Below are 48,653 nucleotides of genomic sequence, written 5' to 3'. Positions count from 1 at the left end.
CGACATCTCGAAGCGTGGAGAACGGCCGCCTCCGCTGTCTCGGGAAGAACCGCAGATCAGCAGGTCGGGTGACCTGCGAGGTTAAACGTCAAGCTCAGAACTGTGACGGTGCTTTGTGCCGCAATGCCCCTATCGGGACACGTCCACCGGCCGATTCCGGTACGCGCGCCGCAAAGGGCCAGGAGCCGACAGTTCTACACCAAGGCAACGGGGCCAGTTGTCACACGGGTCAGACTCCCAGCCCTCCGCGGCACCCCATGATCCTCACAGTTGTCACACACCAGATGCACGTCGAGTTCGCGGGGCAGACAGCTTGAAGCCGTCCTGCAGGTGGGGCTTGAGGTCGAACTTCTTCCAGATCCGCCCGATGGTCGACTTCGACAGTCCGGTGCGCTTCGCCATCGAGGCCCGCGACCAGTGGGTGTCGCTGCCCGGTGTGGACTCCAGGGTTGCGACGATGACGTCTTCGACCTGGTCGAGCAGGATCGACGGCGGCCGGCCGGGCCGCGGCTCGTCCTGCAACCCGTCGAGGCGCTTGGCGATGAAGCGGGCCCGCCAGCGTTCCACGGTCGACTCGTCGACGCCCAGGTCCATCGCGGCCCGCTTGTTGGTCCCGCCCTCCGCGCACCGCAGCACGATCCTGGCCCGCAGGGCGAGGTACCGCGCGGTCTTCGCCCGCCTCGCCCAGCGCACCAACTGGTCCCGTTCGGTGTCGCTCAGGACCAGATCGGCCTTGGGTCGGCCGATGCGGCCCGCATCCTGCAGGCCGGCCAGCCCCTCGGCCGCGAACTTACGGCGCCACTTGCCCACCGTCTTGGCCTGAACGTCAACATGCCTTGCAGCACTGGCATTCGACATGCCGTCAGCGCAGGCCAGGATGATCCTGGCCCGCTCGGCAGCTCTCCGATCCCACGATGCCGCCCGACGCACCAACTCGGCACGCTCGTCCTCGGACAGCGTGATCACCACAGCAGAAGGCCCAGGATGCGACACCAGAAAATGGTAGCAACTTACCTCTATGATTTGCGGCGCGTCACACTAGACAGCTTCTAATCCCGGACGGTGGGATTGGCGCTGGGGGGCACCGAGGTAGGTAAGAACTGCGAGGACGCGCCGGTCGCCGCTGTCCTCAGGGGGGAGGTCGAGCTTCACGAAAATGTTTCCGACGTGCTTGTGCACGGCCCGCTCGGTGACCACGAGGCGATCGGCGATCTCAGAGTTCCCGTATCCCTGGGCCATCATCGCGAGTACTTCGCGTTCGCGCTCGGTGAGCCGCGAGAGAGGGTTGCCGCGCGTCGCGAGCAGCTGCCGGACCACGTCGGGGTCCAGCGCCGTGCCGCCGGTCGCCACCCGGTGCAGCGCCTCAAGGAAGTCGTCGACGCGGGCGACTCGGTCCTTGAGCAGGTAGCCGACGCCGGTTCCATCGGCCAGTAGCTCTCGGGCGTAGGTGTCTTCGACATACTGGGAGAGCACGAGGATCGGCAGGCCGGGAACATGTTCTCTGGCGCGCAGCGCGGCCCTGATGCCTTCGTCGGTGAAAGACGGAGGGAGGCGAACGTCCACCACGGCCACGTCCGGCCGGTGGGCGACAGCGGCTATCACGAAGGACTCGGCGTCCTCGGTCGTGGCGAGCACCTCGTTCCCCAGGGCCTCCAGCATCGCGGAAAGTCCCTGTGCGAGCAGCGCGTTGTCCTCGGCGATCAGGATTCGCACGGGCACTCCACGGTGATCACTGTGGGCCCGCCGGGCGGGCTCTGCACCCGTAGCACGCCGTCGACTGCCTCGATGCGCTGCCGCATGCCGCGTAACCCGGTGCCGCGGCCCTCGGCTGCCCCGCCTCGGCCGTCGTCGGTGATCTCCGCGCGGACCGTGCCGCCGGTCCTGGTCAGGGTGGCCGACACGCAACCGGCATGGCCGTGCTTGGCCGCGTTGGTGAGCGCCTCGGTGATGGCGAAGTACACGGCGACCTCGATCTGCGCCGGTACGTCGCCGAGTTCGCCGAGTTCCACGGTGGCGGGGATCGGACAACGGGCGACCACCGCCGAGACCGCGCCGGCGAGGCCCCGGTCGGCGAGAATCGGCGGGTAGACGGAGCGCAGCACGTCGCGCAGCTCGGCCATCGCCTCCTCGGCGCCCTCCCGCGCCCGGGCCAACAGCGGGCCCACCGCCGTAGGGTCGGAGCCGAGCGTCCGCTCGGCGAGTCCGAGTTGCATGGCAAGGGCCACAAGCCGGGCCTGGGTGCCGTCGTGCAGGTCCCGCTCGATGCGGCGCAGCTCGTTGCCGTGTGCGTTGATTGCCCCGGTTCGCGTCCGGTCCAGCGTCGACACGCGTTCGGCGAGGATCGCGGCGGCCGAGGGGGCGAGCAGCCATCGGCTCACAGACGCCGCCAGCCTGGCCAGCAGGGGCGGGCCGAACAGGGCGAGCAGCACGCTCAGCAGGAACTGAGGCCCTCCGGCGTAGACCGCGGATCCCCAGCTGTCGATCGGGAGGTTCAGGATCAGCTTGATCGGCTCGTTCGCGGGGAACAGCCACCACAGGCCTACGAGCACGAGTACGGCCGCGGGGAACAGGAACAGCGCCACGCCGATGAGCCCGAGCAGGGTGCCGGCGACCGCCATGCCGGGCGCCCAACGCAGGTCGCGGCCGGTCGCCGGGTCCGACAGCACTGTCATCAGGCGCCTTCGCGCGTGCGGTCCGGCCGGTGTCGTGGATGTCGCCGCCCACCGTCCCAGCCGGTCGCGTTCGCCGTCGGCCAGCCAGCGCAGCAGCCGGAGCTCGTGCGGCAGGATGAGCAGACCCACGCCGACCAGACAGAGCACGGCCGAGTACATGAGCACGGGCACCAGCACGATCAGGGTCAATCCGCGGACGAACACGGCCGCGCAGTACCCTGCGGCATGGGCCGAACGTGCCGCGCTCACTCGCGTCATCGATAACTTGTTCACGGCGGCCAGTTTTCCCCTCTTCGGCCTCCCGGTGCAGTGGAGCGCGCTACACCATTGGTCGGCGAGCCTGCACGATCGCCCCGGTCACCCCGCGGTTCGTAGCGTCACGGCCATGAAGCGAACGAACACCCCGGGTAGCTCGTGCTCAGATCTCATCCCGTTCCTGTCGATCAGCTTTGTCGGAGCGTGGATCACCATGATCCCACTCTGGCTCGACGGCCTCCGTCGGACGAGCGCCGCGCAGGGGACCCCGCGGCTCGCGGCGCTGTGCATGATCCTCATGATGCTGGTGCCGGCACTGACCGCTTTCGGTCTCACCGCGCGCTGCCGAGGGCCCCGCCAAGCCGTGCGGGTCCTCGGACTCGCCAGGGCCACACCGGGGCGGCACGAAGTCCACTCCGCCGCGATCGCACTCATGATCCCGCTCGGCCTCACCGCCGCCGGTCTGACCGTGGCCACACTCGCCGGCTGGTACACCCCCGCGCATCTGCCCGGGCCCGCCACGGTCGCGCCGCTCGTGCTGAGCGCGCTGATGTCCATTCCGCTGTACTTCGGCGAGGAACTCGGCTGGCAGGGCTACCTGCTGCCCCGGTTGCTACGCTACGGCAGGACCCGCGGCCTACTGATCGGCGGCGCGATCTGGGGGGCGTGGCACGTCCCGATGACCGCGCTCGGCGGAAGCTACCCCGGCCATTCGGTGCTGCTGGGCATACCCGTCGCCGTGGTGACCGCCATGCTGCTCGGAACGGTGATCGCTACCGTCCGGCTGGCCACCAGGTCGGTGTGGGCGGCCGTCGCGGCACACCTGTCGCTCAACGAGTTCGCGCTGCCGTTGACCCGTCACGTCTCGGGCCACCTCGTCGACCCGATGCTTGCTGGGCCGCTGAGCATCTCAACCTGGCCGGTGAGCGCTCTCGCCGTGCTGGGCACCTGGCTGGCCTACCGACGGCGCGCTGGGCGCCATGCGCCTGGCGACGGCGCCGCCTCGCGCGGACTGGGTGCGGTCCGCAGTGGCGACTGACCAGAAGGCGCTAACGGACCTGAGCACCGACGGTGAGAAGCTGCGTTCGAACCCGGGGCAGGCGCCGTGGCGGACGACGTCGAGCGGGGTGCTGCGGTCGGTGGCGGTGCCGCCGCCGACCGCGGGGGTGTGGATGCTACGCCAGGCCGACCTGGTCGAGCGGGAGCTCCTGGGACGGGACGTCGTCCCGGGCATGTGGCCCACCAGCTGATCGAGACGTACGACCACACCTATTGCCGGGTGTTCACCGCCGTCGAGGAACAGGTCCGCAAAGACGTCGCCGCCGGCCATCGACACCTCGCCAAGGCCGAGATGCAGCAAGCCGCGTACTCCCGCCGCCGCGGGCACATCGCGCCGTAGACCCCCGCCTTGTGCCGAGCGTCCAGGAACGGAGCGCAGGCGGCCGGGCCCCGGCGGAACACCCCCTGTTTCCCAGGACCCGGCCGCCTGCGCCTCACCGGCCCGGTGCCTGGGGCTGGGACAGACCTGAGACACCCATGTCCCAACACCGTCCCAACGTGCCCGCAATGTCCGTTTTGCTGGGACGGTCTCATCTCACTTCCCAGGTGACAGAGTTTCGCCTCGGCGCCTGGAACTAACGACAGTCCCCGGCCTGACCTGCGGGCAGAACCGTTCGGTTGCTCGTGCGTCGCCGGTCAGCGCGTACCGGCGGCACGCGAGCAGCTCTTCGGCGCTGCTGCCGATCTCCTCGCCCAGGACGTGGAGGACCTCCTCGGCGTCCCGCTCGGCGACGTATCCGGGTACGGCCTGAAGGGCGAGCAGCCCGAGTTCGCGCTTGATGTGCAGGTGATCTTGGTGTGCCTCGCGGCCCTGGGCGGCCAGCGTCCGCCACATCTCGACCGGGTACCCGTCCGGGCCCGGCTCGCTCTCCAGCTCGGCGGCCGGCACGTCCGGCCGCTCGCGCAGCTCGGTCACCGCCGCCGTGACCGCCGCGCTGATCCGGCCCGGCTCCAGCTGCGCGCTGCCGACCTCGGTGCGGGCCTGCGCCAGGCGCTCGGCGACCAGGTCCGCGAGCTCCGCCGCCGGATGCTGGAGCGGATCGGCATCTGGGGCGACGACGCCGGCCAGGCCGACGACGACCAAGGCGACGGTTCCGCCTCGCGAGGCGAAACCGCCGACGAGGACCAGGAGCACCTTGTCCCGGCGGGATCAGCCGCCGCCGAACCGACCCCGCCGGTCGTGCTCCCCCACCAGCGGGACGACGACCCGCTGCGCCCGCCGCCGGAGCCGTACCTGCGCGGCCTGGGCCGCTACGACCTGATTGCGCGGCGCCGCAGGCAGAGCAAGGCCAAGGACTCGGCCGCTCACGACGAGCAGAAGGTCCGTGATGCAGCTCGTAACTTCTTCGCACTCGCCCGCCGCCACAACGCGCCCCTGTTCCGGCTCTACTCCGTGATCAGGGACCAAGAGCCGGGATCCAGATACACCCGGACCGAGCACGAGTGCGTGGTCGCGTGCGACTGGGGCAGCGGCGAGCAAAGCAGCGCCACCTCGTGTTGGGCGGTCACGGCCGACAACTCGTTCTTCACCCCGGTGAGCGTGAGCGAGTCCTGGCGTCCGCGACTCCGGGACAATCGGGTGGTGACAACGGAGTGGTCCTGGGGGGACTGGTCCAGAGCTACGCCCACCTGGGGGCCGCTACAGCGAGTCGAATGCTGACCACTTCGTGAAAGGGTTCGTTGCCGCGGCGTCGGCGTTGTTGGCGCCGGTCAAGTCGGCGAACGGAATGCGGACAGGGCTGCAGGCACGGCCCGCCCGCTAATGACCCGTGGTGGACAGTCCGGCTTATCCACGCCAAGCGCTGGCCCAAAGAGAAGCGGGACGCTGGACAGGGCTGCGTCGTTCTCGCGCTCTGTCCGGGTTGATAGTTGATCAGGTAGGTCGCGGTGGTTCGCGGCTGGCTGCCCGGTGGTGACACGGTTGCAGGCACGGCTTCCGGTGATCATGAGGTGTCGAGTCCCTGATCACCACGACGGAAGACCGTGCCCGCCCTCTCATCATCGCTCATCCCCGCCGGCTTGGGTCAGTTGGCCGCTGCCGCACCGTTGCCGCCCGATGGCCATCCCGGGCTGGTGGCCCGTCTGGCCACCGTGCCCGATCCTCGTCGGAGGGGGCGGCGCCATTCCCTCGTCTTCGTGTTGGCGCTGGCCGCCTGCGCGGTGCTCGCCGGGGCCAAATCCTTAACCGCGATCGCGGAGTGGGCCGCTGACGCCTCACCCCACCTGCTGATCCGTCTCGGTGGCGCCTGCCGGGAACCGGACATCGGACCGATCGCCCCGGCCGAAGCCACCGCGCGGGGCGTGCTCCAGCGCGTGGACGGCGACGCACTGGACGCGGCGATCGGCTCCTGGCTGGCCGACCGAGACCGTTCCGCCGACCGCGACCGGGCGGATACGGCCGCTCCCGCGCTCGCCGTGGACGGCAAGACCGTACGCGGTGCGGTCCGCGCCGACGGCCCCCAGGTCCACCTGCTGTCCGCGATGAGCGGACGCGGCCTGGTCCTGGCCCAGCACGAGGTGAATGCCAAAACCAACGAAATCACCGTCTTCCAGCCCCTGCTCACGCCGCTCGACCTGACCGGCACCGTGGTCACCTTCGACGCGATGCATACCCAGACCGACCACGCCCGCTTCCTGGTGGAAGACAAGAGCGCGCACTACATCGCGCTGGTCAAGGGCAACCACCCCACGCTGCACCGGCTGCTGAAGACCCTGCCGTGGAAGGAGGTGCCGTTGCTGGACAAGACCCGCGCCACCGCCCACGGGCGCGATGAGATCCGGCGGATGAAGACCGCGACTGTGGCCAAGCCGCCTTTCCCGCACGCCGCCCAGGCCCTGCAGGTCGTGCGCCGCCGACGCATCGTGACCACCGGCAAGGTCAGCCTCGAACGCGTCTACGCCGTCACCAGCCTGAGTGCAGATCAGGCGGACGCGGGCGAGATCGCCCGGCGAGTGCGGGACCATTGGGGCATCGAGAACAAGATCCACCATGTCAGGGACGTCACCTACGGCGAGGACGCCTCCCGCGTGCGCCACGGGAACGCTCCCCGCGCCATGACCACCCTGCGCAACCTGGCCATCGGCGCACTTCGACTGGCCGACCGCAACAACATCGCCGCCGGCCTACGCCACCACGCACGCGATGCCACCCGCCCGCTCATCACGCTCGGCATCACGTGAACAAACCGGACACTCCGCCAGAACGATGCAGCCTGGGGCCGCGACCAGCAGGGCGGGTCCACCGCCGCCGTTGAGAAGCGTGCCGAGGCAAGCGGTGGCAACGGCGGGCGGGCGCAGCAGGGGTCAGCGGGTCGTGGCCGTCTTCGGCACCGCACCACCGCGTTCTGTGGCCTGTCCTACACGAGATCGAAGGGAGCTGGGGCGCGGCCCTTCCAGATTCGGCGGGAGGCCTGTTCGGGGTAGGGCAGGGTCTTCGAGTCGGCGTCCAGGACGCGTGTGTGCTGCTGGTCGGGGTGGTAGGCGGCCCATCCGGGGGCACCGGTGGTGGCGAAACCGACCCACGCCTGCTGGAGTTCCCGCGACACGGCGATGGCCTCGGGGGCGGGCTGGTCGCCGAGGAGTTGTCGCCCGGTGGGGCTGTCCAGCGTGCCGAACGCCAGTGGGACGTCGAGGCTGTGGCAGGCGCCCAGGACTCCTCCCAAGGCCGGTGAGGCCAGTCGCAACTCGAACAGGAACGAGGTGCCGCCGGCTGCGGCGTTCGCCTCGGCCAACAGCATTGAGGGCATCCGGAAGACGGCGTCGGAATAAACCGTTTCCAGCAACTCCTCAGGGGTGGCGTGCGGGTGGGCTGCACGGTAGGCGTCCGCACCGTCCGGTGCCGGGGCAAACAGCTCCAGGGCAGTACGGGCGTCCTGCTCGGTGAACTTGCCCAGCCGTCCGAACATGACGCTGAACAGCCGGAACTCATCGCGGGTATGGCCGGCGAGGAGTTCGATCCCGCTCGCGCGGCCACTGGTCAGTGCGGACCAGGGCGTTTCGGCGAGGACTTCGCCGTCGACCACGGGGCAGATGGCGACCCCGGTCCCGGAGAGCCGTCCCCAGCTCTCGCGGTAACCGTGGAGGTCAGCGCTGAGGGCGGTGACTCCTTCGGCCAGGCGCCAGGGATCGACGTCGGCCAAGGCTGCGGCCGTGGGCACCGTGCCGAGCCGGTCCGCGAGCGCGGCGGCGACCTGCTGTGCCAGTGCGCGAGTGCAGTGCAGGCCTGGTACCGAGTGGGTGATGGCCCGCCGGAACAGGCCGCGCGCCGGCTTCATCGCCAGCAGGGCGGCGACCGACCCCGCCCCGGAAGACTGCCCGGCGACCGTGACCTGGTCAGGGTCGCCTCCGAAGGAGGCGATGTTCCGCCGCACCCACTGCAACGCCGCGATCTGGTCGAGGAATCCGCGGTTCGGCGGGGTACCCTCCAGGAGCGCGAAACCCTCGGCGCCCACCCGGTAGTTGATGCTCACCACGACGAGCCTGGACTCGGCCAGCGCCGCCGGGTCGAATATCGGGTCGCTCGAGTCCGCCGCCATGTAGCCGCCACCGGGGATCCACACCAGCACCGGCAGCCCCGCAGCTCCAGGGTCCGGGGTGCAGACGTTGAGCGTCAACCAGTCCGTGCCGTCCGGCGAACTCGTGTGAACCGGCCCGGACTGCGGTACCACCGGTCCGAACTCGACCGCCTGCCTCGTCCCTTCCCAGGGGCGAGGCGGGGCGGGTGCCGCGAAACGGAGCGTTCCCACCGGCGGCTCCGCGTAGGGGATGCCGCGGAACACCGCGTGCCCCCGCCGCCAGCGGCCCTCCACCACACCCTCCGCAGTACGCACCGTCGGCTGTTCAGGCATGTCGCTTCTTCCCCCCATAGGCTTCCAGGCTTTATAGGTCAGACGTATTATTTCAGTCGGCTGTATTATGTCAACAGTATTGGAACGAATCCCACGGAGTAGCCGCCGATGCCGAAGCAGGTGGATCACCGCGAACGCCGCGAAACGATCGCGCGAGCGCTGTGGCGGGTGGTGGAGCAGCGCGGCGTGGTGCATCTGACCATGCGCGAGGTCGCGCAGGAGGCTGGCATCTCCCTCGGGCAACTGCAGCACTACTTCGGCTCCCGGGAGGCGATGCTCTCCTTCGCCATGGACTTCGCGTCCGAGCAGGCCTCGTTGCGCGTCGGCCAGGGCCTCGCGGAGCTCGGCGACCGGCCGCACCCCCGTGACGTGCTCCGAGTGATGCTCACGGAGATGCTTCCCCTGCATGCCGACGCTCGCGCGACTAGCCGGATGAGTGCCGCCTTCGTCCTGGAGGCGTTGCACAACGAGAGCTTTCACGCCCGAGCACGCGACGGGATGGTCCAAGGACGCGCCATGGTCGAGCAGTTGGTCCGACAGGCGATCACGGACGGGCACATCGACCCCGACCGCGACCCGGTGGCCGAGACCAATCTGCTTCTCGCCCTCACCGGCTTCACCACCCTCATCGAACTGGACGTGATCGAGCCTCGGGACGTGCTCACCGCTGTCGATCAGCACCTGGACAGACTGTTCACCGCAGACGATCGACACTCCGGAGGCGGAAGGAGCGAAGCAGCCGGTGACGAGCATTCGCGTCCCGGTGCGGCATGAGCCCCGCGCTCCGTGGCTCCACCTGATCGCCACCGGCCTCCACCACCAGACGCGCGACGCCATCTGAATGGTGGCCGTTCTCGGCATCACGTGATCAAACCGGACAAACTCGCTGAACGACGCCGTCCTGCCCCATCGCCGCACCGCCGGATCTCTGCCAGGCCAGCCACATCACCGCCAGCGCGTACAGCCGGTCACCGAAGACCGACGCCGTCTGCGCGCCCCACAGGAGAAGAAGGAGCCGGGGGTCGGCGGCGGGCTGTGCAAAGAGAACGCTCTTGGGGTCCGACTGTTGGCTACCCGCGCAGGTCCGCGGGATCTCACAGCTCGGGGGCCCCGGGATAGGTGGGGATGTCGTAGCCCTGGTCGCGAAGCCACTGGCAGGTCACCGCGGCACGGTAACCGCTGTCGAAGGAGGGAAAGGACTCGTCAGCCTTCTCCGGCGGCGGGGAGGTTTTCTCGCCGTGCTCCATTCTCTCGACCACGGCGTCGGCGATCCGGGCTGCCGTGTCGCCACCGAGGTCACGTTTGTCCCGCCAGCGGGTCAATTTGTCCTTGGCCTGCCGGGCTAGGCGGGCATTTTCGGTGGCGTGCTCCGAGCCGACTGCGGCCACCGCCGCCTCATTGGCCGATCGCAGCCATTGGCCCAGGCAGTCGGTGATGACCTGCTGGGCGAAGGCGGCCCGCCACTCTTCCCGCTGCTGATAGTCATCCGTCATACCTGCAGCCTACCGAGAAAGGGAAACCGGTCAGGCCCCTCCTATATTGATTTTCGAGCTCGTTCGAGAATCGTCGCCACCGCCATCCCGTTTCCCGTGCGGGGCGGTCCGACCGGGACAGGTCATGCCGGAACCAGGCCCGGCGGTTCAGGCGGGCTGCTGTGGGGTGCGAGCCGGGCGCTCGCCGTGGATGAGGGCGTCGCGCAGGGCGTACAGGCCGGTGATGGTGGCCTGTTCGGCGAAGCGGGCCAGCAGCCGGCGGATGGTGCGGTCGTCGCTGTCCCGCACGGCCTCCGTGATCGCTTCGATCAAGGCCCTCTGTCCGTCCCGGACCGTCTCCGGTGCCACGCGCGCTGGGTGTCCCACTGCAGCCTCCCTGCGCGGTGCTGCTTGCTCGCGTCCGCGCGCGGCGGCAGCTCGGGGGGTGCCGCCGCCGCGCGAGGGAAGGTTACCTCACTCCCGGCCATCCCAAAATCTATGCGCGCCGGAGTAGACATTGCTCGCGGGCGGGTCTAACGTTTCTCTCGTAGACAGCAGTCGGCGATACCGGCCAGACACGAACTGGCCGGGGTTGTTGGACAGAGATCGCAGTTCGGTCCGGCAGTGGAGTTCCGAAGCCAGGCAGGTGCAGGACGGCGACGGGACTGGCTGCCGGACCGGGCGGCCCGCAGGTACCGGGGGCCGCCACCAGCGGCACCGAGCAGTACGCAGTTCAGTGAGTGCAGTACCGGCAGTCGTGAGACAGGCAGGACCTCGGCAAAGGCGCCCAGACTGCGGGCGCGCGTGCCGAGGGGTCCCGGGCAGTGGAGTTCAAGGCCACCGCCGGTGCAGTACGGCCGGCGTGACCGAGCTGCCGGACCGGGTGGGCCCCGACGGCCACCGACCAGTAGTACGCAGTTCAGCAGGTGCAGTACCGGCAGTACGAAATGACAGTTCAGTACAGAGGATGAACGGAGGGCGCAAGCGCCATCAGGATCGCCCGGCCCGTGAACACTCGCCCGGGCGGACACCGCAGACCCCAACGCAAGGACGGTGGTTTCCGGTCACGCATACGCGATCCCCGCACACCCCCTCCCCGGGGCAGTGCGGAAGTAACAGGACCGGCCCAGGCCGGTAGATGGTGTTGTTCCCCTTCGGGGCCCCGGAGCCGACACGGCCCCGGGGCCCCTCGACGCGTTCTCCCCGAGAACCAGAGAGGTGTAGTGACTACAACGGCCAGCCCCGACACACCCGACAAACTCGACGACGACGACTACCCCGCCTACACCATGGGCCGCGCCGCCGAGATGACCGGCACCACCCCCGGCTTCCTGCGAGCCCTCGGCGAACACCGCCTCATCACCCCACTGCGCTCCGACGGCGGCCACCGCCGCTACTCCCGCTACCAGCTACGGATCGCCATGCGTGCCCGCGACCTCGTCGGCCAGGGCACCCCCATCGAGGCCGCCTGCCGGATCGTCATCCTCGAAGACCAACTCGAAGAAGCCCTGCGCCTCAACGAACAACTCCGCCGCGCCCAGCACGACCGGGAGCCCACCGCGGACACCTGACCGGACCGGCAAGCTGGCCTACTGCCGCAGGCGGAGCCTATGGACAGATTCTGCAGGTCAAAGCCCTGTTCAGTGGCTGATCGATGGGTTTAGCATTCCCGGCACGGCGGCCCGACCACAGCACCACCGGGCCGCCGGCCAGCGCAGCCACGCCGTGACCCCGGCGCGGCTGGCCTCCCATCGGCCGGGCCCCGCGGAACGTTCCCCCGTCGTTCCCCGGGACCCGGCCGCCTGCGCTCCGTTCCTGGACGCCCGGACGAAAGGCACGGGTCTACGGGGCGGTGTGCCTGCGGCGGCGGGAGCGTGCGGCCTGCTGCATCTCGGCGTCGGCCAGGTGTCGGCGGCCAGCGGCGAGGTCTTGGCGCACCTGTTCCTCGACGGCGGTGAACACGCTGTAGTAGGTCCGGTCGTATGCCTCGATTAGCTGGTAGGTCCACATGCCCGGGATGACGTCCCGGCCCAGGAGCTCCCGCTCGACCAGGCCGGCCTGCTTCTCGTGCCCGGCCTGGCGCGGCATCCGCACCGCCGTGGCGAGCATCCGGTCGGGGCCGCCGGTCATGTGGTGCACCGCGTACAGGTGACCGCGGGCCCGCTCGGTGTACTCCAAGGCTTTCGTCAGCATCCCCAGCGCCTCGACCGTGGCGTCGTCCACTCCGGGCGGCCGGCGGTGCGTCTCGTCCGGCTCCTCGGTCCCGACGTCATCTGTCACCGATGCCTCCCGACGTGCTCGCCCGACCCCTTTCACCGTCGTCCGGCCCGGGAGCAGGCGCATGCGGGAGAGGGCCGACCGGCGGGTCAGGCCGCCGGTTCCTGCGCGGTGTCCGGGCGGGCGGCCTGCTTGAGCTTCATCTCAGCCTTGTGCCGGTTTCCCACCTCGGCCCAGTGCGAGTGGGAGTACAGCTCGGCGCCGACTTCGGCGAACGCGGTCCGCTTCTCCTCGGTCGGGTCGGCGGCCCAGTCGGCCTCGGCGGTGTACCAGCGGCGCTGGAGTTCGAGCAGGTCAGCGGGGAAAACGGTGTCGGACACCGGCCCATCGTAGGTCGCACACCCGTGCGGTCGGCGCCACGGCACCCCGGGCCGGGACGAGTGGCGGGGGCGATGCTGACCAGAACGCCCCCACGGACCAGCCCGGGGCGGCTACCGTCGACAGCACAGGGCCCGGCCCGGCGCCGGACAGACCGACACGGGGACAGACCGACACGGAGAGGGGTACGGGGATGAGCGCCCAGCCCGCCGAACACGGACACGGGGGTGGCCGCCTCGGCCTGCCGCCGATGGACACAGTGCAGGAACTGCGAGCCGCGCTGCGCGCCGGCCACGGATTCCCCGGCGACGCCGAGCGCCTGGACGCCGAGCTCGCCGCCCAGCTGCTGCGCCGGGTCCCGGTCGACCAGCTCGACCAGGTGGAAGAGGTCGGCACCGTGGTCGACCTGGTCGCGGTCGGCGAGATCGTCGCCGCCTACCGCGGCCGCGTGCATCTGGCCGCCGACCGGGACGCCGCCGACGCGATCGACGAGACCGTCGCCGACCTGCTTGCCCGGCAGGGCGCCGAGTGAGCGACGCGCACCAGGAGCAGCCGGACGGTCCGGTGGTGGCGGTGGTCACCGACCGCGCTGCCCAGCGCGCCAAGGAACTCGGCGCCGGCGAAGTGCTGGAGGCGCTGCGCGCCGAGCTCGAGCACCGGCCGCGGCTCGGCCGCCTGATCCGCACGGTCACCGAGGGCAGCCAGCGCATCGAGCTGTACTCCACCCGGATCGAGGGCGACCCCGCGTCCGGCCGACCGGCCGTCAACGTGGTGTTCGCCTACGCCCCGGCGCCGCCCTGGCCGCCGACCGTGCGGATCGCCGCCGTTGTCCCCGAGGACCCGCCCCACCCGCGGCCGTAGGCGGCCAAGCCGATCGCCCGCGGCTGGGACAGGGCTGGGACACCCATGTCCCAGCCCTGTCTCAGCGCGCCCGCTATACCGGATTTGCTAGGACGGTCTCAGCCCATTTCCCCAGGTATTGCGTCCTGAACGCGAGAAGGAGTTGGTAGTAGGACAGCTTCCAATTGCGGTGCTGTACGGAAGATGAAGGTATGGCCCTTCGGAGCCGCCCTGCGGGGGGAGGCTTCAAACCGCCTCATGCTGCGTTGGCTGAAGACCGTCGTGGTGAGCGATGAGGAAAAGGCGTCGTAGGAGGCGTCAGGTGGGGACCGGAAAGACGAACGCAAGTGAATCACTGCTGATGTGTCGAAAGGAAAACAGACGGCATCGAAACCGGGGTCGCTACCTGGACTCCGGGATGAGCCTGGCGGGTGCCCATTTATTGGCCAGGCGGTGTCCGGCATGCAGGCGACGTGAGCCCGGTCTGCTGCTTCCGTACGGAACAGGAGAAGGCGGGGCCCGATAGTCCCCACTGCCTTGGTGGGGGAGAGGGAGTGCTCCGAGCAGACGCAACTGCGAGGGGTCGAGTACCGATGCGGGTCCTGCTGGCGGACCGGCCTGTAGTAGCGGTGAAGCCCCTGTAACGGGGGCGGAGCGAAGGGGCCGGGTTGTTCGTGGCTGAGTTAATCACATCAACCGGAAGTGCTCCGGGAGGAGTGGGATGAGCCAGTTGAAGTCTTCAGACCAAGCCGTTCGATATTTCGAAACGGGAAGTCGTGGAAGCGTGGGAGGAAGTCAGGGCTAACAGAGGCGCACCCGGCGTGGACGGGCAGAGCATCGACGAATTCGAGAAGGATCTCCGGGGAAACCTGTACAAGATCTGGAACCGCATGTCGTCGGGTTCCTACTTCCCGCCTGCGGTGCGCGCGGTGGAGATCCCGAAGCCTCACGGCGGCGGCACGAGAATGCTCGGCATTCCCGCTGTCGCCGACCGGGTGGCACAGACCGTGGTGGCCCGGCATCTCGTGCGGAGGGTGGAGCCGGTTTTCCACCCGGACCGCTACGGATACCGGCCCGGACGGTCCGCCTTGGACGCGGTGGGAAAGTGCCGGGAGCGGTGCTGGCGGAAGAACTGGGTGGTCGAGTTCGACATCCGGAAGTTCTTCGACAGCGTGCCCTGGGACCTGCTGGTCAAGGCGGTGGACGCTCACACCGATGCCGTCTGGGTGAAGTTGTACGTGCGCAGGTGGCTCGCCGCCCCGCTCGCCATGCCCGACGGCTCCCTGATGGAGCGGGAACGCGGGACGCCGCAAGGCTCCCCGGTCTCTCCCGTGCTGGCGAACCTGTTCCTGCACTACGCGTTCGACACCTGGATGGTCCGGAACTTCCCGGGCGTCCAGTTCGAGCGCTACGCGGACGACGCGGTGCTGCACTGCGTCTCCGAGAGCCAGGCCCGCACGGTCCTGGCGGCGCTGCGGGAGCGGATGGTCGAGGTCGGGTTGGAACTCCACCCGGACAAGACCCGGATCGTCTACTGCAAGGACCAGCTTCGCCGGGGCTCGTACGAGCACACGGCGTTCACGTTCCTCGGGTACACGTTCCGCGCCAGGAAGGGTCGGAGCCGACACGGGAACCTGTTCCTCGGCTTCGACCCGGCGATCAGCAGGGACGCCCTGAACAAGATCAGCCGCGAGGTGCAGAGCTGGCATCTGCACCTTCGCACCGATCTGACCTTCAACGAGCTGGCGCGGAGGGTGAACCCCAAGGTGGCCGGCTGGATCAACTACTACGGCCGGTTTCGGCCGTGGGAGATGTTCGCCTTCCTGACCCGCATCAACGCCTACCTGGTGCGGTGGATCCGCAAGAAGTACGGACGGCTCGCGGGCAAGCGGAAGGCGCTGGCGAAGCTCCAGGAGATCGCCCGGCGCTACCCCCGCATGTTCGCGCACTGGCGGCTCACACCCACGGTGAGCGCGGTGCTGGTCTGACGATCAGAGCGGCACGAGCCGTGTAACGGGAGACTGTTCTGTGAGGGCCGGGGGGTGAGATTCCCCCCGGCTACTCGGCGGAGCGATTCACAGACAGGCTGTGTCACCTGTGTTCGGGCGGGTGGTCCGGTGTCCTGTCGCACCGAAGTTTGGTGAAGTCGGCCCGGGGCGCGGTTCCGGTCTTTCGACCGGCCCGTTTCCCCGGAGCCGCTTCCCGAACCGGGCATGCGACTTGGCGCCGCACCCGGCTCTCCACAAGCCCCGGAGGGGCCTCGTGGTGGCGGTTCTCATCCCGTGATCGGCCAGGGAGAGGGGATGGCTGCTCCCCGATAGCGGTAGCGTGTGGTGCCTACCGAGATCGGGTTGAACAGTTCCCTGTTCTCGCTGGCCCACCAAGATCCCCGCCCGAGGTACTGGCGGTAGATCTTCCTCAAGGCCGTCTTGGGGTGCTTCTGCCGCACCCATCGCCAGACCGCGAACCACAGGTGGTTGCGCAGGTAGGAGAAGGTCGCGAAGGACACCCCTGGGCTCCAGCACCAGCTTCAACGACGCCTGCACCACCCGGTCGGTGATCGTCGCGATCCCCAGGCGACGCAACTTGCCGGCCGCCTTGGGGATCATCCGCTCCCGCACCGGCAGGGGACGGAAACTATGGTCCTTGATCTGCGACCGCAGCATGCCGAGGAACTCCTCGACCCCCGTTCCCAGCGCGATGGACGACGCCGTGCGTCCGTCCACCCCGGCCGTGCGTGCACCCTTGTTTCCCCGCGCCCGGTCCCAGGCCACCAGAAGGAAGCCCGGGTCGGCAACGAGGTTGAACAGGTCGTCGAACCTGCGATGAGGATCACCACGAGCCCAACGGTGCAGCTTGGTCTGGATATTCAGTACCCGCAGTTCCGCCCCGAACAGGGCGGACTCCAGTTCGTCGGTGTTCACCGGCGATGACCTCCTGGCCTTCCAGCACTTCAGCCACTGACTTGCTGGCCCCCTTGGCCCTGCGACCGGCTTTCCCGGTCTCCGTGACGGGTCGTTACTCCCGCGACTACTACGGGGCCTCCGCCCCACCCACGGCCATCAGTCGGCAACGGACCTGCCCACCGCCGTGCTGGCTGTCCGGCGGTTCGGGCGACCGCGGATGGTTCCCACGTTCACCACTCGATCGATTGGTCAGGGAGGTGCCCAGCTCTACTCCGGCAGCATCGCCACGCCTACGCCGCAGGCCTTCAACGTGGCCTCCCCACCGGAACAGGCATCCGGCTTCGGAGTTGATCCGCCCGCCCGACGGCGGCCGCGTCACGTGCTGCACATCGGCCCGCGCGGTGGCGCTCCTGGTGGGGTGATGGTCCGTGTGCTCCAGCGGATCCTCGCGATGACCGCCGCCATCTGGCACAACCACCACACCGGCCAGCCCGTCATGCGCTCACTGACCGCCTACGATCACTGACTGCGAGGCTGATCGTCGGCGCGTCACGGGGCGGTGGCCGAGTCCCGCTGTCGGCGAACGCGCCGCGGTCGAGCATCGGAGAACTCGCGACCTGCGGCGCCGCACTCGCGTTACTTGCCGTCCAGTGCTGCCACCAGCTGCGGCAGGGCGCCGCTGGCCGCAATGAGGGCCAAGTGGTCGTGGTAGTCCCTGCTGTGGATGATCACGCCGTCGCGGACCCTCAGTACCTGGATGTTGGCGGACTGGAAGGTCTTTCCAGTCGGCCGGTGGTGCACCTGGTAGTCCCATTCGGCGACGATCAGCTCCGGGTCGCCGGTCTCCCGGATCACCACGTTCGCCGGGGTCAGCTCCACCGGACTGGCTGCAGCGACCTGCGCGAACCGCTCCTTGAGCGCGGCCCGCCCCTCGGTGCGGCGCGGGCCGACCGGTTCGAAGACGGTCTCCACCACGGCGTCATCGGCGTAGAGCCCGGCCAGTTCGGAGTATCGGCCTGCGGCGATGTTGTCGAGCAGCTTGGTGAAGACCTCGCGTGGCGTCAGCGTTTCGGGCATGGTCAGCCTCCGTCGGAATCCGTCGCTAGAATCGGACTGGCGAGTCCGCTTTGACGATACGGACTGGACACTCCGCTTGTCCAGCAGGGCACCGCGGAGGCGAGGGAAGGTTGTAGGGGATGAGTGGTGCCAAGGAGCGCCCGCTGCGGGCGGACGCGGCCCGTAACCGCGCCAGGCTGCTGGACGTCGCCACGGAGGTGTTCACTGCCCGTGGCGTGGGTGTGCCGACCGAGGAGATCGCCCGGACCGCGGGGGTCGGAGTCGGCACGCTCTTCCGGCACTTCCCGACCAAGGAAGCGCTGCTGGAAGCCGTGATGGTGCGCAGGCTGGAGGCGATCGCAGCCCAGACCGCGCGTCTGGCCGCCGAAATGGAGCCCGCCGACGCCTTCTTCGCCTGCTTCCGCCTGGTTGTCGAACAGTCCGCGGGCAAGAACGAGTTCGCCCAGGCACTCGCCGCAGCGGGCATGGACGCGCATGCAGCCCTACGGGAGTCCAGCGAGGTGATCCAGGACCAGCTTGCCGCACTTCTGGACGCGGCGCAGCGGGCCGGATCCGTCCGCCCGGACCTCAGCCTGCCGGAACTGATCGCCCTGCTGGCCGGCACCAGCACGACGATGGAGCACCTCGGAGCAGACCCAGCGCCCCGACAACGGATCTTCAATGTGCTCTTCGACGGACTCCGACCGCACTGACCGACCACGTGCCGCGTTCGCCGTGCCCTTGCTGAAGGGTGGGTCAGACGGTCAATGAGGGCACTGGACTCAGACGACTGACCCCTTGGAATCGATCATCTAGTGTCCTGCGCCAGGAATTCGTTCAAGATGTGAGGCGAGTCGTTCGAGGATCTCGTCGGCGGTCTTGGTCCAGGTGAACGGGCGGGGGTTCTCGTTCCAGCTCTTGATCCAGGCCCTGATGTCCTTTTCCAGGGCCTGGACGGACTTGTGGACGCCGCGCCGCAGCTGCTTGTCCGTCAGCAGCGCGAACCACCGCTCCACCTGGTTGAGCCAGGACGAACTGGTCGGAGTGAAGTGCAGGTGGAACCGGGGGTGTCCGGCCAGCCACGTCCGGATCGCGGGGGTCTTGTGGGTGGCGTAGTTGTCGCAGATCAGGTGCACGTCCAGGCCGGCGGGCACTTCCTTGTCGAGGCAGGGTCCTGGCCGGCGGATCATGTGCGAGGTGGGGCAGCAGAGACACCGATGAGTGCCGTGGTCCAGGATGGGCCCATGGCAACCGTCTTGGCCTTTCATGCCCACCCGGACGACGAGGTGTTCCTGACAGGTGGCACGCTCGCGCGGGCCGCAGCCGAAGGACACCGCGTGGTGATCGTGGTCGCCACAGACGGCCTCATGGACGCCGCGCCGGAGGGCGAAGCGCCGCGCCTGAGTGAACTGCGGGCGAGCGCGGCCGTGCTGGGCGCGACACGCGTCGAGCACCTGGGGTACGCAAGCAGCGGCCATGGTGCCGTGCTCTATCCGGATCCGCCGGATCGGGCACGCTTCGTGCGGGCAGACACGGAGGAGGCGGCCGAGCGGCTGGCCGCCGTCCTGCGCGAGGAGGACGTGGACCTGCTTATCAGCTACGACGCCAATGGCGGATACGGCCATCGCGACCACGTCAAGGTGCACGACGTTGGCAAGCGTGCCGCCGAGTTGGCCGGGGTGCCCCGGGTACTGGAGGCGACCATGCCGCGTGACGTCGTGGCTCGCCTGGTGAAGCTGGTCCGCCTGCTGAGGATCCCGTTTCGGTACGACGCGGATGCGCTGCGCACCGCCTACAGTCTGCGCGTGGCCATCACCCACACCATTGATGTCCGACGGTTCGCCGGTCAGAAACAGGCGGCTCTTGCCGCCCACCGTTCGGAGGTCTCAGGGACAGGCCGGCTCGCTCCTGTGATGAGGGTGCTGGTTCGTCTTCCGGTCCCTGTCTTCGGCTGGTCGCTCGGTCGGGAATGGTTCGTCGAGGCCCGGGCAACAGCCCCGTCCAAGGCCTTCGCTGACATCTTCCAGCCAGCCCCATAGCGTCGTGTTCGGCCGATGGGGCCGGCCGGGGCGGATCGGGGAGATGGTCTCGGGCGCGCACGAGCGCGTCGTGGACCACCCACAGCGCCTCCAACCCGTAGACGGGCAGGGCGGTCAGCCGGACGGTGCCGGGCGGTAGGCCTGGCCAGGTCGGTGGCGAGCCGCTGGATTGCCTGGGCGGCGTTCCAGTAAGGCGGTGGTGTGGAGGAGAACGGTGCCGGGGCGGACCTCGGCGGCCAGGGACAGGAGCTCCAGAAGCTCCGGCAGGTGAGGGGCGTCGTGGACCCAGGCTGGATCGGCGGGCAGGACGCAGGGCCGGTCCGGTCCCGAGTGCGAGTTCGTCTTCGTCACCCGGGCAGCCTGCCCAGGGCCTCGCCGGCAACCCCCGCCGTCCCGGTGGCCGTTGCCAGCCAGCGAGGTCACCAGCCGGTGGCGTGGCCCTGCCACCGAGCGTGGTTACGCCGGGGCGAGACCGGTCGGCGCGCCACGCCTTCGGCCTCGCCGTGGCGCCGCTCTCGATCACCCGGCGACGCCACGGTGAGGTGCCGCCCGCGGCGTCCGGCCGGGCGGTTTCGGTCAGAGTACTGGCGCGACTGCCTTGCCGCCGGCTTCGACGGTGGTGATGACGTGTTGGTGGTATTCGGCGAGGGAGCAGTGGTCGGGTAGGGGTGCGGGGGTGCCGGTGAGGGTGTACCACGTCGGCGCCGGTGTACTGGACGGCGACCCAGGTCTGCCCGCCCGGGAAGCTTGTGGTGATGACGGTGAGGTCGCCGGTGAGCCGGCCGTAGGCGGTGAGGAGTTCGGCCCGGACGGCGGGCTCGGTCTCGGCGGCCAGGCGGGCCCGGACGGCGGGCAGGGCGGTGCCGGTGTCCCGGGTGTGGCCGAGCGTCCGGCCGGCCGCCTGCCGGACGCCGGCGACATCGTCGGTCAGCAGCGGTATGAGCAGCGGCAGTTGGGCGGTGACGGCGGCCCGGACGGCGCCCGGCTCGACGTCGTACTCGTCCTCGCTCTGGGCGAGGCGGCCGAGCAGCCGGAGCGCGTCGACGGTCTGTCGGCCGCAGGCGGCGATCCGGGCGAGGTACGGGGCGGCGTCGACGCTGGCCGTGTAACACGGTGCCCTGGTGCACGATCGAGCCGTACAGCTCGTCCAGTGCCTCCTCGGCGTCCTCACCGTCCTCTGCGAAGGCGCGCAGCAGCCTGGGCAGGTCCTCGGCGGGGCCGTAGGCGTGGTCGACGGCGGCCCAGGGGTGGGCGTCGAGCCCGTCGAGGGCGGTGGTGAGCTCCGTGGCCGTGATCTTCATGGCGGTGATCTTCGCAGGGACCTCCGACATCCGCCCGGGCCGGGAGAGCCGGTCGAAGCCGGAAAGGTGCTGGCAAGGCCCCGGTCGGGGTCTTGCCAGCGCCTTACCAGTGTTCGCCCAGTGCCTTCGGCCTGTGACCGCCCTCGGGGAGCCGGCCGGTCCGCGCTGTCCTGATGTGCGGTACGCCGCGCCCTGGAGGGCGGTCACAGGCTCGGGCTCTCCCGGGCTGTCAGCTGGTGGGCAGGGTGGTGCCGGGCAGGGTGTCCAGGGGGGACCAGCCGGGCATGCCGGGCTTGTAGGCGGTGTGGTCGACGGCGCCGGTGGTGCCGGCGGCGAAGAGGTCGACGGTGTTGCTGGAGGCGCTGGACAGGGCGGCGGGGATGCGGCCGGCGGCGATCGTGGTGGCTCCGCTCAGGGACTCCCAGGCGCTCCACGGCTTGCCGTTGTTGAACCAGTAGGCGTGGTAGAGGGCGGTGTCGCGGCCGGTGGCGAACAGCTCGATGGCGTCGGTTGCGGGGTTGTAGAGGGCGCTGGGGGCGCTGGCGAACCGGGTGCCGCCGTTGATGGTCGACCAGGTGCTCCAGTCGCTCATGCCCGGGGTGTAGTAGCGGTGGGCGACGGTGCCGTCGGTGGTGGTCGCAAAGACCTCGGCGGTCTTCGTGGACGGGTTGTAGACCAGGCTCGGGCTGCCGGTGAAGGCGGCTCCGTCCAGGGGCAGCCAGTCACTCCAGGGCTTGCCGTCGTTGAACCAGTAGGTGTGGTGCATGGTGCCGTTGCGTTCGACCGCGAACAGCTCGATCGCGCCGGTGGCCGGGTTGTGGATCGCGCTGGGGGTGGCGTTGAACTGCCGGGTGCCGATGGTCGACCAGTCGCTCCAGCCGGTCATGCCCGGGGTGTAGTAGGCGTGTGCGACGGGACCGTCGGCGGTGGTGGCGAAGACCTCGGCGGTCTTGGTGTCCGGGTTGTAGACGGCGGTGGCGCTGCCGGTGAACCGGGTCGTGCCGGTGCCGGCCCAGGGGCGCCAGCCCTGCGCGTCGGCCAGGTAGTAGGTGCGCCACATCAGGCCGTCGCTGTCGACGGCGGACAGCTCGATGGCGGCGGTGGCCGGGTTGTACAGGGCGGTGGGCGAGCCGACGAACGGCTTGGTGCCGGCCGGGCGTTCGCTGATCGGCGTCCAGGTGCTCCAGCCCTGGCCGTTGATGTTGTAGGCGCCCACGACGCGGCCCTTGGTGTCGACGGTGAACACCGTCGAGGTCTGCTTGACCGGGTCGTAGACGGCGGTGGCGGTCGGCGCGGTGGCGGTGTCACGCACCTGCTGGACCCACGCGCCGAGGTCGTCGACGCGCGAGGACGTGGCGCCGGTGCGGGTCTCGGTGGCGGGGGTGCCCAGGCAGCCGCCCTGCCAGGAACGGGAGGCGATGGCGACGAGTTCGGCCTTGCCGTTCGTCTCGCGGATGACGGGGGCGCCGGTGTCGCCCTTGCAGATCGCGGCGCCGCCCGTGCCGGTGGTGGCGATGGTGGTGGGCTGGACGGCGTCGAGGCTGAACAGGCCGGTGTGCAGGGCGTTGGGCACCCACTCGTCCTTGGTGCGGCCGTAGCCGGGCACGCGCAGCTTCTCCCCGGCCGTCGGCGCAGCGGCGGCGAGGGTGAGCGGGGCGACGCCCTGGACGGGGGCGGCGAGGCGGGCCAGGACGAGGTCGCGGTCGGCGCGCGGCGCCAGCTCGATGACGTCGACGGCCTTGCCGGCGATGGTGGCGGTGGTCTTCCACTTCGGCGCCCCGGCGGCCAGCGCCTGCGGCTGGGCAGGGTCGTCGGAGAAGCAACTGGCAGCGGTTATAAGCCAGTTGGTGTCAACCAGCGCGCCGGTGCAGGAGCGCAGGTTGTCACCGATGGCGAGCTTGGCGGTGTAGGTGTAGGCGCCGTCGGCCGCGGGGTCGCCGACGACGGCGCCCGCGGGAACGGAGGAGACAGCGCCCAGAGCGCCGGCCGCGGCAACCGCCGCGAGCAGGCCGGCCCGGCGTGCGGGCCGGACAGTCGTGCCGAACATGAACAGGATCCCTTCAGGGAAGGTCAGCGGATCCCGGCGGCCGTCAGAGGGTGCCGGTGATGACGGTGCCGGTGTGGTTGCCGGCCACGGCGGAGAGGTCGGGGGTCTGGACCGGGGCCCAGGTGCCGTCGGCATGGCGGGCGGTGGTCAGGACGCGGTTGTCCGCCGTGGCGACGGCGAACTGGGCGTCGCCGTCGACGGGGGTGGCGCTGACGGAGGTGGCGTTCACGGTGCCGAGGACGCCGGTCAGCGGCTGGAAGGCCTGCCAGGTGCGGTCGGCGTGGCGGATGGTGTGGAACTGGGCGCCGGTGGAGGTGATGGCGACGAGGTCCATGTCGTCGCCCTGGCGGGCCATGGCGACGGAGGTGGCGGTGCCGATCGGGCCGGCGGCGTCGGCGACCGAGCCCCAGGCGCTCCAGTTCCCGTCCGCGGCGCGCAGGGTGTGGTAGACGTTTCCGCCGGCGGTGACGGCGACCTGGAGCTCGCTGCCGGTGCCGGCGGCGGCCACGGAGGTGACGCCGTTCAGCGGTCCGGCGGCGCCGAACACGGCGCCGAAGCCTGTCCACGTGCCGTCCGCGCGGCGCACGGTGTGGAAGACCTGCCCGTCGGCGAGGACGACGACGTGCAGGTCGGCGCCGATGGAGGACGCCGAGACCTGGGTGATGTTCCCGAGGTCCCCGACGGCCTTGTTGAGGTCGCCGAAGCTGCCCCACACACCGGCGGCGGTGTGCAGGGTGTGGTGGAGGTGGCCGTCGCCGCCGAGCGCCAGGACGTGGGTGTCGCCGTTGATGCCGGCGGCGGCCACGGCCTTGACGCCGCCGATGCTGCCGGCCTTGGCCTGGACGTCCTGGAAGGGGGTCCAGCTGCCGTCGTAGAGGCGGGTGGCCTGGAACAGGCCGGTGTCGCCCTTGACCAGGGCCTGGGTCTTCCAGCCGGACGCGGTCGCGCGGACCTGCTGGACCCACGCGCCGAGGTCGTCGACGCGCGAGGACTTGGCGCCGGTGCGGGTCTCGGTGGCGGGGGTGCCGAGGCAGCCGCCCTGCCAGGAGCGGGAGGCGATGGCGACGAGTTCGGCCTTGCCGTTGGTTTCGCGGATGGCGGGGGCGCCGGTGTCGCCCTTGCAGATCGCGGCGCCGCCCGTGCCGGTGGTGGCGATGGTGGTGGGCTGGACGGCGTCGAGGCTGAACAGGCCGGTGTGCAGGGCGTTGGGCACCCACTCGTCCTTGGTGCGTCCGTAGCCGGGCACGCGCAGCTTCTCGCCCGCCGCCGGGGCGGTGGCGGAGACGGCCAGCGGGGCGACGCCGTCCACCGGCGTGGCGAGGCGGACCATCACGAGGTCGCGGTCGGCGCGCGGGGCGAGCCCGGCGACGTCGGCGCTCTTGCCGGCGATGGTGGCGGTGGTCTTCCACTTCGGCGCCCCGGCCGCCAGCGCCTGCGGCTGAGCGGGGTCATCGGAGAAGCAACTCGCCGCGGTGATCACCCAGTTGCGGTCAACCAGCGCGCCGGTGCAGGAGCGCAGGTTGTCACCGATGGCGAGCTTGGCGGTGTAGGTGTAGGCGCCGTCGGCCGCGGGGTCGCCGACGACGGCGCCGGCCGGGCCGGCGGTGAGGGTGGTCAGCGCGCCGGCGGCTGCGGCTGCCGCGAGCACGCCGGCCCGCAGGGAGCGGGACGGGGTCCTGTGAAGCACGTGGGTTCCTGTCGGAGGAGGAGGGTCGGGGGCCGGGGTCAGCCGGTGACGCGAAGTTCGACGACGGTGGTGGGGGCCTGGCCCAGGCCTTCGCCGACGCCGGTGAAGCCGTCCTTGGGCACGTCGGTGCTCTGGGAGGCGCCGGCGGCGGTGAGGCCGACCCGTACGGCCCGGCCGGAGGTCTGCGCGGCGAACACGTCGGGCAGTTCGAGGGTCAGGTAGCCGGTGGCGGAGGGCGCGGTGAAGCAGATCTTGTTGTCGGTGTTGCCCGGGGCGCGGGTCCACAGCTGGATCTGCGAGGACTTGGTGCAGTCGGCCAGCATGATGGCGCCGTCGCCGCGCAGCAGTTTGACCTTGCTGATGGCGGAGGCGCCGGGGTAGGTGAAGTCCTCGACGGCGGCCAGCGGTGCGGAGGCGTCGGCCGGGGCCGGGGCGGGCGGCGGGGCGGTGTCGGCGGTGGCGAGGGTGCTCAGGCCGAAGACGCCTGCGGCGGTGGCGGCGAGGGCCGCCGTCCAGCCGCGGATGCGGTGCTTCATGAGTGATCCCGTATCGGTGGGTGGTCGGCGGGCCGGTGGAGCGTCAGCCGGTGACGCGCAGCTCGACAAGCATGGTCGGCTTCTGGCCCAGGGCCTGGCCCACGGTGGCGTAGCCGTTCTTAGCGACGTCGACGCTCTGGGCGACGCCGTCGGCGGTGAGGTTGGCGCGCACGGCCTTGTCACCGGTCTGGATCATGAAGGTCTGCGGGAGCTCCAGGGCAAGGTAGCCGGTGGTGCCGGTGACGCGGAAGCACACGCCGGGGCCGCCGCTGGGGCTCGGGACCGCGCTGCTCCACAGCTGGATCTGGGTGGTGGTGTTGCAGTCGGCGAGGACGATGTGGCCGTCGCCGCGGATGAGCTTGAGCAGCGGGTTGGGGGACGTGCCGGGGTAGGTGAAGTCCTCGACGGCGGGTGGGGGAGTGGCGCTGTCGCCGGGGGTGGGGACGCTGTCGGCCGCGGCGAACGCGGTGACACCGAAGGTGGTGGCGGCGGCGAGGGTGCCGGCGACCAGCCAGCGGGCTATGCCGTTCTTCATTTGGCTTTCCTGTCGGGCTAGTTGATAGGTATGTCGGCGGGAGCGCCAAGCGGAGCCTTTTCCCGGTTGGTCACTGCGGCCGGATGGGGCCCAGGTTGCGGCAAGCAGACGAACCGTCGGATGTCCACCGATTTTCGCGCTCCCCGATGACTTGGCGGGCTGCAGTCTAGGACATTCCCTGTTCTTGAAGTTGACTCCAGGGCCGCAAGAATCGACCGGGCTCGGCCCGAAGGGGTCGACAGGAGTGAGTCTTCGGCTGCTTTTTATCCGAATTGTCACGACTTGGTTTGCTTGAAAGCCTGTACGGGCGGAACGTCAGTTCCGCTTGGTTTGCGTCCTCTTGGTGGTTCGTCAGGTGCGGCTATGCTCGCCTGGGCCGAAACCCGGCCGAGTTGACGTCGAAGGGTCTTTTGTGGAGAGAATGATTTCCCAATCAAGGCGACGAAGGCGGCGCGGGCATTCCATAACCGGATTGCTCAGCGCGCGCCTTTTGCCCCTGGCGCTGACGGCCGGGCTGCTGGGAGCGGCACCTGCTGCCGTAGCGGCGGACCCGGCCGCCGGCACCGGAACGGTCCCGGTGACCGACCGGGGCCGCATCGTGGCCTTCTGGATGGACGGCGGGGCGGCGGTCAAGGCCGCGGCAGAGGCGGCGCTGACCGGCTCGGACGCGGACGTGCGCAAGTTCCTGGACAATGACCGGCTGCTCGCTCAGGTGCAGGACGACCAGGTCAGCGCCGCGCAGATCCTCACCCTCGGCGGGCCGGGCGTGCGGGAGGCCGCGCGCAAGGCGCTGGGCGGCACGCCGGACGAGCTGAAGGCTTTCCTGGAGAGCGGCTGGCAGGAGCCGTTGAAGGCTGATCAGCAGCTGAAGGCCGCCTCGTTGATGAACGGCGCCGGCGCCGGTGTGCAGGCCGCCGCGAAGACTGCGCTCAACGGCACCAACGATGATGTCCAGGCCTTCCTGACCGAAGGTCAGTACGTCGCGCGCGAGGCCGACGACCGGGTCAAGCTCGTCCAGATCCTGAGCACCGGGGGTCCCAACACCCAGGCCGCTGCCCGCCTGGCGATCAACGGCTCGATCGACGACGTCCGCGACTTCCTCACCGTCGGCGTGCACGTGGCCCAGGCCCGGGACGCCGAGCGCACCAGCATCGCCCAGCTGACGCAGCAGGCGAAGGAGGCGTCCGCCCAGGCGGTGCGTGAGTCGGAGGCGGCGAAGGAGGCCTCCGCTCAGGCGGTAGCGGAGTCGGAGGAGGCCAAGAAGTCGGCCGCGCAGGCGGCGGCCGAGACCGAGGCCGCCCGCAACGACACGAACGCCGCCGGTGTGGCGGCCGCGAGCGCGGCCAATGCGGCCGGGAGGGCGGCGCAGGCCGCCCAGACGGCGATCAAGGCGGCCCGCAGCGCGACCAACTCGGCGCGCACGGCGGCCAGTGCGGCCGCACAGGCCGCGTACGCAGCGGCGGGTGCGGCACAGGCCGCGACCGCTGCCCGCAGTGCGGCCGCCGGTGCGGCATCGGACCGTTCCAAGGCGGATGCCGCCACACAGGCCGCGACGGCGGCCGAAACCGCTGCGAACGCGGCCACGGCGTCCGCGGGCGCGCTCAAGGAGGCCAACACCGCCGCCGCTGCCAGCCAGCAAGTGGCGGACTTGGCGATCAGCGCGGGCGGCAACGCGATGGCGGCCGCCGCCTCGGCCGACCAGGCCGGTGGCTTCGCGTCTGCGGCGGGTGCGCAGTCGGCGCGGGCCAAGGCCGCCGCCGCCGCGACGCGCCGTCAGGCGCAGGAGGCGACGCGGGCGGCGACCGCTGCCAAATCGCTGGCCGGTGAGGCCGCGCAGGCCGCAGCCGCCGCCAAGACCCTCGCCGACTCGGCTGCCGAGCACGCCCGCAACGCCGCGGCCGCGGCCAGGGACGCGGCGCTGCACGCCGGCGAGGCCGCGCAGGCGGCGGACCGGTCGAAGGCGCATGCGGATGCCGCGGTGGCTGCGGCGCAGACGGCCAAGGACGCGGTCGACAAGGCGAACTCGGTCCACGACCTGGCCCAGCGGGCCGAGGACGAGGACCGCAACGCGCGCACGGCTGCGGACGTGGAGAAGGCGCGGGCTGCGAAGGCCGCCTACGACGACAAGCAGGCCGGGATCGGCGAGGCCGTCCAGCAGCTGCGCCGGGTCAAGGACGAGGCCGATCGCCTCGCCACCGCACTGACGCAGCCGAACCCCGACACCGCGGCCGTCGCCACCGACGGGCGCAAGCTCGCCGTCATGTCGATGAAGATCGCCGGTCCGTGGGAGAACGCCGCCGCGCGCACCGCCCTCGCCGGCGACGACACCGCCGTGCTGGACTTCATTCGCACCGGCCGGCGCCAGGCGATCGCACTCGACGACCGCGATCGGGCCTCGAACCTCGCCGTGGGATCCGCGCTGCCCGCAGTGCGTGCCGCGGCGACCGCATCGCTCAAGGGTGACGCGAACGCCGTGTCCACCTTCCTGAACACCGGTCAGTACCAGGCGGCCGTCGCGGACTTCCAGGTCAGCGTCGCCAAGATCGTCAGCGACGGCGGTGCCGCCGTCCAGGCCGCGGGACGGACCGCGCTGAACGGGAACGTCGACGCCCTGCGTGACTTCCTCAACAACGGCCGCTACCAGGCCCAGCTCTCCGACGACCAGGTCAAGGCTGCGGCCCTGCGCCAGTCCGGCGGCCCCGAGGTCAAGGCCGCTGCCCAGATCGCGCTCGAAGGCCCTCCGGAGGTCGTGCGCGCGTTCGTCGAGACCGGCCAGTACACGGCCGCGCGCAAGGACGCGCTGGCCGCGACCCACCAGGCGGAGATCCAGCGGATGATCTCCGAGGCGTCGGCGGTCACCGCCTACGCCCAGCAGAGCGCCGCCCAGGCCGTCCAGGCCGCCGCCGTCGCACGCGGCGCCTCGGACGACGCCAAGACCGCGTCCGACCAGGCCCAGGCCGCGGCCAACAAGGCCGCCGGCTACGCGGCCGACGCCCGCACCAAGGCCGACGCGGCCGCCGCCAGCGCGCAGAAGGCCGCCGAATCGGCCAAGACCGCGACCGCGGCCGAGGTTTCGGCACGCCACTCCGCCGCATCCGCCACCGTCTCGGCCCAGCAGGCCCAGGCCTCGGCGAACATGGCGACCTCGTCCGCACAGTCCGCCTACGCGTGGGCCGCCCAGGCGCAGGCCGACGCGCTGGCCGCCGGAAAGGACGCCCAGACCGCAGCCAAGGCGAAGGAAGGCGCGTTCAAGGCCTACACGACCATCGTCGCCGAAGAGCAGGCGGCAGCCCAGAAGATCGCGGAACAGAACGCCGCGGACGAACAGGCCAAGCAGCAGGCGCAGCAGGACAACAAGGACGCCGCGGCAGAGATCGAGGCCGAACTCCGCAAGCAGGCCAAGGACGACGACGACTCGGGCTGGCTCGACGGCGCGCTGACCGTCGTCCACGGCGTGCTGGACGTCATCGGATTCATCCCTGGTGTCGGCACCGCGTCGCAACTCGTCAACTGCGGGATCTACGCCCTTCAGAAGGATGTCGAGAACGCCGTACTCTCGTGCGTCGCCGCCATCCCGCTCGCCGGCGAAGCCGCCGAGATCGCCAAACTCGCCAAGTGGGCCGAAAAGATCCCGGGCGGCACGAAGGTCATGGCCTTCCTGCAGAAGCTGTTCTCCAAGATCCGGGGAACCTGTCCCATCCCGAACAGCTTCCCGGCCGGCACGCCGGTGCTCATGGCCGACGGGTCGACCCGCCCCATCGAGGACGTCAGGACCGGGGACCTCGTCCTCTCGACCGACCCGGCCACGGGACTGACCGGCGCCCGCCGAGTCGACGCCACGATCTACACGCCCGACGACAGCGACTTCACCGACCTGTCGGTCATGGGCGTTCAGGCCACCGGTGAGCTGGTCGTCACCAGCCACCACCTCTTCTGGTCGGCCAGCCGCCAGGCCTGGATCACCGCCGCGGACCTGCGCACCGGAGACCTGCTGCGCACCGCCTCCGGCGTCGGCGCGACCGTCACCGCGACCCGGCACCACCCGATGGTCAGCGCGGCGTACAACCTGACCGTTCGTGACCTGCACACGTACTACGTGCTCGCCGGATCCACTCCGGTCCTGGTCCACAACGACGGGCAGGACCCCGACTGGCTGGCAGAACTCCGCAGGACCTGGGACAAGGGAAACGCGGATGACGACGGCTACCACGCGCCGTCGGACCGTGAGGTGCAGGACAAGCAGTTCAAGGACGCGGTGAAGGCGGTTGAGAAGCAGATCGGTCGACAGCTGTCCGCGGCGGAGGAACGCAAGTTCCATGAGGAGATCACCAAGAAGGGCTACGGCTATCATCGCATCGTCGAGGAGGGAAAGAATTTGTTCAAGGGGTGCTGATGCCGGAGTTCGACGAAGCGCTGGAACTTCTCCGCGATGCGACGATGGCGTCTGTCGGGCGAGCCGCCGATCTGGGGATCGTCGAGTTCGCCTCGACGACCGGCATCGGGGAGGTCTCCCTCCATCTGCAGTGTCCGTTCCGGATCCTGTACGAGGACGATCTACTCATCGCGTCGGGTGACATGGACTACGGCACCACCTCGGCCGGCCCGAAGCCGGCCGATCCTCCCGGAGGGTCCGTGTTCGATGAGCGGTCGTTCCTGCTCAACCGGGGGCTCGCCCAGCTTCGTCCCACCGTGACAAGGGCCACCGTGAGGGCCCAGGGGATGCTTCTGGTTGAACTGTCCCCGCCGTTCCTCCTGCAGGTATTTCCGGACTGCTCGGGGCAGGTCGAGATGTGGCGCCTCTTCTCCCGCGGAAGCGACGTCCACTACGGCTTCCCGCTCGCCCTGTTCGCCGAGTAGGACACGCACTCAGAGTTGCCGGCTCCACTGGACCCACGTCCAGTGGAGCCGGCAATCAGGGCCCCGGCACGGGTTTCCATGCCGGGGCCGTGACGAAGCTCCGGTGGTCGGGGTGACTTAGGTCAACCCGCGCCACCGGAGCTTTATTGCGTGAGTACCGGTCTCATTTCCCGAGGACCCGACCGACACGTTCGCCGGGCCCTGAAGGGTGTCTTTACTGCCGTACGGTGGCTGAGCAGCGGCTTTGCAAGTGGTCGCCTCACGGGCATGATCGCGGTTCGTGGGTCTGCGACTGCTGTACTTGATCTTCTGCCGGGTGTTGGACTGGATGACACTACTGGGGCGCTCGTCAGCTGCGAGAAACGCCGAGATCCTCGTCCTGCGTCACGAGGTCGCCTTGCTCCGCCGCCAGATCGAGCGACCACGGTACTCTCCGCACTCGCCCGAAAGCTACCGACCGCGCTGCGCCCCCACCGGCTGGTCACCCCGGGCACGCTGCTGGCCTGGCATCGGCGCTTGGTCCGCTGGAAGTGGCGACAGCCACCGGCCGGAGCCGGTCGGCCACCGCTGCCCGACGAACTCGTCGCGCTCATCCGGCGCCTGGCCACGGACAATCCGACCTGGGGCTACGTCAGGATCCAGGGCGAGCTTCGACGGCTCGGTCATCGGGTCGCCGCTGCCACCATCCGCCGAGTCCTTCGCCGCTTCGGACTGCCGCCCGCACCTCAGCGCGCCTCCCGGCAGAGCTGGCGGACCTTCCTGCATGCCCAGGCTCACACGCTTCTGGCCTGCGATTTCATGCACGTCGACACCGTTTTTCTCAAGCGCCTCTACGTCTTCTTCGTCATGGAGATCACGACCACGCGTGTCCATGTCCTCGGCGTCACAACGCACCCTACGGGGGAGTGGGTGGCGCAGCTCGCCCGGAACCTGTTGATGGACCTGGACGACAGAGCCGGGGGCTTCCGGTTCCTCATCCGCGACCGCGACACCAAGTTCACCGCTGCCTTCGACGCCGTCTTCGCCGGCAACGGCACGACCGTCACCCCGACTCCGCCGCAGAGCCCGCGCTCGAACGCCTTCGCGGAACGGTGGATACGCACCGTCCTCGCCGAGTACACCGAGCACTACAACACCGGCCGCGCCCACCGCAGCCTCGCTCTCCGCGCCCCGGACGACGAACCCAACGTCATCCGGCTGCCCGCTGCGGCCATTCGGCGCCGTCGAGTACTCGGCGGACTCCTCAACGAGTACCACGGCGCCCCGATCCAGTCGCCTCGCAGCCCGCGGGCAACCCCCAGTTCAGCGGCCTGAGCGGAGTTTTGACACCCTTCAGGCTTCTACGCCCACGGTTGCAGCACCGGCTACCGCAGCGGTTCGAGATCACCTTCGCCCTTACCCCACGCGGTGCATTCGATGACTGACCCCGGGATTGACGATGGCCTCGCTCAGCCCGCATAGCGTCTTACCAGCCACCGATCGCCTTTGCATGGAGAGGAACGATCTTGTCTTCAACACGTATCACCCGTCGAACCGGCGCACTTGTCGCGGTCGCGGCTGCGTGCGCGCTGTTCGTCGGCGCCGCACCGGCGACCGCCAACGGCGGGCCGGTCTGGGACGACACCCCGCCGGTTGCCGCCGGGCCCGCCAACGCCCCCTACACCCCGGACGATCTGGCGACCCTGGACCGGATCAACGCGCTGCCGCAGAACGCGGCCCCGGCCGACATCGCCGCCGCCATCTACCCGAACGACGACGCCGAGCAGCAGATCGTGCTCGACGCGCTGGCCGTCGGCCCCTCGTCGTATCCGGACCCGGCGACGCTGCCGACCGACAACCCGGACCCGTCGGTCATCGACCACGGCAAGGTTCCGACCGACAACTCGGCCGACCTGTCCGCCTGGGCCCCGCCGGGCTACGGCTCCTTCTGCCGCATCCCGGTGGTCCGTAACCTCATCCCGGCGTGCAGCAACGGCCGTTGGGAGATCAGGCAGGTCAAGATCATGCGGTGTATCGTCGGCCACAGCCCCTACGTGGGCTTCTTCGGTATGCCGAAGCTGGTCTACTGGGCCAACAAGTGCGCCAGGAGCTCCTGGCAGAACTGGTGACCAGAAACCGTAACGACTGAGGGCCGAGCAGTACCGTCAGACCGGCCGCGCGTGGGCCTACGAGCAGTAGATCAGTCGCCGGAGGCGCCGCCACCGTCCTGACCCGCAAACGGCCCGCAAGCGCGGGCAAGGTCCGGCACCCGAATGGGTGCCGGACCTCACCCGACAATGGAGCGCCAGGCCCGGGTTGCACGGACTCTCCCTACTGAAAGTAGGACGTGCTCTGGTAGCACCGCTGACGCCTGAGGAGGAATCATCTCCCTCGCGACGAGGAGAATACTAGCAGGTCAGCGGCCCACCATGAAGTCGGACCACCCGGCCCGCTGCGCCCGCACCCAGCGTGTCGGGCTCGAAAAGTCACCGCTGCAGGTGACAGGGGTTGTACGGCCTGGACTGGCGCGATGTTCGCGTGATCGTTTCGATGCTGTACAAGGTGGCGCGCAAGCTGCTGTCCATCCCCGGGGTGCTGCTTCGCCGCGACACGGCCCAGGACGCGGAGCTGCTCGTGCTCCGGCACGAGAACACGGTGCTCCGTCGCCAGATATCAGGACCGCTCCGCTACGAGCCCGCGGACCGGTTCTGGTTGCGGCGCTGTCCAGGCTGATACCCCGTCGCCGTTGGCGGGCGGTCTTCCCGGTCAGGCCCGGCACGTTGCCGGCCTGGCATCGCCGGCTCATCGAGGCGAAGTGGGACTACAGCACACGGCGCACCCGCACCGGGCGGCCGCCGACCGGAGCGGCGCTCAAGAACCTCGTGCTACGCCTGGCTCGGGAGAACGCGGGGTGGGGGCATAGGCGGATCCAGGGTGGGCTCGCTCGCCTCGGGCACCCGATCGCCGCGTCCACGGTGTGGGGAATCCTCCACGCGGCGGGCATCGACCCGGCTCCGCGCCGTACCGGCCCGACCTGGCGCGAGTTCCTCACGGCTCAGGCCGAGGGCATCGTCGCCGTCGACTTCTTCCATCTCGATACGGTGCTCGGCAGGCGCCTTTACGCGCTGGCGTTCCTCGAGCACGGTACCCGTCGCCTGCACATCGCCGGCGTCACCGCCCGCCCCACCCGGGAGTGGGCGGTGCAGCAGGCCCGGAACGTTGCCGCCGACCTCGGCAGGCGCATGGACTCCCTGCGCTTCCTGCTGCGTGACCGCGATGGCAAGTACGGGCAGTCGTTCGATGCCGTCTTCGAGGCCGAGGAGGTGGAGATCCTGAAGAGCGCGCCCCGGGCTCTCCGGATGAACGCCCACTGCGAGCGAGTGATCGGCAGTATCCGCCGTGAGGTCCTGGACCACGTTCTCATCATGAACGAGGCCCACGCCCGGCAGGTCCTGGCCGCCTACCAGCGGCACTACAACGAGCACCGTCCCCACCGGGCCCGCAACCAGATACCACCCGGCGCCGATCAGCAGCTCACCATCGCTCACGACCTCGAAAGCCGCAGACTCGTGTGTACCCGCGTCCTCGGCGGCGTCATCAACGAGTATCGGTACGCAGCTTGACCAGCAGCGACGACTTTCCGAGCTCCACAGGTCATCGCGGGCAGTACGGCCGCGCGGTTGGCGGTGATTTCGTCCAGGTCCGCACCGCTGTTCAGCAGCCGGAGCTCCGCCAGTGCGGCCTCGCAGGCCAGGGCGCCGTAGGCGGCGGCCGCGAGGCTGGCCGTGCGCAGGGTGTGCTGGTCGGCCGCGGCTTCGGCTTCCACTCCGCCGACGCCGTCATCGCCCTGGTCATGCTCACCCTCGCAGGCCCCCGCCCCGCCCTCCCAGGACGCCAACCCTCAACAGCCTGACCCACACATCAAGCAGGAGAGCTGGAAACCTGTGGGTGGGGGGTCTCCGTGGAGGACGCGGATCAGCTGGGGCGGATTGCAGACCTGCGCTCCGGCTCGGCAGGCCGTCGCCTGAGCGAGTGTCAGGTCGGTCGACGTGCGACTGAGGCCGTCCCCCGGGCGTCGTGCCCGGGGGACGGCCCCGGTGCCGGCTACGGCAGCCTGTCGGTCACCGACATGGCGGAGAACGACCCGTCCTCGTGGAAGAAGACCATCACCCCGCTGTCACGGACGGCGATCTCTTCCTGGCCTGCCACGTGGAACTCGCCGACCCGATAGGCGAGGTCGTGTGCTTCGAGGTACTGGACGAAGCCGTCCCGGTCAGCGGGGAGGCGCAGCGCCTCGGCGAGGCCCAGCACGGCCGGAAGGCGTGACACCGCGTCGAAGGACTCCAGCTGGACCATCCAGATGGTGCCGGTCCGGCCGGCCACGTAGATCTCCAGGTCCGCGTACTTGAAGACCGGGTTGTCGCCCTCGATCCTCGCGTCCGGCTCCCCGAGGAGGGCCCGGAGGCCGGACCACGGGACGCCGACCCGTACGGCGCCGAACTGCCCGGTCCGCAGGAACGCGTCCAGGGTCCTCTCGGCGGTCACGGCCTGCCGCCGAGGGCGCGGACCAGGTTCTCCAGCAGAGGGATCTCCTTGCTCGCGGGGGAGTTCTGCCGAAGATAGGCCAGGCCCGTGATGGCCTTCTTCATCATGTCGGCCTGGAACTTCGGATCGTTGACGGCGGCTGCCGCGTCCTTGACGGCCCTGTTGGACAGCCCCTTGTGCGGGAAGGAGGGGCGGATCTGTACGGTGAATCCACCCTTGCCATCGGGGGCCCCGAAGAAGGACACCTCACCGCCGTCGGACATCTTGGCGTGAAGCCCCTTGGCAATCCAGTCGTTTGCGACGGTGTCGACCTTCGGGCAGAAGCCGTTGTGGACCAGGACGGGCGTCGGGCCGGCCAGCACGAAGTAGGTGTGGGCCGCGCTGACCGTCAGGTTGTAGGCGGTCTGCGGGGTCTGCAGAGCAGCCACCGAGGTGATCCGCGCGCTCGCGCCGGAGGGCGTCAGGACGGTCTCGCCGACCGTGAAGTCGGCCGCCTTGCGCCAGGCGTGGAAGTCGGTGGACCAGAACAGGTGACCGTCCGTCGCGGTGACGGTGCTCGCGGCGCCATCCGGGCCGGTGACCCCGAGGCGGATGAAGTCCCGGTCCTGCGGGGTGGTGATGGTCGCGGCCACCTCCTGCGGGCCGGTGCCGCCCTGCACCGGGTCGGCCGCCAGCACCCGCTCCCCGGCCTGGACCTTCTCGATGGGCTCGGCCGAACCGTCGGCCATGAGCACCTTGGTGCCCGCCGGGAAGCTGTTGCTGGGGCAGGCGGGGAAGTCGACGGGCTTCGGGCTCTTCGGGTCCTTGGCGAACCACTTGAAGATCGGGATGCCCTTCTCCCCCCACTTCTCGAACTTGACGAAGGTGCCGAGCTCACCGAGCGCCGGGATGGCGCTCACACAGGAGAGAGTCGCATCGGAGGCGTTCCCCTCGACGGCGTACCAGAGGCAGTTGGCGCCGTTGGCGCCGGCCTCGGTGACCGGGGTCGGGATCGAGCCGATCAGGTCGAGGGCCATGTGCCCGCCCTGGGCCCAGGCGTCGTAGAGGGTGAACTTTCCGTCGTCCGAGTTCAGCTTCAGGAGGTAGTCCTGGAACTCGGTCTGGAGCTGCTGCTCCTCGTAGTTCTTGACGGACCAGGTGTTGAACGCGAGCCAGGCCGCCTGCTGCGCCTCGCTCTCGCTGGCCTTCGTGGCCTCGGCGGCCGCCCGGGCGGTCTCGGCCGCCTGGTTCGCCTGCGCGGCGAACTGCTGCGCCGAGTCGTAGCTCGCGCTCGCCCAGTCCGCGTCACTCTGGGCGGCTTGCGCGGAGCTGTGGGCGTTCTGCGCGGCGGTGTCAGCGGTATGGGCGTACTCCGCCGCCTTGGCGGCCGACTGCACGGCGTCCTGCTCCGACTGCTCGGCCTTCGCGGCGTACCCGGCGGCGCTGTCGGCGGCGGCCTTGGCCTGCTGGGCGGCGGTCTGCGCGTCGGTGGCGGCGTTGTTGGCGACGGCGGCGGCCAGGGCGGCCTCGGCGGCGTTCTGCTGGGCTGTGGCGGCGGTCGCCAGGGCCCGGGAGACCACGGCCTGGACCTGGGCCTGGTGGGTCTGGGCCAGCTGGTCCTTGTGCAGCGCCGTGTACTGGCCCGAGACGAGGAAGGCCCGCTGGAACATCGGCGGTCCTTCGAGCGCGACCCGCCCGGCGGCCTGGACCTCGGCGTCGCCGGCGGAGATGATCTGGGCGATCTTGACGCGGTCGTCGGCCTCCCGGTTGGAGAACTGGGCGGAGTTGAGGAAGGTGACCAGGGCGTCGACGGTGCCCGCGTCGAGCGCGTCCTGCCCGGCCTTCTGCACGCTGCTGCCGCCCTCGCTGATCAGCTGGGCGATGCGGACGCGGTAGTCCGGGGCCGCCGCCTGGTACTGACCGGTGGTCAGGAAGGCGTGGATCGCGGTGGCGTCGCCGCTCAGGGCGGTGTTGGCGGCGGCGGCCACCGCGCTGACGGTGGTGTCGGCGGCTACGGCCTTGGTCCGCTGGCGCTCGTCGGCCTGGGCGGCGAGCTGCCAGCCGGTGCGGGCGTAGTAGCGGGCGGCGCTGTCGGAGCCGGCCAGGGCGAACTCCGCGGCCGAGCGGCTCCAGGGCCCCCGGGTCTTCATGGCGGCGAGCGCCATCTGGCGGCCGTTGGTGGCGATCTGCTGCGGGTCGGCGTCGGGCTTGGCGGCATCGGCCGCGAGCTGGGCGGCCTGGCTGTCGAGCGTACGGGCGTCGGCCAGTGCCTTGGCCGCGTTGGCCTTCGCCTGGTCGAACTGCGCCTTCTCGTCGCCGGCTTCGGCCATCGCCTCGGCGGTGCGCCCGGTCAGCTCCTCGGCCTCGATCTTGTCGGCGAGGGTCTGGACGTCCTGGGCCTTCGCCGCTGCGGACGAGGCCGCGTCGGCGGCCGCCTTCGCGCTGGCGGCGTGGACACCCGCCTGCTGGGCGGCATCGGAGGCCTGGCCCGCGTGCTGCGCCGCCGCCTCGGCGGCCGCGGCCGCGTTGTTGGCGTGGGTGGCGGCCGAGCGGGCCGCGGCGCCGGCGCCGGCGGCCGCCGCGGCGGCGTCGCGGGCGAAGTCACCGGCGGCCTTGGCGGCGCGGGTGGCCTCCTGGGAGTGGCGGCGGGCAGCGGCGGCGGCCTGGCGGGCCTCACCGGAGGAGACGCCCGCCTGGTCGGCGTAGTTCGCGGCGTCCTCGGCGGACTTGGCGGCGGCGTCGACCTGGGCCGTGACGTCCTTGGCTGCGAGGGCGGCCTGCTGGGAGGCGAGCGAGGCGTCGCGGGCGCCGTCGCTCGCGTTGGCGGCGGAGGTGGCGGCGGCCGCGGCGGCTCGGGCGGTCTTCGCGGCCACGTTGGCGGCGTCCGCCTTGGCGGAGTCGGTGACGGCGGCCGCGGCCGCGTCGGCGGCCCGTGCGGCGGCCTGCTCGGCGCCCTCGGCGGCGAGTGCGGTCTCGGCGGCGGCGCTCGCCGCCTTCCGGGCGGCCGCGTCGGCGGCGGCCGCCGCGGAGATCGCGGACTGGGCCGCCTGGGCGGCGCGCCTGGTCGCGGCGGCGGCACGGGCGGCCGCGTCCGCGGCCTTGGCCGCGTCGCCCTGCGCGGCGGCGGTCTCGCCCGCCGCCTGCGCGGCGGAGTCCTTGGCCAGCTGCGCGGCGTCCACCGCCCGGTCCTTGGCCTCCTGGGCGGCGGTGGTCTCGTTCTTGGCCACGGCGGCGGAGGCGGCGGCCTGGCCGGCCAGCTTGCTGACGTCCGCGTACTCCTGGTCGCGCGCCTGGGCGGTGGGCAGGCCGACGGCGAGGAACTCGCGCACGTCGTTGATCGACCCGTTCAGCGCGGCCGTGCCCGCCGCGTAGACCGCGGGCCCGCCGGCGCTGATGGCCTGGGCGACGGCCACCCGGTCGTCGGCGTCCTTGAGCGGGTACTGCCCCGTCCCCAGGAAGGCCTGGACGTCGGTGATCGACCCGTTCAGCGCGGCCTGGCCGGCCTGGCGCACCTCGGGCCCGCCGTTGCTGACGAGGTTGGCGACCTGGACCCGCTGGTCCGCCTCCAGCGGCCCCTTCCAGCCGTCGGTGACGAAGGCGTGCAGCTGCTGCTGGACCTGATCCGGCGTGCCGGTGAGCGCGGCGAGCGCCGCCTTGCGCAGACTTCGGCCGCCGACGCCGATGAGATCCATCGTCATCTGCTTGTCGTCAACCGCCGCGGCCGCGTCCTTGCCGGTGATGAGGAACGCGCTCACATCGGCGTCCTTCGGCGCGACGAGTGCCTTCTCGGCCGCCGCCTTGACGGCCGGGCCGCCGGACTTCCAGATGCCGAGCACCTTGGCGCGATCGGTGTCGGGCAGGGCCCCCGGGGCGCTCGCGGCAGGTGGTGCGGTGGTGTCCGCGGTGGCCGGTGCGGCCGCAATGAGGCCTGCCAGCAGGGCCAGCGGCAGCACTCCTCGGCAGAACAGCGGAATGCCGCGCCGTCCTCTCCGCCGTCTTGCCGGTATCAGTCCGGAATTCACCCGAACTCCCTTCGTATTCGTACCGATTGCTGTTGGTGGCACGCAAGAGCTGCGGCGGCGCCCGCGAGCTGACGACCGGTCCGCTACCCAAGTTCGTCCGCGCTTGACGTACCGGTTTACCGATATGGTCAACTGTCGTGGAAATCACCGGAATTGTCCGTGCAAGCCGCATTTCTCAGCGGTCTCCGGCATCCCCCAATGCTGCGCCGTGGCGGCGCGGCATATATTACGTCGCGGCACAGGATGCCCGGTCCGGCCCAGGCGTGATGTACCGTCACTCGCCGCGCGTGTCCGATCACTCGGGTTCGAAATCGCTTTCCCTGCCCTACCCGCACCTCAAGTAAGGAGCCTGATGGCATCCCGCATACCCCGGTGGATGCTGGCCGGTACGGTCGTGGCCGCCTCGGTCGTACTCGCGCCCCCCGGCCTCGCCGCCGCAGACGCCGCACAGGTCGTCAACTCGACGGCCCCCTTCGCGGTGGAGGACGGCGCCTACCCCGGCACCGCCCAGATCCAGCAGGACCTCGGAATCACCCTCACCAGCGGTGACGCGCGCATCAACCTCACCAGCTGCGACTCCAGCTACCAGATCAAGATCTGGACCGCCGTCCCCCAGGCCAACAACTACGGCAACGTGGTGTGCTTCACCGCGCCCTACACCACGGGCCGCCTGACCATGTCGATCCCCGACGTCTTCGCCGTCCAGACGTACAACGGCGTCGCCGTGGCCGCGACGATGACCACCGGCACCGTGACCACGAAGCTGGATGTGCCGGCCAACAAGTGGGTCGGCACCGGCCGGGGCAAGGACCCGAACGCCGACCCGACCACCATGCTCGAACTGCACGTCACGGCCAACGCCTCGGGCCTGAGCGGGCCGCCCGCCGCCGCCCCTGCTCTTCCGGCGGTGGCCGACCCGTTCGAGGGCACCGCGCGGATCGACATCGGCGGCAAGCGCATCTGCTCGGGGGCCCTGGTCGACCCGTCCTGGCTCCTGACCGCCGCGAGCTGCTTCATCGACCACCCCGAGCAGGGCATCGCCGTCCCCGCCGGTGCGCCCGCGGACCCGACCACGGCCACCTTCGTCCGCTCGACGGCCGCCAACCCCCCGCTGCCCTCGACCTTCACGGTCACCGAGCTGGTGCCCCGCACCGACCGCGACCTCGTGCTGGCCCACCTCGCCGCGCCGGTCCCCGGCATCGCGCCCGTGCCGGTCACCGGCAAGGCCCCCAGTGCGGGAGAGATGCTGGATGCGGGCGGCTTCGGCCGCACCGAGACCGAGTGGGCGCACGACCGCCGGAACGAGCGCCACTCCACCGTCGGAGCCGTCTCCGCCACCGGTCTCGACACGACGCCGACTAACACCACCCCGGCCACCCCGGCCCCCGGCGTCCCGGCCGGCGGCATCGGTGTCCACGACGGCCCGGTCTGCAAGGGCGCCACCGGTGGCCCGCTGCTGCGCATCCTCGGCTCGGGTCGCTGGGAGCTGGCCGCGGTCACCAGCCGCTCCTGGCAGAACGGTTGCCTCGGTTCCGACGAGACCGCGCGGACGGGCGCGTACGACACCCGGGTGGACGATCTCGCGCCCTGGCTCCAGCAGTACGGCGTGTACGCGGCCTCCGGCTACACCGCCGTCCCCCCAACCCGCGTGCTGGACACCCGGGACGCGGGCGGCAGCCGCACTTGGACGCCCAACCAGGGCGGCGGGGAGAAGGTGCTCAACCTCGGCCCGAGCGGCACCGGTCAGTTCAAGCTGCCGCAGGGCGCCACCGCCGTGGTCCTCAACGTCACCGTGGTCGCCCCCTCGCACGGCGGCTTCCTGACCGTCGAGCCGAACGACACCGCCCACCCGACCGCATCATCGGTCAACTTCGCCGCGGGGCAGACCATCGCCAACCTGGTGACCGCTCCGGTTGGTCCGGACGGCCGTGTCGTCCTGTGGACCAACGTGGACGACTTCGACGCCCTGGTCGACGTCGCGGGCTACTACAGCCCGGCGTCCCCGAACAAGTTCGCCCCGAGTGGCCCGGTGCGGCTCCTCGACACCCGCGACAGTGGTGGCGCGCTGGGCCAGGGGTCGACCGTCGACGTCCAGATCACCGGCCGGAACGGCGTCCCCACCGACGCCACCGCCGTCGTGGTGAACCTCACCACGACCGGCTCCACGGCGGGCGGGTACTTCGCCGCCTACCCGACGGGCAGCACGCGCCCGGCCACCTCGAACATCAACTTCGGTGCCGGTGACACTCTGTCGAACCAGGCCGTGGTGCCGATCGGCAAGGACGGAAAGATCACCGTCTTCAACTTCGCGGGCAGTGCCCACGCCATCGTTGACCTGGCCGGCTACTACGGTCCGAGCGGTACCGACCTCTACCACCCGGCCAGCCCCAGCCGCCTGCTGGACACCCGCTCCGACAGCCTCCTCGGCCCGGGCCAGGTCGTCAGCATCGGCGGCTTCCCCTACGGTGCCGACGCCGTGGTGCTCAACGTCACCACCACCCAGTCCGACCAGGGTGGTTACTTCACCCTCTACCCCCACGGCATTGACCGCCCGCCGGTCAGCGACCTCAACTTCGGGCCCGGTCAGACCCTCTCCAACCACGCCACGGTCCCCCTCGGCCAGAACCAGCTAGTGGACCTCGCCAACCTCGGCGGCCACAGCCACGCCGTCGTCGACCTCTTCGGCTACTTCACCAAGAACTGACCCCCTCATACGCTCCGGTGGGGCAGCACATGCGTGCTGCCCCACCGGGGCGTCCGCCTGTCTCGCCCGAGTCCCGTGGCCGCGGCCATCCGCGGGCGGCGGTGGATGTCGGGTGGGCCAGCGCGCCGGTCTCCCGGGGGCGCCGGAGAGGTCCTGGGCGAGGCGTCCAACGGCGGCCTCGCCCGCGCCACCCTGCCCAGCGGCCAGACCCTCACCTACGGCTACAACGCCGCCGGCCGCAAGATCTGGGCCACCGAGACCTCCGACGCCCAGCCCGCCGGCGTCACCACCACCTACGAGTACGACGAACTCGGCCACCTCACCGCCCAGACCGGGCCCAAGGTCACCGACGCCGTCACCGCAGACACCCACCAGACCAAGACCACCGTCACCTTCGACCCCGACGGCCGCCCCACCGGCACCACGACCGCCGACATCGCCGGCAACGACGGCTCCCGCACCGCCACCACCACCTACGACACCGCCGGCCGCCCCGACAGCGACACCGACGCCATGGGCGGCGTCACCCACTACGGCTACGACGCCCTCGGCCGCCGCACCACCGTCACCGACCCGCTCGGCCAGGTCACCCGCTACACGTACACTCCGCGCAGCCAACCCGCGACCACCGTCGTCGAAGGCTGGAACGGCGACGGCAAGGGCACCCGCGACCTCACCGCGGAATCCCGAGCCTACGACCCCGCCGGCCGGCTCGCCTCCGTCACCGACGCCATGGGCGCCGTCACCAGCTACACCTACTTCGACGACGGCCTGCCCGCCACCACCCGCGCCGAGGCCGTCACCCAGCCCGACGGCACCAGCCACCCCGTGGTCCTGGAAGCCAACGAGTACGACGGCGCCGGCTACCTGACCAAGCAGACCACCGGCGGCGGAAGCACCATCGTCGTGCGCACCGTCGACCCCTCCGGACGCGTCACCCAGAGCGTCCTCGACCCGGCCGGCCTCGCCCGCACCACCACCCTCGGCTACGACGCCGACGACCGCGTCACCACCACCACCCTCAAGGTCAGCAGCACCGAGAACAGTGTCCAGACCGACACCTACGACACCGCCGGACGCCTGACCCGCACCCAGCTCGCCTCCAGCACCGGCGGCCCGACCGCCGTCAGCACCTTCACCTACGACCAGCGCGGCCTGCCCACCAGCAGCACCACACCCAACGGCAACGCCACCGGCGCCGACCCCGCCGCCTACACCACCACCTACCAGTACGACACCCTCGGACGCCGCACCACCGCCATCGCTCCGGCGGTCGCCGCCGAGAGCGGGGGAGTGGCCGCCACCACCGTGCACCCCACTGCCACCACGGGCTACAACGCCTTCGGCGAGGCCGTCACCACCAAGGACGCGCTCGGCCGGATCACGCGCACCACCGTCGACCAACTCGGCCGCGCCACCGAGATCCGCCTGCCCGACTACACCCCGCCCGGCTCCACCACCCCGCTCACCGCCACCAGCCGCCTCGAGTACGACAAGCTCTCCCGCATCACCACCAGCACCGACCCCGCCGGCCGACGCACCACCTTCACCTACGACCGCCTCGGCCACCAGATCCAGCGCATCGACCCCAACTCCCTCGGCGGCCTCCAGCCCCCAGTCGACGACAACCCGCCGACCTGGAACGCGACCTGGACCCCCACCGGCCTGCAGCTGTCCGCCACCGACCCGCTCGGCGCCCGCACCGAGGCCACCTACGACCAGCTCGGCCGCACCCTCACCGCCACCGCCGTCGAACGCCAGCCCACCCTCCAGAACCTGACCACCAAGTTCACCTGGGACGACGCCGGCAACCGCACCGCCCTCACCACCCCGGTCGGCAACACCAGCACCGCCACCTACAACCCCGCCGGACAGGTGGTCACCACCACCGACGCGCTCGGCCGCACCAGCAAAGCCGAATACGACGGCATCGGCCGCACGACACGCGCCATCGCCCCGCTCGGCGAATCCGTCCGCACCCACTACGACAGCCTCGGCAACCCCACCGCCACCGACGACCTCGACCCCGCCGGAACGGTGCTGCGCACCACCACTGCCACCTACGACCTCGAAGGACGGCCGCTCACCACCACCAGCCCGGCCACCGGAGCCGTCACCAGCACCGCCTACGACGCGCTGGGCCGCGCAGTGAAGCTCACCGAGCCGGTCGCGAGCGGCCAGGCGATCACCACAACCTTCGGCTACGACGCCGCCGGAAACCGCACCCGCCTCACCGACGGCCGGGCCAACACCACCGTCTACACCTTCAACGCCTGGAACCTGCCCGAGTCCACCATCGAACCCGCAACCACCGCCCACCCCGCGGCCGCCGACCGCACCTGGACCACCGCCTACGACGTCGCCGGCCAGGCGGTGCTCACCACCGAGCCCGGCGGCGTGGTACGCACCAGCAGCTACGACCCGCTCGGCCGCCTGGTCCGCGAGAGCGGCACCGGTGCCGAAGCCGCCACCACCGACCGGGAACTGGCCTACGACAAGGCCGGCCACCTGATCCGGCACAACTCCGCCACCCTCAACGGCCAGAACTACGCCTACAACGACCGCGGCCTGCTCATCAAGGCCGGCACCGACCTGACCGCCGCCACCCAGACCTGGGAGTACGACGCCGACGGGCGCGTCATCAAGCGCTGGGACAAGGACACCGACCTGACCATGCTCGGCTACAAGGCCGACGGGCAGCTCGACTGGGCCAACAACCCCAAGCTCAAGACCCAGAACTGGTACGGCTACGACGGCGACGGCCGCCTCGGCAGCCAGTCCTACGTCGCCGCCGACCCGGCCGACGCCACCAAGCTCAAGCCCATGTCCGAACGGCGCCTGAGCTACGACGCCCTCGGCCGCCTCAGCGGCGACCAGCTCCTGGTCAGCGGCAACCCCAACACCCCGCTCACCGGCACCGCCTACGAGTACGACCTCGACAACCGCCTGACCCGCAAGACCGTCAGCGGCGCCGCCACCGACCCGGTCAAGGACAACCGCTACGGCTACGACCAGGCCGGACGCCTCACCTCCTGGACCCTCGACGGCACCACCACCACCTACGAGTGGGACGCCGCCGGCAACCGCACCAGGAACGGCACCGCCACCGCCACCTACGACGAACGCAACCGCCTCCAGTCGGACGGCACCAGCACCTACCGCTACACCGCCCGCGGCACCCTCACCGCCGTCACCACCGCAGGCAAGGACGACACCCTCGCCGACGACGCCTTCGACCGCCTGATCACCGAAGGCACCACCACCTACACCTACGACGGCCTCGACCGCGCCACCACCCGAGGCGCCGCCCGCTTCACCTACGACGGAGGCTCCAACAACCTGACCGGCGACGGCACCTGGACCTACGCCCGCGACACCGCCGGCAACCTGCTCGGCGCAGCCAGCGCCACCACCAGCGTGCGCGTGCGCACCGACCAGCACACCGACGCCACCGCCACCCTCGACACCAACGGCACCACCGTCACCGGCACCACCACCTACGACCCCTTCGGCAAGCCCACCACCTCCGGCACCACCACCAGCCTCGGCTACCAGAGCGGCTGGACCGACCCCACCACCGGCGACGTCAACATGCACGCCCGCTGGTACCGCCCCGGCACCGGCTCCTTCACCAACCGCGACTCCTCCCTCCTTGCCCCCAGCCCCTCCGTCCAGGCCAACCGCTACACCTACGGCAACGCCAGCCCGCTGAACGGCACCGACCCCTCAGGGCACTTCGACGTCAGCAGCTGCGGCTGCGCCGGCGGTCCGGCCATCGTGGCGCCGGGCGGTGGCGGCGGCATATCGTTCGGGAACGGGGGCGGGAAGTTCAGCGGCAGCATCACCATCCCGCGACCCGCACCCAAGCCGGCCGCACCCAACGCCAACACTCAGGCCGAGCCGTACGTAGGGGAAGTCTCGGGCTACCAAGCACCGAGCTCGTCCAGCGGCGTCACCATGCCGGGCTTCGCCGTTGGCGGTGTGACCGGGCTCGGCTACGGGGCTTACGGCGGCTACGGCTACGTGCCCGGCAACTACGCGGGCAGCGACATCTACCAGGAGAAGCTGGAAGCCCGGGACCACTGGAGGTCCAGCTCCTCTTCCTCCTCCTCGTCGTCGAGCCCGACCGGCACGCCCGTTGGAGGGCCTGAAGGAACCCCCGACCGGGGCTCCGACCCCAGGCCGACGCGCCCGACCTGCAAGACCTGCCGCGGAGCCAAGACGCCTCCGCGCCCGCCCGCACCCAGGGCCGAGCCACCGAAGCCCCTGTGGGACCCGACGAAGGCCACGGTCGAACGCCCGGCCCCGCAACTCGACTGGGCCCCCAGGGACCCGCGCGACACCCTCAACGTCATCGCCGCCTCCTACAGCAGCGCCAGCCTGCTCGCCATGGTGGCCCTCACCCCCAACGTCATCCCGACCACCGTGGCAGCCCCCGGTCCCCAACCGGGCCAGGGCAACGCACCGGACCCGGACAAGCCCAAGAGCTGTCTTGAGCGGAAACCTGCAGGCGCCGACACCGACAACCAGGATGGAAGCGGAAGCGGATGGATCATGTACGGGGACATGGAGGACGTCGAAGGCAGCCCGGGAGTGAAACGGCCCACCATGGCCGAAGCCTGCCTGGTCGGCAAACCGTATGGGGATCGTGGCACGGAAGCGAAGGGGAATATCACCGGATGGGCGGAAGCTAAGGCGACCGCGGCTGCCGCAGGCTGGAAGGTCGGCGCTGGGGAGAAGGACGTGAATCTGTTGGCGCGCTGCCACTTCATCGCCCGGGAGGTTGGTGGCTTGGGGAAGCCCGAGAACCTCGCACCATGCTTCCAGAGCGGGGTCAATACAACCCGATACGGCATGCGAGACTTCGAACAAAACGTCGTCGGCAAGGCGTTGAAGGATAATATGGTCGTCAATTACATGGTGGATCCGATCTACAATTCTCCATCAAGCAAGATTCCGATGGGATTCTTCATGATAGCCGTTGGGGAGACCCCGGACGGCAGGCGGATACCGCTGGGGACAAAGACCGTGAGCAATGAAAAGAAGAATCCCGTTACTGGGCAGCCAGTCCAGCTTGGAGACTAGGGAGGAGACGGGAAATTGACGAGCTTTATGGGTAGGCTCACAGAGATCATGGGTGATCCCGGCCGCGAGCCCGTCGAGGTGGACTGGGAGGGGGCCGTCGAGAAGCTCGGCGTCCAGCTCCCATCGGACTACCGCGAGTTCGTGGAACGGTACGGCCATGTCCAGTACTCCGGCGACCTCATGGTGGCGACGCCGGTGCTCGGGCCCGGAATCCCGGACGCCGATCGGTTCGACGGCCTCTACTACTTCAACAAGGATCTCGGGGAGATGCTTGAGGGGTGGTACGAGTGGAATCCCGAGATCGGCCGCCCGTACGAGCCGTTCCCGGCGAAAGGCTGTCTGCTGGGGTGGGCCAACAACACCATTTCCGATTACTTCTGCTGGGACACTTCGGCCGGCGATCCCGACCAGTGGCCGGTCGTCGTGTGGCGCTTCGACATCAGCGAGATGATCCGTTTCGATGGGGGCATGACCGATTTCCTTGCGGCCGTCCTGACAGGGCAGTTCCCCGGCTCTGACGAAATGATCGATCGGTCCATGGGTCCCGACGTGTGGCGCTCCTTGTCGCCCTGAGCGGTGCGACTGGTGGCGGCGATGCTCGCCTGGCTGCTGGCCCAGACGGCCCATGCCTTATCTGCCTGCCACAGGTGCCTTTGGGTCCGGGTCCCGCAGGCCTAGCAGCCGGCGGGGCCCTTGCGGCCCGTCAGCCTGTGAGGAGGGTGTGGGCCATACGGGTGCGGTGCGGTGGGGGGTGAGTTCGGCGGTGATCGTGGCGGATTCGGTGGGGGTGACCGTGATCGCGATCGGCTGGGGTGGGGTGTGGGTGAGCAGGGCGATGCGCAGGTGGGTAGGGGGCGTCGACGGCGTAGCCCTCGCGAGTACTGCGGCGGTGCAGGCGTTCGCATTCGGTGGGTGGTAGACCAGCCAGTGGGTGCGCATCTGCTCCCACAGGGCTTCCGGGGTCGGGCGGGTGCGGTGGTCGGCCCGCAGCCGGGTGACCGCGGTGCTCGCGGCGCCGTCGAGGAGCAGGGCGTCGAGCATGCGGCGGGCGGCCTCGGTGGAGGCAGCGCGGGCGGCGAGGGCGTCGGCGCGGTACTCGCCTCCTGGCCGGCCCGGGCGGTGAGGCGGTCGAGGAGGAGCGGGATGTGCCGCAGCGCCCACGCGGCGGTGTGCATCACCGCGTCGCCCGGAGCCCGGCTGCGCCCTGCCATCCCGATCGCGCGGCCCGCTCCGGACCCCGCCGCGGCGACGGCCCGGCCGCCCGCGCGGGACCAAGATCACAGGTGGGTCACGCGCTCTTCACGCGGCGGCCGGATTCCGGCACTCTTACGCTTCGTGCTCCAACGCCTTCGCATCGCCCTGACCCGGGTTGTCCTCCTCGCCGGTATCGCCGCCGTCTTCACGACGCTCGACCACGGCTTTCCGGCCTGGACCACGCTCGGCTTCGTGATCGGGGCGTTCTCCGGTCAGGAACTGCTCGCCGACCTCTGGTTCCTGCTCACTCACCGGCTCAGCGGGACGCGGCTGTTGGGCGTCTCCTACGGCCGGGGCCGGCTGCTGTGGCACGGCACGGTCGCCGGGGTACCGGTCGAGCTGGGCCTGCGCCCCGCAACCGGACTCCTGCTTCCGTGGGGG

Annotated in this window: 37 protein-coding genes and 4 pseudogenes; 22 read left to right on the top strand and 19 right to left on the bottom strand. The window is 70.4% G+C overall.

The window, feature by feature from the left end:
- Window positions 1-273: 273 nt before the first annotated feature.
- The 3 genes from ACWCXH_RS34350 to ACWCXH_RS34340 all read right to left on the bottom strand — a co-directional run bounded on the left by ACWCXH_RS34350 (window position 274) and on the right by ACWCXH_RS34340 (window position 2,861).
- Entirely contained in the window at window positions 274-969 is a 696-nt protein-coding gene (locus tag ACWCXH_RS34350; protein ID WP_449805435.1) for a helix-turn-helix domain-containing protein, read from the bottom strand.
- A 69-nt stretch (window positions 970-1,038) separates the two neighbouring features.
- Window positions 1,039-1,713: a LuxR C-terminal-related transcriptional regulator gene (locus tag ACWCXH_RS34345; protein WP_449805434.1), complete on the bottom strand. Its 675-nt coding sequence runs from the start codon at window positions 1,711-1,713 to the stop codon at window positions 1,039-1,041.
- Entirely contained in the window at window positions 1,701-2,861 is a 1,161-nt protein-coding gene (locus tag ACWCXH_RS34340) for a sensor histidine kinase (RefSeq protein ID WP_449805433.1), read from the bottom strand. Before ACWCXH_RS34340 ends, ACWCXH_RS34345 begins: the two co-directional genes overlap by 13 nt.
- Here ACWCXH_RS34340 and ACWCXH_RS34335 point away from each other — a divergent pair.
- Genes ACWCXH_RS34335 through ACWCXH_RS34325 form a run of 3 tightly spaced genes read left to right on the top strand, consistent with a single transcriptional unit; the run spans window position 2,830 to window position 4,326 of the window.
- The gene (locus ACWCXH_RS34335) at window positions 2,830-3,966 is read left to right on the top strand and encodes a CPBP family intramembrane glutamic endopeptidase (RefSeq protein WP_449805432.1); all 1,137 of its coding nucleotides are present in this window, start codon (window positions 2,830-2,832) and stop codon (window positions 3,964-3,966) included. The two genes, ACWCXH_RS34340 and ACWCXH_RS34335, sit on opposite strands and share 32 nt — an antisense overlap.
- Window positions 3,956-4,177, top strand: a complete 222-nt coding sequence (locus tag ACWCXH_RS34330) for a hypothetical protein (RefSeq protein ID WP_449805431.1) — start codon at window positions 3,956-3,958, stop codon at window positions 4,175-4,177. Before ACWCXH_RS34335 ends, ACWCXH_RS34330 begins: the two co-directional genes overlap by 11 nt.
- A complete protein-coding gene (locus tag ACWCXH_RS34325) occupies window positions 4,162-4,326 on the top strand; it encodes a hypothetical protein (RefSeq protein ID WP_449805430.1) in 165 nt (54 codons plus the stop codon). The genes ACWCXH_RS34330 and ACWCXH_RS34325 overlap by 16 nt, the downstream gene beginning before the upstream one ends.
- Window positions 4,327-4,521: 195 nt before the next feature.
- On the opposite strand, the gene ACWCXH_RS34320 is transcribed toward ACWCXH_RS34325, so the two are convergent.
- Entirely contained in the window at window positions 4,522-5,121 is a 600-nt protein-coding gene (locus tag ACWCXH_RS34320) for a hypothetical protein (RefSeq protein WP_449805429.1), read from the bottom strand.
- Between the two features lie 45 nt (window positions 5,122-5,166).
- Here ACWCXH_RS34320 and ACWCXH_RS34315 point away from each other — a divergent pair, with 45 nt between their 5' ends.
- Together ACWCXH_RS34315 and ACWCXH_RS34310 are read left to right on the top strand one after the other, a co-directional pair.
- Window positions 5,167-5,646 carry a hypothetical protein gene (locus ACWCXH_RS34315; RefSeq protein ID WP_449805428.1) on the top strand — a complete coding sequence of 160 codons (480 nt, stop codon included), beginning with the start codon at window positions 5,167-5,169 and terminating at the stop codon, window positions 5,644-5,646.
- Between the two features lie 359 nt (window positions 5,647-6,005).
- Window positions 6,006-7,166, top strand: a complete 1,161-nt coding sequence (locus ACWCXH_RS34310) for an ISAs1 family transposase (RefSeq protein ID WP_449805427.1) — start codon at window positions 6,006-6,008, stop codon at window positions 7,164-7,166.
- A 176-nt stretch (window positions 7,167-7,342) separates the two neighbouring features.
- On the opposite strand, the gene ACWCXH_RS34305 is transcribed toward ACWCXH_RS34310, so the two are convergent.
- Entirely contained in the window at window positions 7,343-8,833 is a 1,491-nt protein-coding gene (locus ACWCXH_RS34305; protein WP_449805426.1) for a carboxylesterase/lipase family protein, read from the bottom strand.
- A 108-nt stretch (window positions 8,834-8,941) separates the two neighbouring features.
- Between ACWCXH_RS34305 and ACWCXH_RS34300 the strand changes: the two genes are divergently transcribed.
- On the top strand, window positions 8,942-9,607 hold the full coding sequence (locus ACWCXH_RS34300) for a TetR/AcrR family transcriptional regulator (RefSeq protein ID WP_449805425.1): 666 nt from the start codon (window positions 8,942-8,944) through the stop codon (window positions 9,605-9,607).
- 320 nt (window positions 9,608-9,927) lie between these two features.
- Here the strand turns inward: ACWCXH_RS34300 and ACWCXH_RS34295 are convergent, their stop codons facing one another.
- Window positions 9,928-10,326: a hypothetical protein gene (locus tag ACWCXH_RS34295; RefSeq protein ID WP_449805424.1), complete on the bottom strand. Its 399-nt coding sequence runs from the start codon at window positions 10,324-10,326 to the stop codon at window positions 9,928-9,930.
- Between the two features lie 147 nt (window positions 10,327-10,473).
- The gene (locus tag ACWCXH_RS34290; protein ID WP_449805423.1) at window positions 10,474-10,638 is read right to left on the bottom strand and encodes a hypothetical protein; all 165 of its coding nucleotides are present in this window, start codon (window positions 10,636-10,638) and stop codon (window positions 10,474-10,476) included.
- Between the two features lie 956 nt (window positions 10,639-11,594).
- Here ACWCXH_RS34290 and ACWCXH_RS34285 point away from each other — a divergent pair.
- Window positions 11,595-11,876: a helix-turn-helix domain-containing protein gene (locus ACWCXH_RS34285; RefSeq protein ID WP_449805436.1), complete on the top strand. Its 282-nt coding sequence runs from the start codon at window positions 11,595-11,597 to the stop codon at window positions 11,874-11,876.
- Window positions 11,877-12,147: 271 nt separating this feature from the next.
- Here ACWCXH_RS34285 and ACWCXH_RS34280 read toward each other — a convergent pair whose 3' ends face one another.
- Together ACWCXH_RS34280 and ACWCXH_RS34275 are read right to left on the bottom strand one after the other, a co-directional pair.
- Entirely contained in the window at window positions 12,148-12,585 is a 438-nt protein-coding gene (locus ACWCXH_RS34280; protein ID WP_449805422.1) for a hypothetical protein, read from the bottom strand.
- Between the two features lie 86 nt (window positions 12,586-12,671).
- Window positions 12,672-12,902, bottom strand: coding sequence for a hypothetical protein (locus tag ACWCXH_RS34275; RefSeq protein ID WP_449805421.1), 231 nt, complete (start codon window positions 12,900-12,902; stop codon window positions 12,672-12,674).
- 191 nt (window positions 12,903-13,093) lie between these two features.
- Between ACWCXH_RS34275 and ACWCXH_RS34270 the strand changes: the two genes are divergently transcribed.
- The 3 genes from ACWCXH_RS34270 to ltrA all read left to right on the top strand — a co-directional run bounded on the left by ACWCXH_RS34270 (window position 13,094) and on the right by ltrA (window position 15,728).
- Window positions 13,094-13,432, top strand: coding sequence for a hypothetical protein (locus tag ACWCXH_RS34270; RefSeq protein ID WP_449805420.1), 339 nt, complete (start codon window positions 13,094-13,096; stop codon window positions 13,430-13,432).
- Window positions 13,429-13,761 carry a hypothetical protein gene (locus ACWCXH_RS34265; protein WP_449805419.1) on the top strand — a complete coding sequence of 111 codons (333 nt, stop codon included), beginning with the start codon at window positions 13,429-13,431 and terminating at the stop codon, window positions 13,759-13,761. The genes ACWCXH_RS34270 and ACWCXH_RS34265 overlap by 4 nt, the downstream gene beginning before the upstream one ends.
- An 800-nt stretch (window positions 13,762-14,561) precedes the next feature.
- Window positions 14,562-15,728: a group II intron reverse transcriptase/maturase gene (ltrA, locus tag ACWCXH_RS34260; protein ID WP_449805418.1), complete on the top strand. Its 1,167-nt coding sequence runs from the start codon at window positions 14,562-14,564 to the stop codon at window positions 15,726-15,728.
- A gap of 87 nt (window positions 15,729-15,815) precedes the next feature.
- Here ltrA and ACWCXH_RS34255 read toward each other — a convergent pair whose 3' ends face one another.
- Window positions 15,816-16,664 carry a hypothetical protein gene (locus tag ACWCXH_RS34255; protein WP_449805417.1) on the bottom strand — a complete coding sequence of 283 codons (849 nt, stop codon included), beginning with the start codon at window positions 16,662-16,664 and terminating at the stop codon, window positions 15,816-15,818.
- A 382-nt stretch (window positions 16,665-17,046) separates the two neighbouring features.
- On the opposite strand from ACWCXH_RS34255, the pseudogene ACWCXH_RS34250 reads away from it, so the two are divergent.
- Window positions 17,047-17,172: pseudogene (locus ACWCXH_RS34250) on the top strand (IS982 family transposase); the annotation flags it as partial.
- A gap of 110 nt (window positions 17,173-17,282) precedes the next feature.
- On the opposite strand, the gene ACWCXH_RS34245 reads toward ACWCXH_RS34250, so the two are convergent.
- Window positions 17,283-17,723, bottom strand: a complete 441-nt coding sequence (locus ACWCXH_RS34245; RefSeq protein ID WP_449805416.1) for a nuclear transport factor 2 family protein — start codon at window positions 17,721-17,723, stop codon at window positions 17,283-17,285.
- A gap of 119 nt (window positions 17,724-17,842) precedes the next feature.
- Here ACWCXH_RS34245 and ACWCXH_RS34240 point away from each other — a divergent pair, with 119 nt between their 5' ends.
- Window positions 17,843-18,415, top strand: a complete 573-nt coding sequence (locus ACWCXH_RS34240; RefSeq protein WP_449805415.1) for a TetR/AcrR family transcriptional regulator — start codon at window positions 17,843-17,845, stop codon at window positions 18,413-18,415.
- 99 nt (window positions 18,416-18,514) lie between these two features.
- Here ACWCXH_RS34240 and ACWCXH_RS34235 read toward each other — a convergent pair.
- A pseudogene (locus ACWCXH_RS34235) lies at window positions 18,515-18,868 on the bottom strand (transposase); the annotation flags it as partial.
- Window positions 18,869-18,946: 78 nt separating this feature from the next.
- On the opposite strand from ACWCXH_RS34235, the gene ACWCXH_RS34230 reads away from it, so the two are divergent.
- Window positions 18,947-19,741, top strand: a complete 795-nt coding sequence (locus ACWCXH_RS34230) for a PIG-L deacetylase family protein (protein WP_449805414.1) — start codon at window positions 18,947-18,949, stop codon at window positions 19,739-19,741.
- Between the two features lie 1,530 nt (window positions 19,742-21,271).
- On the opposite strand, the gene ACWCXH_RS34225 is transcribed toward ACWCXH_RS34230, so the two are convergent.
- Genes ACWCXH_RS34225 through ACWCXH_RS34210 form a run of 4 tightly spaced genes read right to left on the bottom strand, consistent with a single transcriptional unit; the run spans window position 21,272 to window position 25,847 of the window.
- Complete coding sequence (locus ACWCXH_RS34225; RefSeq protein WP_449805413.1) at window positions 21,272-23,089, bottom strand: trypsin-like serine protease; 1,818 nt, start codon at window positions 23,087-23,089, stop codon at window positions 21,272-21,274.
- 43 nt (window positions 23,090-23,132) lie between these two features.
- Window positions 23,133-24,776 (bottom strand): trypsin-like serine protease, encoded by a 1,644-nt coding sequence (locus ACWCXH_RS34220; protein WP_449805412.1) that lies wholly within the window; start codon window positions 24,774-24,776, stop codon window positions 23,133-23,135.
- A gap of 38 nt (window positions 24,777-24,814) precedes the next feature.
- Window positions 24,815-25,312 carry a hypothetical protein gene (locus ACWCXH_RS34215; protein ID WP_449805411.1) on the bottom strand — a complete coding sequence of 166 codons (498 nt, stop codon included), beginning with the start codon at window positions 25,310-25,312 and terminating at the stop codon, window positions 24,815-24,817.
- A gap of 43 nt (window positions 25,313-25,355) precedes the next feature.
- Complete coding sequence (locus ACWCXH_RS34210) at window positions 25,356-25,847, bottom strand: hypothetical protein (RefSeq protein WP_449805410.1); 492 nt, start codon at window positions 25,845-25,847, stop codon at window positions 25,356-25,358.
- Window positions 25,848-26,319: 472 nt separating this feature from the next.
- On the opposite strand from ACWCXH_RS34210, the gene ACWCXH_RS34205 reads away from it, so the two are divergent.
- The 5 genes and pseudogenes from ACWCXH_RS34205 to ACWCXH_RS34185 all read left to right on the top strand — a co-directional run bounded on the left by ACWCXH_RS34205 (window position 26,320) and on the right by ACWCXH_RS34185 (window position 34,306).
- Window positions 26,320-30,240 carry a polymorphic toxin-type HINT domain-containing protein gene (locus ACWCXH_RS34205; RefSeq protein WP_449805409.1) on the top strand — a complete coding sequence of 1,307 codons (3,921 nt, stop codon included), beginning with the start codon at window positions 26,320-26,322 and terminating at the stop codon, window positions 30,238-30,240.
- Entirely contained in the window at window positions 30,240-30,704 is a 465-nt protein-coding gene (locus ACWCXH_RS34200; protein WP_449805408.1) for a hypothetical protein, read from the top strand. Before ACWCXH_RS34205 ends, ACWCXH_RS34200 begins: the two co-directional genes overlap by 1 nt.
- 280 nt (window positions 30,705-30,984) lie before the next feature.
- Window positions 30,985-32,018: pseudogene (locus ACWCXH_RS34195) on the top strand (IS3 family transposase).
- A 191-nt stretch (window positions 32,019-32,209) separates the two neighbouring features.
- Window positions 32,210-32,812, top strand: coding sequence for a hypothetical protein (locus ACWCXH_RS34190; protein ID WP_449805407.1), 603 nt, complete (start codon window positions 32,210-32,212; stop codon window positions 32,810-32,812).
- A 409-nt stretch (window positions 32,813-33,221) separates the two neighbouring features.
- A pseudogene (locus ACWCXH_RS34185) lies at window positions 33,222-34,306 on the top strand (integrase core domain-containing protein).
- 481 nt (window positions 34,307-34,787) lie between these two features.
- Here the strand turns inward: ACWCXH_RS34185 and ACWCXH_RS34180 are convergent.
- Window positions 34,788-35,228 carry a hypothetical protein gene (locus tag ACWCXH_RS34180; protein ID WP_449805406.1) on the bottom strand — a complete coding sequence of 147 codons (441 nt, stop codon included), beginning with the start codon at window positions 35,226-35,228 and terminating at the stop codon, window positions 34,788-34,790.
- Window positions 35,225-39,160, bottom strand: a complete 3,936-nt coding sequence (locus ACWCXH_RS34175; RefSeq protein ID WP_449805405.1) for a polymorphic toxin-type HINT domain-containing protein — start codon at window positions 39,158-39,160, stop codon at window positions 35,225-35,227. Before ACWCXH_RS34175 ends, ACWCXH_RS34180 begins: the two co-directional genes overlap by 4 nt.
- A 421-nt stretch (window positions 39,161-39,581) precedes the next feature.
- Here ACWCXH_RS34175 and ACWCXH_RS34170 point away from each other — a divergent pair, with 421 nt between their 5' ends.
- From ACWCXH_RS34170 to ACWCXH_RS34160, 3 genes are all read left to right on the top strand, one after another.
- Complete coding sequence (locus ACWCXH_RS34170; RefSeq protein ID WP_449805404.1) at window positions 39,582-41,933, top strand: trypsin-like serine protease; 2,352 nt, start codon at window positions 39,582-39,584, stop codon at window positions 41,931-41,933.
- 105 nt (window positions 41,934-42,038) lie between these two features.
- A complete protein-coding gene (locus ACWCXH_RS34165) occupies window positions 42,039-47,018 on the top strand; it encodes an RHS repeat-associated core domain-containing protein (protein WP_449805403.1) in 4,980 nt (1,659 codons plus the stop codon).
- A 15-nt stretch (window positions 47,019-47,033) separates the two neighbouring features.
- A complete protein-coding gene (locus ACWCXH_RS34160; protein WP_449805402.1) occupies window positions 47,034-47,591 on the top strand; it encodes an SMI1/KNR4 family protein in 558 nt (185 codons plus the stop codon).
- Between the two features lie 57 nt (window positions 47,592-47,648).
- Here ACWCXH_RS34160 and ACWCXH_RS34155 read toward each other — a convergent pair whose 3' ends face one another.
- Window positions 47,649-48,059, bottom strand: a complete 411-nt coding sequence (locus ACWCXH_RS34155) for a hypothetical protein (RefSeq protein WP_449805401.1) — start codon at window positions 48,057-48,059, stop codon at window positions 47,649-47,651.
- Between the two features lie 294 nt (window positions 48,060-48,353).
- On the opposite strand from ACWCXH_RS34155, the gene ACWCXH_RS34150 reads away from it, so the two are divergent.
- Window positions 48,354-48,653 (top strand): hypothetical protein (locus ACWCXH_RS34150; RefSeq protein ID WP_449805400.1); only part of this gene is annotated, 300 nt, incomplete at its 3' end.

The sequence above is a fragment of the Kitasatospora sp. NPDC001660 genome, from assembly GCF_053596725.1.
This window is presented reverse-complemented; position numbering and strand designations above follow the sequence as displayed.

Excerpts from the sequence above, each read along its gene's own strand:
- ACWCXH_RS34335 (WP_449805432.1), top strand. The coding sequence starts at position 2,830 with ATGAGCACGGGCACCAGCACGATCAGGGTCAATCCGCGGACGAACACG.
- ACWCXH_RS34305 (WP_449805426.1), bottom strand. The coding sequence starts at position 8,833 with ATGCCTGAACAGCCGACGGTGCGTACTGCGGAGGGTGTGGTGGAGGGC.
- ACWCXH_RS34300 (WP_449805425.1), top strand. The coding sequence starts at position 8,942 with ATGCCGAAGCAGGTGGATCACCGCGAACGCCGCGAAACGATCGCGCGA.
- ACWCXH_RS34295 (WP_449805424.1), bottom strand. The coding sequence starts at position 10,326 with ATGACGGATGACTATCAGCAGCGGGAAGAGTGGCGGGCCGCCTTCGCC.
- ACWCXH_RS34285 (WP_449805436.1), top strand. The coding sequence starts at position 11,595 with ATGGGCCGCGCCGCCGAGATGACCGGCACCACCCCCGGCTTCCTGCGA.
- ACWCXH_RS34270 (WP_449805420.1), top strand. The coding sequence starts at position 13,094 with ATGAGCGCCCAGCCCGCCGAACACGGACACGGGGGTGGCCGCCTCGGC.
- ACWCXH_RS34245 (WP_449805416.1), bottom strand. The coding sequence starts at position 17,723 with ATGCCCGAAACGCTGACGCCACGCGAGGTCTTCACCAAGCTGCTCGAC.
- ACWCXH_RS34240 (WP_449805415.1), top strand. The coding sequence starts at position 17,843 with ATGAGTGGTGCCAAGGAGCGCCCGCTGCGGGCGGACGCGGCCCGTAAC.
- ACWCXH_RS34230 (WP_449805414.1), top strand. The coding sequence starts at position 18,947 with ATGGCAACCGTCTTGGCCTTTCATGCCCACCCGGACGACGAGGTGTTC.
- ACWCXH_RS34225 (WP_449805413.1), bottom strand. The coding sequence starts at position 23,089 with ATGTTCGGCACGACTGTCCGGCCCGCACGCCGGGCCGGCCTGCTCGCG.
- ACWCXH_RS34215 (WP_449805411.1), bottom strand. The coding sequence starts at position 25,312 with ATGAAGCACCGCATCCGCGGCTGGACGGCGGCCCTCGCCGCCACCGCC.
- ACWCXH_RS34210 (WP_449805410.1), bottom strand. The coding sequence starts at position 25,847 with ATGAAGAACGGCATAGCCCGCTGGCTGGTCGCCGGCACCCTCGCCGCC.
- ACWCXH_RS34200 (WP_449805408.1), top strand. The coding sequence starts at position 30,240 with ATGCCGGAGTTCGACGAAGCGCTGGAACTTCTCCGCGATGCGACGATG.
- ACWCXH_RS34170 (WP_449805404.1), top strand. The coding sequence starts at position 39,582 with ATGGCATCCCGCATACCCCGGTGGATGCTGGCCGGTACGGTCGTGGCC.
- ACWCXH_RS34165 (WP_449805403.1), top strand. The coding sequence starts at position 42,039 with ATGTCGGGTGGGCCAGCGCGCCGGTCTCCCGGGGGCGCCGGAGAGGTC.
- ACWCXH_RS34155 (WP_449805401.1), bottom strand. The coding sequence starts at position 48,059 with ATGCTCGACGCCCTGCTCCTCGACGGCGCCGCGAGCACCGCGGTCACC.